Here is a 57,671-nt window from a genome sequence, read left to right on the forward strand (position 1 = left end):
AATGGCCTACGTTTGGTGCAGGATGGGTAAATCGACTCGCTGAAAATGCTTTATGGGAGGTGGAAAATGTTTGAAAAAATTAACTCCGTCATCAACCTTTTCCGCAAGGGTAATGAGGTCGCCAATGTCGAGCTATGGAAAACAGGTGGTATTAGTGTCGCTGCTCTTGCTGCTGCTATTGGTGCACTCATTCAGTTTGGCGATGCATTCGGTGTACATGTTTCGATCAGCGCTGAGCAGGCTAACGGTCTTGCTATTGGCATTGTTACCCTTGTTGGCGTCGTGCTCCCAGTTATTACTTCTAAAAGAGCCGGGGTATTGCCAGCAAAACGTGAGCAGTCAGCTCCAGTCGAAGATCATAGTTTCAGCAGCGGAGTGCCAGCAGTGGCAGAAACAGCAGCACCACCCGCTGTGCAGCCTAAGTCTAGCGCCCCAGCTATCTATGACTCAGAAAACCCCCTGGCAGGGTTGGATACCACCTATATCGGTTGATGGTATCGCAATGACATACCGATGCAAAACATTCTAGGAGTAGGACATGAACTATATATTGCTGATCAGCACTGTTATTACTGCTGTGAAAGAGATTGAGAAGCTGATGCCAGCGTCTACAGGCAAAGATAAGTTGGATGCTGCCATAGCTTTGATTAGCGGCATCCTCGACAACATTCAACCATTGGTACCGCAAATCGTGGGAACCATCAGTGCGATAGTAAAGATGCTCAATAGCACCGGAGTTTTCGTTAGTAAGTCCTCTTAATTGAGGGTTTTTCTTGAGATGTGGCATGCTATTTGTTAGTATGTCACTGTAAATAATGTTACATACTTGGAGAGAATTATGGCCGTCACACAAGCTGATTTTGTAGAAAAAACAGGTGCGGAAGTTGTTGGTGATCGTTTTGTTGTTGGTATTGGTGCAAAGCGCCGTTTCGTTGGTGGCATCGTTGAAGGTTCGTTTACACTGAACGAAGAAGGTCAGGAGCTTGCAGCAGCAATTGAGCGAGGTGAAGATGTATTGTTGGTAATTGCTGGCGGTACACCTGTTGCGGAAGAAGATAAACCTGCAAAGCCATCGAAGTCTGGTACCAAGAAAACCAATGAAGTAGCGTAATTTAATCATCAAGGGGGAACGATGCCTACTATTCATGTAGCAGGCTTTTCAGGGCTGATACCCCGGTCTGGTGCGACGCTTTTGGCAAGTAATCAGGCTCAGTTAGCCCAAAATGTCAAACTAAGGTCAGGGGAACTCCGTTCATGGCGCAAGCCTGTGGCGGTGTTTACGCCTGTCCAAAACAACATTCAATCTATCTTCAAGCTGAATGGCCCAGCAGGTGCATCCCAATGGTTGGAATGGACAACGCAAGTCGATGTATGTCGTCCTCCTACCGCTGACAATGCTGATTACCGTATCTACTTCACTGGTTCTGGTACGCCTAAAAAGACTAACTGGGCACTTGCTACCAGCGGCGTTGGAGCGAAGCCAGGTGCAGTACTTGACATGGGAGTTCCCGCTCCAGTGGCAGCTCCAGGGTTGTCCGCTTCAGGTGGAAGCGCCCCGGCAGAAACTCGTGCGTATGTTTACACTTATGTGAGCACTTTTGGTGCTGTGAAAGAGGAATCTGCTCCTTCTCCTGCGTCTCTTGTAACCTGTAATGCTGCCGGAAGCACAGTGGTTGTTAATGGTTTTTCTGCGGCCCCGACAACCAACTACAACATCACGCACATCCGTATTTATCGCAGCGTAACCGGTACAACCACGTCTACCTATTTTCAAGTGGCAGAAATCCCCATCGCTACAACCAGTTATAACGACACACTGGCAGTAGGCAGCCTGGGAGCAGCCTTGTACACGCAACTGTTCACACCACCGCCTGCCGGGTTGCAAGGACTGGTGAATCTGCCGAACGGTATTTTGGCAGGGTTTGTTGACAATCAAGTGTGGTTTAGTGAGCCTGGTTATCCGCATGCGTTCCCATCGAAATATTCACTTTCCGTAGATTACCCAATTGTTGGCATGGGCATGTTCAACAATTCTCTGGTGGTGCTGACGACGCGTAATCCCTATGTGATTACTGGTACGACACCATCTGCGATGTCACAGGAAAAGCTATCCATAGTGCAGCCTTGTGTATCCCGTAAATCGATTGTGTCTGATCAGTTCGGCATGATGTATGCATCTGCAGATGGGCTTGTGGCGATTGGGCCAGGTGTGCAGGATATTGTCACCGCTAAGTTGTACACCCGCGATGATTGGGCAATGGTTTATCCATCAACAATGACCAGCGTACTCTACGATGGGAATTACCTGGGGTTTTACAATACGGGTAGTCAGAAAACTGGTATTGCGTTTTCGCGTAACGACGCCCCGGCGCTGACTAATCTGGATTTCCCTGCAGCTTGCATTTATCAGGAACCAACTACGGGTTATGTGTACGCCTGCTCCAGTGACACAAATAAGATTTTCCAGCTTGACGCTGACCAGATCAATAGCGGCACTTACACATGGAAGTCAATGAAATATGTGCTGACGAACCCTTTGAATTTTGGGGCGATAAAACTGGATGCAGATTTTATTTACATGCGGGATACCTCTGCGTATCAGGCTGCGTTGGCAGTACAGGCCGCGCAGAACGCGACTATTTTTGCTGCAGCAGCGACAACAAGTTTAGGTGGATGTTTTGGTGATGCGCAATTGAACGGCATGATGTTAAACGGCAGTAACTTGGTGTCTGGCTTGGTCAATCCCCTGGATTTTCGCTCTGCGTCCCTGGTTGTGTTTGCAGATGGTAAGCAGGTATTTGCTACTGGTGTTACGAGTATGGAGCCTATTCGCATGCCAGCGGGCTATAAAGCCTATGAATGGGAAGTGCAAATAACTGGGAACGTGCCGGTACGCGGTTTTGTAATGAGTACAACGGTAGGTGAATTGCGCCAAGTTTCTTCTGGGATGAATTGATATGGCGAACATGAAGCAGTCCATTCCTGGGTTGTCGAATATGTCCCTGGAACTACAGCGCGTGCTGATACCAATGAAGCAGAACATTGAAATTATTACTGGTACTGCTATTGGTATGAAGCCATTAGACCAGTTGGCAGGTACAGCAACTCTGTCAGACGCAATAAACAAGATCAACGAGATTATCGTCCGGCTGAATCAGTCAGGGCAGTAGGAGAAAATAATGGCAGGAAATACCGGTGACGCGCCAGCAGGCGGCAACCTCAGTCTTGATTTGAGCAAGGTGACGACTGCACAATTGTTGGACTTGATTCATAAGCAGACTCAAGGCTGGATTCCCATGCCTCCTACTCCATCAAATGACTGGGACAGGAGTGGCCTGGCACGCACAGTTGATCTCTCCCCGCTCGGTATTCAGGGTGAAGCAGTCGTCACAGCGAACCAGCAGGGTGATCTTAATATGGGTTCAGTGATGATTTCTGCAGGGGGTAACCGCCCGAACAGTATTATCAATATTCCGATTAATGGTTCCCAACCTAATGCGCCTCTGCAACCGGTACTGGCAAACAAGGGTGACTCATTGTTTGAGAAGTTGGTTCCCGTCATCATCATGGCTGTCGCTACTTGGGGGGTGGGTAGTGCGATTGCTGCGGGTGCTGGGGCAGCAGCGGAGGCAGGCGCTGGTGCTGGTATGCTGGAGGGCGCTGGTGGGGCATTGGAAGGGCTTGGCGCTGGCGCTCTTGACGGAACTGTTTCAGCGGCTGGTGGTGGGCTTGGTGGCTTGGGTGGGGCCGTTGAGACAGGTACACTTGGCACTGGATTAGGCTCTGGAGCACTTGAAGGTACAGCCTTAGGCGGGGCTACAACGGGTGGTGCCGCAAGTGGGTTAACGTCTGGAGCTATACAAACAGTTAATGTGATCGGAAATGCTGCCGCTGGTGGAGGACTAACTGCAGGCCAAGCCTTGGCGGGTGCTAGCATTCTTGGGGGTGGAGCAGCGGCCCTGACAAGCGGAGGTGGAGCCAACACAACAACCAGTCAGACCAGCAATCAAACTAACACAAATCAAAACGCCAACGAGACAACAAAGCTCAACGGGCAAAACGGAAACACTACTGGGCAAAACCCGGGTACTGCGAATAGCACTCTATCATCTGTCGACACTACAGCTTCTTCAGGACTAACTACCGATCAGGTAAAACTAATCGCTAATCTCGTGCGTGCTGGGGTTTCCACGGCTGCTGCCACCGCAGCAGTGACAGGGGCTGGCGCTGGCTCAGGTACAGGAGCGAACTCCACGGCCATTATCGGCCAGCTTCTGAATGTCGGTGACGACACCAAAGCCAAACTGGACGCGATGTACCCAGGGTTAATGAAAAACCTGGAAACTGCAAATGCGCAGTCGCAATTGACAATGGATAGGCAGAATGGTCTTGCGCAAACAGCCATTGACCAGACTACAGCATTAAAAGACAACTTCAATAAAACTATTGCACCTAACGTGCAGGACATGTTGAAGCAGAATGCCATCTATACACCGCAGGCTGTACATGACACGCAGGACATTGCCGCTCGCTTGAAAGGGCAGTATGCGACACAGCAGGAGCAGTTCAACTCCATATTCCCCAAGGCTAGTGCCGCCGCTGACTTTGCTTCTAATAACGCTCAGGGCGCTGCTAACTCACTGAATGCAAATGCAGCTCAGGCTTCTAGCAAAGCCAATGATCTTGATACACAGTGGAAGTCGTACATGTATCCCATGCTGCAGCAGCAAACAGCAGCGAATGCAAAGATAACACAAGAAAATTCGACCTTGACCAGTAATGCGGCCAAGGACGCATCAGGTAACACACAGAAGACACAAGCCACATGGGATAACACTATCAGCCCCATGTTCCTGGCGCAGTTGGAAGATTCCAAAAAAGCAGCCAATGATGCAACAGGGCGCTTCAATAAACTGGCAGATGATATCAATCCTTGGATAGGCAATCTGCAAGACAGGATGTCTCTGTCTGAACCCCTGATCAAGAAAATTATCCAGGGTGCGCTTGATTATAATGAAGCTGGCGGTATCGAACGCCAGGCGGGGCTGGCCCTGGGTGATGTACATTCGCAGTTTGATACGCAACGAAATGCTGAAGCGCAAAAGATGCAGTCGTATGGCATCGACCCAACTTCCGGGCGGTTCCTGGGGCAGCAAAATGCATCCCGTGTCGATGAGGCAGCGCAGGCAGCTTCTGCTGCAACACGGGCTCGTGACGCCGCTGTTCAGATTGGCTGGCAGCGTCAGCTAGATGCGTTAAATGCGTCTAAAGCGTCGAATGCAGATTATTCTACATACGCGCAATTGGCAGGATTGCAGTCGCAAAACACACAGTCTGCACTGAATGCCCAGAACTCCATTGTGGACAATATCGGCAAGTACAACACGGCTGCCAACACCAATGCCAACACGCAGTCCATCTACAACAACATGATGAACAGCTCGCTCAAAAATGGCAGCGATATGCGTGCACAAGATATCCAGAACGTGCTCAACATGAGCAATGGTGCCAATGCCAATGCCGACGCGATTGCCAAGATGTTGCAGACCAGTCAGAGTGCATTAAACAGTTCTGTGCAGGCGGGTAGCGCAGCGGGTAGCGCGTATTCAAACCTAATGACGATGGTGAACAATTACAACAATTCGCAAACCAGTATCGCCAATGCACAAGGTGGTGCGTTGAAAACAGGTAGCGAGATTCTTGGCAACGGCATGAGCAACGTGAATACGGCCAATAATATTTATAACAATAATAATGACCAGATTTTGAATGGGGTTAAGGCTGCAAGTACCGCGCAAACCAATGCACAGTCAGCAGGTAATGATCTGGTCAAGAATGGTATTGACACCAGCGGGGCGATTGCCAAGAACGGTGGAACTGTTGCGAATATTTACACTAATGCTGGGCAGCTCGCTAATGAGCAATATAAGACTACAACCGTAGCAAATACTGCAGAACAGCAGGGTTACGGGCAATTAGCTGGCACATTGCTGAACAATGCAAGTGGCATAGCGAGTGGGATAAAGAATGTCTGGGATTGGGCTATTAGCTAGGAGTAGAAAATGGGATTAGGAATATTTTTAGGTTCAGCAACTAAAGCGTACAACGAAGCCGACGCTGAAGACTTCCGCCGTAAGATGCTGGAAAAGAAGCAGGCGATGGAAGACGCCAGGTTTGGTCGTGAGCAGCGTGACTGGGCGCAACAGGATGAAGCCGATGCTATGGTCAAGCAGGCCAATGATGAAGCTACAGTTTCCGCGCAAAAACGTGGCGGGATTGCTATCGACCAAGACAATGTTGGGCAACTTACTGGGTTGAACCTCAACGATGGCCAGAAACAGCAGTTGATGGATGCTTTCGCCAACAAGGGTGACGTAAGCGCTTTGCTGAAAAGTTTCAAAGGTGACCCCGCTACGCAGGCGCAATACCAACCCGCGCAGATGGCATCTGGTATCCCAGACCCGTCAAAAGTAGTTCTGCCCGCCGCAACATCACCAGATGCTAGCCCAATTGAAAATCAAAAACTGATGCAGAATGTGCAGCAACAGAATCCTGCTGCCCAGTCGTTTGTTGGTGATAAGACGCAGGCACTTTCACAGGAAGCGAACGGTTTCCAACCACAAACAGGGCTGTCAGATGAGCAGTGGGGGAACCTGCGTCATTATGTAGGTGCAGATGGCAAGACTTATGTTTCCACTACCGCACAGCGTGGGCCGCGGCCATCTGAATTAGCGATGGCTCATGGGCAAAAACTGGCTCAATCAGGCAGCCTGAAAAACTCACAGCTTGGTTTCCAGTTGATGGAACAAGGTGCAAACATGCATGTTAAGGAAGTTGAGCAAGACTTGGTTAAGATAATGAGTAACAATAATCTTTCTTTAGCAGATGCTGCAGCTCAAATGACGGGTTTGGTTGGTGATGGCCCAATGGTTCCCGGTTCTGCACAAGTTGTTAATACAGGTAAAGGTTTAGCTGTTTCATACCAAGCTCCAGGGCAAGAGAAACCTTATATTGAATCGTTGGAAGGCACTACAAGAAATCAAATATTGGGCAATCTGGCACTTCAAATTCGTGGAAAATATGACTCTAAATTATTTATTGAAAATCAGAAAGCACAGCGTGACTGGGCAGTGCAGCAATCTGGCATGGATGTGAACAAGGCTCAGATCGGCAATATCAACGCCAAAACTGCGAATGAAACAAAAGAGGGTAACTGGATTGATGCACGTAATAAGTCGGCTATCAACGCTCAGAATGGAAATGCAGCAGCATCGTATGCGAGTGCGGCGCACTCAAATGAAGCCACAAACGAAATGCGCTACGCATTTAGCAATGTAAAAGACTTCCATACTGAAATGGATAGATACCGCCAGTTGCCTGACAGTGAGAAGTCTCCTGAAAAAGAACGCGCTTTGCTGGTACAGGGTGCAATGGTTTCGGGTATTAAGTCTGGTGACTACACTGGCGTTATTCGCGCTTTGGGTAAAGACAAGAGTATGTTGTCCAAGGCCGATGAAGCACAGATGGATTCATATTTTAAGATCATGCAGGAAGCAGTAAAAACAGATCCACGTATTAATGATGACCCGAGGAAAATGCAATCAACCAAACTTGCTGCATTACAGGCATCTGGTGCTCAGCAAGGGTCTACTACATGGAATTTGGTGAACGGTGGTCAGGTCTCTACTGATGCAGTACTGAAGTCTATACCACCTAAGAGCGCCATACCGGTTGCGGCGCCAGTGCAAGGGCAATCCAACGGGACAGGGTTACCAGTCAGTGCGGCACCTGGGCCAGCAGACGATAGAGTAGATGTGCGGAACGACCCCGCATTAAGTAGCTTATACAATTCTATGCAAGGTTTGGACAGGAAGGCTCCAGACTTTGACAATAAAATGTCCGTATATGGAAAAGCATATAACGACCAGCTAAGCAATCTTCGTAGCCGCTATGGTAGATTGACAAATCTGCGCAGTCACTATGACCAATAACAGGATTAAGTAATGGAAGATTTAGACGATATCCGCAAGCAGTATCCGAACCTGGCTGGTTACTCAGACAGGGAATTGACACAAATCCTTTCTGACAAACTCGGTGTTACAAAAGAGTACGCCCAGAATTCAATGGGGATTAAGCCCAACACTGCTGGATTTGGTACTGACACCGCCATTGATCTTGGCCGCGGCCTTGTTGGTGTAGGTCGTATCGCTACAGGAGCCGCTGATCTTGCGACTGGCGGTGCATCTGGCCGTGCCATCAAGTCAGTTTTTGGTGGTGACCTGAACGACGTAGATAAAAAGCTGGCGTCAAATTATTCAGACAAGCGGCAGGATGCGGAAGAAGAGATACACAACGCCAAGGGCTTTACTGATACGATTAAAGCTTACATGAACAATCCCCGTGCGGCGTTTGGCGAGATTGTGCAAGGCGTGCCCTCCATGCTGGTGCCCATTGGTGCTGCAGGCAAAGTCGCAGGAGCTGTTGAACGTCGTTTAGCGCAAGAAGCTGTTGAAAAAGGGTTAGAGGGTGCTGCTGCGAAGCAGTTTATTAGTGATGGTGTTAGGGCATCAACGGCGAATAAGTTAGCAACTCCCGCTGCTTGGGGTGGCGTTTCAGCAACGCAAACGGCTGACCAACAAGTATCTGAAAACCCGGATGACGCAGCAGCGATGTACAAGGCATCGCTGGGTGCGGGGCTGGTCAGTGCCGCTGGTATGGGCCTAAGCTCTAAGTTGCCAGGCGGTGGTGCTGCGCAGTCGTTTGCCACTGGTGGGTTGATGAACTCGCTGGAAGGCAACGTTATTCCGCGCACGGCAATGGCTGTCGCAAACCAGGCTGGTACTAATGCAGCAATCAACGCAGGCACAACTGGCGCAGTGAACCTGGCCAATGGAAGGGATTTTACCCAGGGCATGGCAGAATCCGCAGCGGCTGGCGTTGCACCTGGCGTAGCTTTCGGTCTTGCACACGGAATGACTCATGGCAGACAGCCCGTTAAGACTGATGGTGATGGCAATGTAGTCGTCAACGGCCAGAGTCTTTCACCCGAAGTAGCCGCACAGCAGATGGCACAGATGCAGCAGGAGCAAGCAGGACGCGCACATCAGGCGCAAGCCCAGACTGACGCTTTGGAGCAGATGCGTCAAGCCATCACAGATAAATACGGTGGTGTCAAACCAGATACCTTCGTGAAGGCAGATGGCACAGAAGGTCATGCAGGATTTCTGTGGGGCGGCGAGAAGTTCATGACGCAAGAAGCGCTGCAAAAAGCAGTTGATCTTCAAGTCAAGAAAGAAGCGCAGAAGACCGAAGGCCAGATGGCTGGTGAGCATGTGCTTGTGGATGTCATGCAGCAGAACGGTATAGAACCAACATTCAAGAATATCTCCACTGCTGGTGATTTATTCAAGGGCGCGTCCAAACTCATGGAAGGCGCTGATACACCTGATGTGGTGAAGGTGCGTATTGATCGTCAACTAGCAGATGAAACCAAGACACTGAATGACCTGAGTGCGCGCGTCACTGCCGCTAATGAACGTCTGGAGATGGCGAAGAAAAATACACAGGAAACCAGTGGCCATGACGAAGCAGAAGTCAGGGCGCAAAAGAATCTGGACTCACTGAAGTCCAAGATAGAGCAACAAAACAGCAGCATCAAATTGTTAACTGAATGGTCGAATGGCCTGGAGAAAATAGGAGCAAATCATGGCGAGAATGCCCGCAATACCGAGAGTACCAGGAGCGAAAACAACGTCCCTGAGAGCACCAACCGGAACACAGAAGTTGTCCGACAAAATGGCGAAAACCCCATTGGCAATAGCAGTGACGGTGCCGTCGGCCAAGATAGCGTCCCCAGCCAAGGTCAAAGACCCGAACTCAATGGGATGGCGCAGCAACCTCACCAAGAAGCTCAAATAACACCAACTGCACCGCCAGTCGAAGCAGCACGTCAGACACTGACTTTACCCAAGGCTGCGGAGCCTGTAGCACCTGCTGTCGCGGTGAAACCGTCTGAGCCTGTCATAGCACAAGCTGCCGTCGAACCAGCAAAACCGGTTCTGTCTGCACGCACTCAGCAAGTAGTTGACGCCCTGCAAAGTGGTCTTCGTCCTGACCAGGTCATGGCGCGTATGAAGCTGGGCGTGAAGGATATGCAGGAAATCCAGAACGAGGTGGCTCGTGCTGAAAGTGGTGCAGGCCATGATCAGGCAGGTGACCTGGTGAACACATTGCCAGCCAAACTGCAACGTGATGTGCAAATCTTCCGTGACTACGACATGGCAGACAGCACTCGTTCACTCGCAGAAAAGCATGGGGTATCCCAGGCTACCGTAACCCGTGCGGTGCGTGATATTAGCGACAACCTTGCTAAACACGGTATGGACCCTGATGCGATATCCACAGTGCTGGGAAAAGACCACGAAACAATTTCTGCCAGGGCTGCGGAGGAAGAAGCCAAAGCAGTAACAGGTGCTACTCGTGGCGATGTGGCGGCTGAGGTGTTGGAGAATCGCGTCAAGAGTAAGGCAGAACCGGAGCATTTCGGTGCTGAGCAAGGCTTTGCGCATGTAGACACTGCGGGCGAATCCCATTCTGGATACAAAGTCGGTGACGATATCGGCATGGCCTGGGAGAAGCTGGCTGCGAAGCATGAGCAATTGTCCAGTGCACTGGATGCCGCGGCTGCACCTGCGGAACAAGCGCGCCTGCAACGCCAACTGGATGCGGTAACCAGCGAGATTGTTAAACTCACTGAGACAGCAAAGAGAAGTAATAAAAAAGCAGCAGTGGCAGCAGGTGGCGTTGACGATATTGCTCCTGTAGAACGCGGTGAAACCAACTATGAAATGCAGAGAGAAGGTTGGGAGCAGGACGACAACTCCAGGAAGGCTGCTGGTGATGGCAGTGATACGGCGAAGCCACGTACTGAAGCAGAGCAGCATGCGAATGATGTAGCGCTGTTGAAACTGGTGGCTGATACGATCACTCCACAGTATGAAGCGATGGGGCTGAATGACAATACGCCTGGCTTAAACCGCCTGGAAAATTTCCGTACGGAACCCATGCCATCGGATGTGGAGGGCAAGATTGCCCGCGGGGTTGATGCAGATGGCGTCAGTCAGTATGAAGTGATTCTTGCGTCGCACATTGTGGAGTCTGGTGACCAGGCTGTGATTACTCGTGTTGTCAACCATGAGATCGGTCATGCCGTTGATATGTCTTTGGATGGCGGCGTGTACTCTGCGCAACCAGAAATGAAGTTCGTGGTGCATCCAACGAATGGGTCTGCTATCGGTATTGGTCCAGTGGCGCGGGAGATTTTGAATCATTTTAAGAAAGATTCTGTACTCGCAGATGATTTTGCATATCCACTCAAAAACGGACTTGGGTATGATGCGACTACCTTGGCGAAGGAAACATTTGCACAAGCATGGCATTTATACCAAAATGAACAAATGCGCAGCGTTATGGAACAACGACTGCCAAAAACAGCGCAGTATTTATCAGAGGTTTTAAAACATGCCCAAGACACTACAACAGCGATTCACAGCCCGGCTGAAACAGGTGCAGTCCAACTCCGTGAGTCCTTCGGAGCGCGGAGTGAGCGAACTGGTGACGCCAGCACAGCCGCTGGCAGGGAAGCTGTCCGCAGCACTGGCGAAGCTTACTCCAGAGCAGTATCAGAAGTTTCTAGCAATGACGGAAGAAGAGCAAATAGCTTGGAAGAAGCAGGCGCTCGCAGGGCTGTCAAACAACCAGCCACTGACACCATCGCAGTAAATGGACCTGCTAGTAACGTTGCTGTTCATAGTGCCGACAATACCGACGCACTAACATCCCGGCATCTCACACCTGCCGAAAGGGATCAGTTAGCCTTGCGCCCACGTACGCAGCAAGAGCAACAGGCCAATGATGCGCTGTTGCAGACGGTGGTCAATGACTTCCTTCTTCCACATTTGGAATTGCAAGGCATAGACAGTAATGCACCGGGCATGGTGCGCATCACCGAATACCTTACCGAGCCTATGAGCCACCGTGAGGAAGGCAAGATCGTGCTGGACCCGCAGGTGGGGGGCATGGATACCTACCGCATCATTATTTCTTCGCGGCTGATGGAAAGTGGTAATTTGGCCGACATTGTCCGTGTCATCAGACATGAACAAGGACATGCCATTGATATGGCCTTGAGCGGTGGTGTTTATTCTACCCAGCCAGAAATGGGTTTCATGCGCCTGGCCAGGTCGAATGAGCTACGTTCTACTGGCGTTGTCTCCTGGGAGATATTGAACCATTTTCGCAAGGATGGGATTCTGGCCGAGCAATTCTCTTATCCATTGCATGATTCCTTTAATTTTGATCCACGGCGCACGGCGTTTGAAGTATTTGCACAAGCCTGGCATTTGTACCAGAATGAGAATACCCGGATAATGATGGAGGCTGAGCTTCCTCACACTGTAAAATATTTGAATGAGGTTACTGAACATGTTAAAAAATCTTCAACAACGGTTCACGGAAAGGCAAGAGCAGATCGACAGCAACTCGTCGACGACTTCCCACAAAGATTTGCCTCAGAGTGGGGAAATGGTCACGCCAGCACAACTGGAAGCAGTGGCACAGTTAGCAGCAATCAACATGCTGACGCCCGATCAGGTAAGACAAATGCTGGTGCTGCCGAAAGCCGAACGCCAGGCGTTCATGGACAAGATCGTGGCCGAAATCCAGAGCAACTCTACTCAAGAGCAGCAACCAGCACAACCGCAGTAGAACGCAAGGCCCTTGCCGAGCAGTACATCAAAAAACTGCCAGCCGCAGCGCAGGCACCTGTACGCTCCATCACTGAAAACGTCGCCCATTTCGCCACCCGTGGTTTACAGTCCGCTGCCTTTCTGCACGACCTGGCCGACTGGGGCGCGAAACATGGCATGACCGCCATGAAAGAAGTATCCCGTCTGTATTCCGAAAAAGGCGCATTCAAGTCTGAACTGGATAAGCGCCTGGGTGCCGTGGCTGAACAATACGACCGCCTCAAAAAGCCTGATCAGAAAGCTACTGGTGAATACCTCATGGCCGCACAGTTCGACCATGACAACGGCTGGGGTTATCAACCTGAATGGCGCGACAAAGTATCTCTGAACGCCAAGGCCAAGGCGGAGTGGGCGGCACTGGATAAACCGGTACAAGGTGTTGTTGATGCCATCCTGCGCCACAACTATGAACAACGTGCTGAACTACAGAAAGCATTTAACGACCACATCAACGAGATGTACGACGCCAAGCTCCAAGGTGTTGGCCCTGAAGAAGCCAAACTGATTGAAGCTGAACGTGACAAGGCGTTGAAACAGGCTGCACTGACAGAAACGGATGGTGCGTACTCGCCATTGAAACGCTTCGGTGAGCATGTAGTGACTGTGCGGTCTGAGGAAATGCGCAGCCTGATGGAAGACAAAACGGCTAACCGTGATGAAATCCGTAAGCTGATGGCTGACCCTGAGCATTACCAGGTCATGCATTACGACAGCGCTGGTGAAGCCGCTAACAAGGCCGTGGAGCTGCAAGACAAGCTGGGTGACAAGTACCGCATTGAAGCCTCAGAAAAGGCCGTAGCGATGCAGCACGGCACTCAGGCTTTTGAAGTCCTGCAACACATGGCTGAGAGCGCAGCCAACCACACCAAAGACCCTGAGTTCGCCCATGCGTTGAACAACGCCATGACTTACGCCATCATCAAATCCATGGGTGAGAAGTCGTCGCGTGGCAGCCAGTTGAACCGTAAGCTGGTGGGCGGTATGAAGCCGGAAGAGATGGTACGTGCCTTCGTCAGTAACGGCTATGCCGACAACGGCATTCTGGCAGCGGCTATGCACAACCGCGAAATCAGCCAGAAGATGACTGAACTGCATCAACAGGTTGAACAATCGCGCAGTCCATCTGAGCGTAAGGCACGGCAGAATTTCTACAATGAGTTGCAACAACGTCGTATCAATGCTCTGAAAGGTGCTGACCCAGCACCCTGGGTAACGCACGCCATGCGCTTCACGACAGTGTGGAAGTTGATCACGTCACCAGCGTATTACCTCCAGTACATCTCGCAACCGCTTACCATGGCGGCACCGGTGATTCAGGGTAACCACGGTTATTCCGCTGGTATGGGGGCGCTGATGCGTGGGCTGCGTGAGTCGGTATCCATGATGAAAACTATCAAGGCAAAAGGCAAGATCGAAGGTGCGGATGGTGGCCGTCTGATGGATATGCTCAACGACTTGAAAAAGACCGGTACGATATCCATAGGCCACACGCAGCAGTTCGGCCAGTATCACAGCCGCCCAGAAGGGTCTCTGTCACGCGCATGGATACGCGCCACCGATAAAGTGGCGCAACTGCCGCATGAAGTAGAGATGCATAACCGCATAGGTACGGCGCTGGCAGCGTATCGCCTGGAGTACAGCAAGGCCGTTTCTGAGGGTAAGACCAGTGAGGCAGCACATAAGCAAGCAACTGACTACGCCCGCGATACCATCAACACGGCCTATGGCGATTACTCCTCATTTAATGCGCCACGCATTATGTCTGGTGGACCTATACGCAGGCTGGTGATGCAGTACCGCCAGTTCCAGGCTATTCACGGTGCCATGCTGGTGAGGTTGATGTCTAACGCATTCAAAGGTGAGAGTGCTGACGTGCGCAAAGCGGCTAAATTGCAACTAGCGTATATGGCTGGGCATTATGGCGTGCTGGCTGGTGCCATGGGTATCCCTGGCGCGCATCTGGTGGCAGGAGCCTTGCAGTCTGTGTTCGGTGACCCTGATGGTCCAGAAGACACTGAGACGTTCATCAAGCGACATGTGGGTAATGGCGCGGTCGGTAAGCTGGTAACCGAAGGCGTACCTGGTCTGATGGGTATGAAGCTCTCTAACCGCATGGGTGCAGGCGACATCTTCAGCCCGTTCCGTGGCGACACGGCACTGGTGCCTGGTACACGCAAAGAGTACAAAGACACAGCCCTGGCTGTGATGGGACCATTCTTGGGTGCCATGGTGCCACAGGTGATCGATGGCGTTGACCGCATCGGCAAGGGGGACTACTACCGTGGCCTGGAGCAATTGATGCCTAAAGGTATCGCTGACGTGATGAAGGCAAGCCGCTTCGCCACTGAAGGTGTTTCCAACCGCAAGGGTGATACCACGCTGGCATCAGATGCATTGGATACTGGCGACATAGTGTCGCAGGCTTTAGGTGCTCAACCGTTGAAAGTGGCAGACGCTCAGGCAACGGCCAACGTCACCCACAAGTTTGAGGCGCACTTCAAAGACATGGGGAATGAGTTGTCGTTCAGATTCAACGAAGCCAGAAAGGATGGCAGTAGTGTCGATAGCATCGTCGAAAAATGGCGCAGGATGCAGGACGCTCAACGCAAGGAAGGCTTCCGCCCGACACCGTTGTCGAACCTGTACCAAGCACCTCAACGCCAACGCAAACGTGAGATGGCTACTATGGGCGGCGTGGAGTACACCAAAGGTAACCGTGGCTTCGTACAATCATTGACGGGGGATGAATGAAAAACATCATTGACAGGCTGACAGCCACGCTAAGGGCGAAGGGTATGAAGCCTGATGTTGCCCATGACACAGCGGTAAGGCACCTCCAGAAGTCGGGGGTGCTGAAGAAGGGCACGACGCAACTTACGACGCTGGGACGGTACCATAATGCCGTCCCCTCAGACCTGAGACCCGCTGAACCAAAAGGCCCAGGCGGGTATAGCAGACCGAGGAAGTATTAGTCCTTGATTTAACTACGGATCGTGGATTATTTTTTGCTGTTTACTGTCTTGCAAACAACGGAGACTAAGTGTCTCCCAAAGCTTCCTTCTTCTGTTCGTCGAAACTCTGCTTCTCGAACACTTTTGTGGGACTCTAGATAGGGTCGTAGCGCAGTAAGATAAGTCTTCCCCCCAGACCCCATGGAGCCTACATATGCAGTGAATCCTAAGAATCCTAGTTCTCCTACTTCGCAGTCTATAGCGTAGTCTACGACTTGGGACTTATATGATATGGTCTGCGCGGCGTTTGTGCGTGGGGTAGCATGCTCCAGGATAACTTCAACAAAGGTAAATCTACCAGTCGTCTCTATGGATTTACTGTTGAGGAAGTAAGCAGAGTTATCCTCCGTGTTGATGTATATTTTTATAAACTTCTCATTCAATGGAGGTTTAGGCAGGTTATGTTTTGCATTGGCAAATTTGCAAGCTAGACCTACCATCATATATTCTACTGTTTCTACTCCTGGCTTTTTATAGGCTGCCTCTTCGACACTTTTATGTGTCTCCAAAAACTTATTTTCACTCGCCATATATGGTGTAGTCCCAGACCCCATGGCCCCCGCACGTGATGTCGAACCTAAAATGTCAAATTCACCGGTATTGCAGTTTATAACGTTGTCCAGAACAACGGACTTAATCGCTGGCTTATATGCATTACTTTCGTAAGGTAGGTCATACTCTATAACTACCTCTGCCATAGTAAGGTTGCCTTTCGTCCATATGGATTCCGTGTTTAGGTACAGTGTTGCGCTACGGTTGTTGCCGTCACTTGAGTCTGAAATTCTTGTGAACCTGCTTGGGACTGCACCGGAGCTGGTAGACGCCGCTGCCGAAACCGTATAGTAGAACGCAAGAAATAAGCCGCCAACCAGCATAGTTTTATTCATTTGTCGATCCACTAAAATTTTTGTGGATAAATAATACATGAATATCTGTGGCGATTCAGCTACTTGTTTTTATTACATGTGCGAGGTAGTATTTTGGTTTTGTAACTAAATGTTATGGTGCCATATGCGTGCGTTCGTTTGTCTGATGGTTTTGGTGTTAGCTACTTCTGCGTTTGCTGCTGACAATTTGCTAAAAATACGCAGTAAAGACGCTGAATTTACTGCTCCGCCTGCAACTGTATATCTTAAAACAGACAGCCTCCGGCGGGCCGGAAATTACATTACAGCAGAATTTGTTACGAGCTATGACCAACCGCGTTATAACGAGGCTCATAAATTCTATTGGCACTCAGAAGTTTACATATTCGCATTTGACTGTGAAGTAGGTGAATACGCCATGCTAGGGTTTACAGGATTCACTGGCCCCTTGGGAACAGGGAGCATTGCATCAGCGTTAACACTTCCAGGTTTATATTGGAAAAGCGGTCCTGTTAGTGTAAGAAAAGCAGAATTTGGCCGCCCACCTTCCGGGTCTTTTGCGGAAAGTGATACTAAGTTGGTGTGCGGCTTAGTCCCGTTTATGAAATAGTAATTACACCCGTAAGAGTTGCACCCCACCAAACATCAACATATGCTGAGCACATATACAGTATTTTGATGCATCTTCATGGTATGCGCCATGGTATCTCCCCGTAAAGCCCCGCCAGATATAGCTATGTGTGTTCCACCGTTTCAGTTTGTTTTGTCTTGGCAGGTCCCCAACCCCTTGACCCACATCAACAAAAACAACACTTACCTTTACAGCAACTCCACGTAAAATATATAATCACAATCATTCTCATTTGCATTTATCTGTCCATTCTGGACAAATTAACGGATTTAACGATGTTATTCACTTCAGGTGTCCTGAAAAGGACGATCGCAGTATTTTCTTTTTCCCAAAAAATACCTCATGCGGCTGTTGCCGGATTGGTGTTGAGCCTGGCTGCCTGTGGCGGTGGGGGCGGCAGTAGTCCTGCGTCAGGCGGCTCGGTGGCTGCGCCGGACGCGGGCATGAGTGCGGCGGCGCGGGTGGGGGAGAAGATATTCAAGGATGTGAGCCTGTCTGCTTCTGGCAAGATGTCTTGTGCGACTTGCCATGATGCTGACAATGCGCATGCGCCCAAGAATGATCTTGCGGTGCAGTTGGGTGGATCTAACCTGGATGTGCCGGGTACGCGGGCGGTACCGTCTTTGCGTTACCTGGAGCAGAATCCGGCTTTCTTTTTCGCGGCGGATGGCACGCCCACTGGTGGTTTTACCCGTGATGGCAAGGCCAATACCCTGGCGCAGCAGGCAGAGACGCCTTTCCTGGCGGCGCATGAGATGGCTAATAAAGACCGCGCCGATGTGGTCGCGAAGTTGCAAAGAGCCAGCTATGTGAATGAATTCAAGACTGCCTTTGGTGCGACCGTGTTTGACAATGCCGACACGGCGTTTGAACGCATTTTGTTCTCGCTGCAGCAGTATCAAAAAGAAGATACCGATTTTCATCCTTATGATTCTAAGTATGACCAGTTCCTTGCTGGCCGCGCCACACTGAGCGATGCCGAGTTGCGTGGGCTTGCGCTGTTCAATAATCCCATCAAGGGCAATTGCGCGGCCTGCCATCTGAGTGTCAAGGGGGCGAATGGTGCGCCGCCTTTGTTTACTGACTTTACTTACGATAACCTCGGCGTGCCGCGCAATATGGATATCGCGGCCAATGCTGATCCTGCTTTCTTCGATCTTGGCCTGTGCGGCCCCGACCGTACTGACCTGGCAAATCGCAGTGCGCTGTGCGGTGCTTTCAAGGTGCCTACGCTGCGCAATGTAGCGACGCGCAAGGTGTTTTTCCACAACGGCAAATTCAAGAGCCTGCGTGACGCGGTGAATTTTTACGTACGCCGCGATACCAATCCTGAAGAGTGGTTCCCTTATGGATCAGATGGCAACCCGGTCAAGTTCAACGACTTGCCTGCGCTGTATGTCGCCAATGTGAATACGACAGAAGTGCCGTACAACCGCCAGCGTGGCATGGCTGCTGCCCTGACTTCTGATGAGGTGGATGATGTGGTGAAGTTTCTTGCCACATTGAACGATGGCTACAAGCCTTGATCCACAACATCTTGATCAAAAAATTAGAGAATTAAAAAATTTAAAGAATCTAGAAAAACTGGAATGACATCATGAAAAAAAATATCTTCACCACAGCTGCCAACGTGACCATCGCCGCCCTGATCACTGGCCTGTTTGCCGTACCTGTACATGCAGGTGAAGCCGAACTGCTGCAAAAAATAGAAAAGCTTGCTGCCGAGCTCGAAGCCATCAAGTCTGAACTGGCCGCAACACGCAAGAAGACAGAAGTGGTAGAGCAAAAGCAGGAAGTGATGATCAGCAATGCGGCCAAGGCGCAGGCACCTGGCGCGATTGCGCCGCTGGCATCGGCTACATCACCATCAGGCACGGACATCGTCAGGGCATTGCCACAGACGGCACAAACCGTCATCAGCAGCTATGGCGAAATCAATTACACCCGCCCGCGTGAAGCCAGTAACCAAGCGCAAGCCGATGTGGGCCGTGCTGTGATTGGCATTACTCACCGCTTCAATGAAAAAACCAAGATGGTGGCCGAATTTGAATGGGAGCATGCGATTGCTTCCAAAGGCGATGATGGGGAAACAGAAGTTGAACAACTGTATGTCGAGCATGAAATCAAACCTGGCTTGTCCGCCAAGGCTGGTCTGTTCCTGATCCCTGCGGGCTTTTTGAACACCAGCCATGAGCCAACCGCTTACTATGGCGTGCATCGCAATTTTGTAGAAACCGCGATCATTCCTTCTACCTGGCGTGAAGTGGGCCTGGGTTTGTCTGGCTCGCATGACAATGGCCTGAGCTGGGACCTGGGCTTGACCACTGGCTTTAACCTCACCAAGTGGGATGCCAGCTCTGGCGATGGCCGTGAATCACCTCTGGGTGCAATCCACCAGGAAGGCCAGTTTGCCAAATCACGCGACCTGAGCGTACATGGCGCCCTCAACTGGCGCGGTGTGCCTGGCCTGCTGCTCGGTGGCTCGGTATTCACAGGCAAGATAGGTCATGCCACGACAGACTTTGCGGCCAATGATGCCAGGCTCACGCTGTGGGATTTGCATGCCCGCTATAACCCCGGCAAGCTCGACCTGACAGCCCTGTATGCGCGCGGCACCATCAGCAATACGGGTAACCTGAACCTGACTTTTGTTGGTCAGCCTCATCCCGTACCGTCTGCATTTGCGGGCTGGTATGTGCAGGGTGCTTATCAGTTGTGGAAGAATGAAGACTACAGCCTGACGCCTTTCCTGCGCTATGAGCAGTTCAATACCGCCAAGTCGTATGCCTTTGTCCCGCTGGGCCTGGGCGTTGACGCCAGTCCGGATGAAAAAGTCACGACCTTTGGTGCCAGTTTCAAGATAGGTGAAGGCGTGGTCCTGAAGGCTGACTACCAGAAATTCAAACAGGACAGCAGCCGTGACCGCTTCAACCTCGGTGCCGGTTATTCATTCTAAGATGTACTCTGCAATGTGCATTATCATGAGCACATTGATGAACTCTTGAAGATATATTGATGAACCGTCTTGTTCCCGTATCCCTGCTCGCTGTCGCTGGTGTGGCTGGCGTCAGCGGCAGTGCCTTTGCTACGCAATACCTGACGGTGGAGCAGGCGCAGGCGGCGATTTTCCCTGAAGCCAGCAGCTTCAAGCCTGTGCCGCTGCAACTCGATGCGGCACAGATGAAGCAGGTAGAAAAACTCTCTGGCCTGCCAGCCCGTTCGGTGAACTGGCGCGCCGTTGCCGCCTATAAGGACGACAAGCTGCTCGGCCATGTGGTCTTTGATGATGTCATCGGCAAGTTTGAATTGATCTCATATGCAGTCGGTTTGCAGGCAGATGCCAGCGTGCGTCAGGTGGAGATTCTGGCCTACCGTGAAAGCCACGGTGTTGAGATACGCAATGCCAACTGGCGCAAGCAGTTCGTCGGCAAGACTGCGGCCAGCGGCCTGGCAATTGGCGAAGGCATTGCCAACATCAGCGGCGCGACACTGTCTTGTGCCCATGTCACCGATGGCGTGCGGCGCATTGCTGCAATTGTCCAGGTCGCCCTCAAAAAATGAAACGCCGCGCCCAGCCCGCCCTGGGGACGCTGGTGGAGATCAGTATCGGTGATGATCTGGATGAGGTGCAAAGCCAGGCAGCTTTCCGGGCTGGCTTTGCCGCTATTCATGCCATCCACCAACTGATGAGTTTTCATGCGCCTGACAGCGACATCAGCCACTACAACCATGCTGCTGTCGGTACGATCATCGACATCCACACACATACCGCCAAGGTGCTGGCAGCCGCCCGGGACTTGTATCAACAATCAGGCGGCTTGTTCGATATCCGCATTGCCAGACAACTGGTGGCATGGGATTATTTACCTGCGCCTTTGCCAGATATAAGCTCAGACAATCAATATGGCAACGCCGGTGAGATGTATAGCCTGCCATCTGCCGCGCAAGTCCACAAGCAGGCAGACGACTGGCTCGATGTCGGCGGCATCGCCAAGGGCTACGCGGTTGATTGCGCCATCGCCGCCTTGCAAGCCTGTGGCGTGCAACATGCCTGCGTCAATGCAGGTGGCGATTTGCGTGTGCTGGGTCAGGCGCAAACTGTGTTGATACGTGACCCGCGCCAACCGCACAGCATGGCAAGTCAGGTACAACTGACAGGCCAGGCCATGGCGACGTCGGCCAGTTATTTTTCCCGCAAGGGCAGTGCAGGCAAGATGCGCAGTGCGCTGGTGCATCCACTGACCGGCACATCCATCGCCGATCAGCACAGCTATACCGTCATCTCACCACTTTGCATGTGGGCCGACGCCCTGACCAAAGTAATCGCTGCCAGTGGCAATGCACAACATCCATGTTTGCGCCCGTATGAGGCAGAAGCTTTTATAATCTGATCCTGTCTCGTTGCCTGATCGCCCCTTCATGCTTAACTATCATGCGTACCAATAAACACAGCCTGCATCATCGTCCACTGGCAGCTGCCACCGTCCAGCAATTCAAGCTGGAAGCCTGGCACAAGTACGCGCTGTATGGCATGGTTGCCGCCTTGTTCACCACGGGCCTGGCCTGGCTGCTGGCACGCTACTTTCTGCGCGTGGCGGGTGAGTATGGCGAGAGCATCCATCCGCTGGAACACTGGGCCATGCAAGCCCATGGTGCTCTCATCATCCCCTTGAGTTTTCTGGCGGGCGGCCTGCTGTTTCAGCACATGCGCCGCGCCCACCGTGCACTGCGCAACCGCTACAGCGGCTGGAGCATGCTGGCAACGCTGCTGTGGCTGGCACTGACAGGCTATGCCCTGTACTACTTTGCCAGCGAAACCCTGCGCCCCTACTGGTCTGCCGCGCACTGGATAGTTGGCCTGGCCTTGCCGCTGCTGCTGTGGCTGCATATATATCTGGGGCGACGGCGTGTGTCGGCCTAGTTGAATTGTGTGCTGCCATGTGTTGACCATGTGCTGGCAGCAGACAAGGGTCGCCGTGATCGTGAAATGAATCCGTCAATATGCTTACTTGCCGGAAGGACATTTAAATATGGTAATATGTTTGCAATTTGGCATTCTTGTGTCGCTGCCTCAGTGGATAGCGCGCCCGGACATGGTTCAGCTTGAGTCCATGCAAATTCCGGCCAGTCTGCTTGCTTGTTTATCTACGACATTCATTCATGATCAAATTCAAAGCTTTTAGTCATTCCCTTTCTGGTATTCCTTTCCGCACATCCCTGAGCTGCCTCATAGCAGCAGCCATATTATCCGCATGCGGTGGTGGTGGCAGTGCGGCTCCCAGCACTGGATCTTCTGGCACGACCGGTGGCAGCACAGGTAATACGACAGGTAGTTCAGGCACCAACACAGGCACCACAGCTGGTACAGGCAGCATTGCCCTGCTTGCCGGTAATGTAGGTGGTCCTGGCATTGTTGATGGCACCGGGACAAACGCGCGCTTCAGTGGCCTCAATGGCATTACCCTCGATACCAGTGGCAATCTCTATGTCGGTGACGACAAGCGCGTGCGCAAGATAACGCCAGCAGGCGTGGTCACGACCTTTGCCGGAGGCGAATTTGGTTATGCAGAAGGTAGCGGCAGCAGTGTCAAGTTCTTTAAGGCACAGCACATGGCAACTGATGCCGCAGGCAATATCTATGTACTTGACCCTTATGCCTGCGTGGTACGCAAACTCACACCCGCTGCCGTCTCATCGACGCTGGCTGGCAGTGTGTGTTCTGCCGCGATGGCAGACGGGCAGGGCAGCGCTGTCAGCTTTGCCATGCTCTCAGGCATGACCATAGACAGCGCGGGTAACCTGTACATTGCTGATGAGCACACGATACGTAAGCTCACTCCAGCAGGCGTGGTCACGACAATGGCAGGCAAACCCGGGGTCAGTGCAGCAGATGATGGGCAGGGTGCCAATGCCCGTTTTTTCTGGCCCTCTGGCCTGGCGACAGATAGTGCTGGCAATGTCTATATTGCAGACAGCTACAACCACAGCATACGCAAGATGACACCCACAGGCGCGGTCACCACCGTCGCTGGCCGTGCCGGTGAGACCGGCAGTGTCGATGGTACAGTCGCGGTATCCCGTTTCAATACCCCGCGTGCAGTGGCTGTCGATACGGCAGGCAATATCTACGTGGCTGACAGCTTCAACAGCGTCATCCGCAAGATCACGCAGGCAGGCATGGTCAGCACCGTGGCTGGTAGCAGCGGACAAGTGGGGATAGATGATGGCACCGGTGCAGCCGCCAGATTTGCCCAGCCTGTGGCCATCGTTGGTGACACTGCGGGTAACCTGTATGTCGCAGATGCAGGCAATTTCAACGTGCGCAAAATCAATGCAGCCGGAGTGGTCACGACGCTGGCGGGTGCCATCAACATCAAGTATGCCCTCGATGGCGTAGGCGCAACTGCCGGATTTTATCAGACAGGCAACCTGGCCGCAGACATCAATGGCAATCTTTACCTCAATGATTTTATGTCTGGCAAACACATCGTACGCAAGGTCACAGCGGCAGGCGTGGTTAGCACCATAGCGGGCGTGGCTGCCAATTTTGACCAGATCGGTGGCTTGGCAACAGACGTCAATGGCAATGTGTATGTCGCCGATACCGTAGGCACCATCCGCCAGATCAACCCCGCCGGTGTGATTACGCCAGTGGCGGGTGTGGAGTGGAAGTTTGGTCTGGTCGATGGCAAGGGCAGCGAAGCCAGGTTCAGCTCCCCCAATGGCATCGTCAATATGGGTAATGGCGACATGCTGGTGGCTGACATGGTCAACCAGGCCATACGCAAAGTCACGGCTGCTGGCCAGGTCAGCACCTATGCCAGCATCCCGCTGACGCAGGCAGCCAGCTTCAAGCCCTTTGGTGAGGGGCGTGGAACACCTTATATATCCAATGGCATGGCGATGGACAGCAGTGGCAATCTCTATGTGGCAGACGGTGGCAGCCATGTGATCTTCAAGGTTTCCAGCGCAGGCGTCAGCAGTGTTTTTGCCGGTGTCGAACATCAACCCGGCAGTGCCGATGGCACAGGCACCGCCGCCCGTTTCAATCGCCCGCAAGGCATGACTATCGATACCAAGGGTAATTTATATGTGGCCGATACCGACAACCATACCATACGCAAAATCACCCCGGCAGGCGTGGTCACGACACTGGTCGGCACCCCCGGCCAGGAAGGCTTTACCACCGGCCCCTTGCCTGGCGTATTGTCAAAACCGCAGTCTGTGGTGTTCAGCAATGATGCCCTGTACATCACGACCTACCAGGGCCTAGTGGTGGCGCGTAATTTTTGAGTGTTTGTTAACTGTTCGTGGCTGATGTTACTCGCACGGGTAGCATTAGCCAGGCTGTAGCCCGCGTAGGTACGATTAGCATCGCGTAATCGTACGGATGATATGTCTGAGAAATGATGGTCTTACACAGATTGGTCAGTATGAAATACCGCCTTAATGGTGTCTCGTTCCTCGGAAAAACAATGCATAAAAATTTTAGTCTCAACAATTAATAGATGCTGACATGCGTACGATTACGCTTGCGCTAATCGTATCTACGGCCCTCGCTTTGCATGACGGTGTGTTTCATCACCTGAAATGGCTGCGCTTGACTAATCTGTCAAGTGCAGCAAGAAACGCCATCCAGGCGCTGACATTTTCTTCCCCGGCCCAACGATCATTGATAAAATGCGCGCTGTTTTGCGCGATGGCATGGCATCTTTCTCAAGAGTAATTTCGTCACTTGCCGTCACCAACAAGTTCGCATCAAAAAACATAACACCGATGCGTTAATTTGCACCTGCATGGCAATACAGCCATGCGCGTACATTCTTTTTTTTACATAAAACCAAAGCCAGCGCGTCACTGCCGTGGCATGCGCTGACACTTTACCCCGGGAAGGTTTGCACCATGTTTAGGTTTTTATCCATGCTATTGGTACTCGGCGTTGTCGCCAAGGTCGTCTATACGATGAACAAGGACGATATCAAGACAGCGACTGACGATATAGAAATTCAAGCTCACATAGAAAAGTTTCAGGAGAAGCTGCCCAAGACGCTGGAGAACGGCACACGCATAGACAAGCTAGAATATGTCGATCGCGTGGTCCGCATGTATGTAACAGAAGCATTCAAGTCTGAAGCGACGGATAGCCAGAAAGAAAAGTATAAAAAAGATATGACAGCAGCTTACTGCAAAGGCGATATGCGGTCTTTTTACAAGGCCAAGGCCAGGATGGAATTCAACTTCAAAACGCAACCACACTCACTCAATGACCTCTCTAGCCAAACCTGGAAGGTCACGATGGAACCGGCTGATTGCAGGTGATACTACGCTATTGCTTATAGCCCACGCAGGTACGATTAGCATCGCGTAATCGTAGGCATGATATGCCTGAAAAATTACGGTCTTACAAAGATTGAGCCGCATAAAATACTGTCTCAGTGGTATGTCGTCTCTCGGAAAAACAATGCATAAAAATTTTAATCTCAACAATTGATAGACGCTGACATTCGTACGATTACGCTTGCGCTAATCGTAACTACGTCCCTGAAAAATAGGAGAAATAAATTGGCAGGCCCAAATTTGGATGAAGAAACCTGGAAGAAAATGAGCAAAAGAGAGAAAAAGGTATATACCTTCGGCATCATTACAATAATTCTGCTGTTACTCGGCGCAGTTGTCTGCAGTAAATTAGGTTGGATACGCTAGTTCGCGTAGATACGATTAGCAGCGCGTAATCGTACCTGCGTCACGATGCTCAGGGCTTGTTATTTTCCAGCTTGGTAAGGAAGCGTTTCATATGCGGGTCCGTGCGCTCAAGTGGAACTTCGTTGAACGGAAACCAGCGTGCATCCCTAAACTCACCCTCCTCAGCTTCGTCAAATTTGAAGCTGTGGTGACGGCTGGCGCGTACTACGTACCATAGCGAAACATCAGTATGTCCGGCCGTGAGCCCAACAGTCGTCGTGATGGTCACGAATAGAGGTGGCTCTATGGGATGTGATGCTACAAAGCCGAGTTCCTCTTCCAATTCACGATCAACTGTGACACGCGGGTGTTCTCCTGGCTCAACATGGCCACCTGGTGGAAGCCACAACTGCGCATTCCTGTGATCGACCAGCAGGATATGCCCGTCATCTACAACGACAACATAAGACACAAGATGCATGGGCGGCGTGGCTGGCTTTGCTACGCGACACAAATCAGTTCCAGAGTCTATCCATGCAAGGCAACGAGAAATATCATCACGCTCGATCGCGTCGAGAGGCGTGATAGAAATAATGTCATCCCGGATTTGCTGGCGCATAGTAGCCTTGGTTTGTAGCAGGTTCGACCTGATCTGATGTTATCTGAGGTTATCTGAGTTGAAGATGGCGATTATCAGATTGAATTCAGCGGTACAAAAATGATGGGAATCAGGTGCAATATTGCAACCAGCTTACACCTGGTTTTCGAAAATGTATGAATGTTGGACCTGACACCAGGTTTGTGCATCTAATCCGGCAAAACCCAGGCAAATTGACCTGAGTACCAGGAGCGCGTTGCGATATCGTTTTCTCTGGCTGGAGAAAATTTACACGTTGAAAAAGCTTGCAAGGTGGCCGTATCTAATAGTAGAGAGCCACTGCTGGTGGAGATATATTTTGCGGCAATTTCCCCGGTTTCGCTGATCAGGAAACGGAACTTTGCCGTGCCATGCAAGGATTTCTGCAAGGCTTCAGCGGTATATTGAGGCGGGCTACAGGTTTTTCCATCCAGTGTAGCAGGTGAGTATTTTTTTGCTGGCTGTGCCCTGATAACAGAAATATAACCTGTGCCGAATTTGAGCTCTTTTTTTTCTTGCAAGGCTTGTTCTGCCAGGTCTGTCTGTCCCAGCGCCAGATATACCTTACTCAGTGCTATCAAGGCTTCCGATGTTTGTGTTGCTGCATCAATCCCCCATTTTTTTGAAAAAATAATGGACTTCTTTAATATAAGAACAGCCTGGTCTAACTGCCCCAGGTTGATATAAATATCGCTTAATGTCTGGTAGAGCCGTGGCAACTGCTGAGCTTGTGTGCTTCCTTTCAATTCCATGTTTTCTATGGATTCGAGTGCAAATTTTTCTGCTGCCTTATATTTTCCTTGCTCCATCAACATTTCGGCAAGCTCATTTAATAGGAAAGAGTAATACGCGCCATCTTTTTCAGGATCGGTACTATAAATTTCTTTCGTTCTGAGCGCTGCCGTGTAGGCTTCGTCATATTGCTGCATTTGATGGAGTATAAGAAACCTGCCTGCATGAATAGACCCAAAATAGCTGAAGTAGCTAGCCTTGTTTTCTTCTGCCACGGCGAGTGCAAGATTATTCGCCCTGAGTGCACCCGGGTAATTTTTGCTCAAACGCTGAGAATTGCTTTCATTTAAGAGCTCGTCAAGGATATTGTTTTTTGCCAGGCATATATGCATAGAGCTGAGCGCAAGCAGGCAGAGAGTGAAGAAAAGTTTCATTGATTTTGTTGTGTGCATCGAGGCATGCTTGCTTATGGGGTGCAGATCAAAAATTTACCGTGATGCCATCCAAACGGTCATTCCCTCGAAAGAGGGAATCCAGTCCTAGCAAACCGTATAGCATATCAATCTTTACGGTGAATCAACCATGGATGCCCACCTGCGTGGGCATGACGATTGTGGCAAACCAGACGATAGGAGATAGTGCCTGGTTTGGACAAGCAATGCTCAATATTCTTGGTTTTCATGCTTGCCACCATGATACAGCGTTTAGGTGTTCTCGAAAGAATGCGCTGCAAGTCAGCCAGGTTACAGAACATCTATCCTCAAATCACTGGCATCTGCATCACCGTCTTCGGTGCCTGCGGTTTTTCCAGCAGGGCGGTGACTGCGCTGACAAAGGCGTGTTTTTCTGGTGCCGGGCCCACGCCGAAATTGGCGCGGTTGCCGTTGTGTATGCCGGTCAGCATGGTGAAGGCTTTGCCACCGCGCGGCATGATGCTGTATTCAAGGCTGAAGGTCTGGTAGCCAGAGTCCTGGCCGCTTGGGGTGATGGCCATGAAATGGGCTTCTCCTCTGGCGATGGCCCTGGGCATCTGTATGGTGATCAGCTCCTTGCCAGAGGGGGTCTGGTCTGTATACACGGCGATGCCGCGATAGGGCACGATCTTGCTGGCATCGCTGATATTGCCTTTGCCAAAATCAACCCAGAGGCGGGTGATGATTGCCGTGCCATCTTGCTTGAGGCTGGCAACGAAACTGGCTGCACCCTCACCCTGCAACAGGCGTGGCAAGACCACGCGGGACATGGTCCAGTGGTGTTCGCGGCTTTCCTGCTCGCTGCTGGTGCCGGCTTCACCATCTTCAGCTTCGTCACTCACAGTGCGGATCTGCACGATATCCTTTTTCCACAATACCAGGATATTGATTAAAAATCCCAGGGCAAAGGGTATGCTGATCCACAGGCCGATCGGTTCAAGTATTTTTTTAGCTGGGAACATGCTCTTGACAGCCATCAGCAAGAACATCAGATTGAGCAGCACCGCAAGCAGGCGCCTGAGCCTGCTGCTGCCTTCTGAGCAAGCCCTGAGCGAGACGCCTACCGGTATCATGAACATCATGACGAACATGATGTCTGCACTAGCATAATTGGGGCGGAACAAATACGCCAGGAAGCGGATGACGCAATATAGCGCCAGCAGCAAATTGGCGAAAAAGGCGATGCTGACAAGAGGATGGTTGATGCTGACTTTTTCTGTCGTGGGCATAAGTAATTTGCTGGTAAGGCCTGGTCAGTGAGGGGAGATTAGGGAGTGTATTTTACTGGAGGCGCGACACCTGAGCTAGTACGATGTCAGTCATGCAAGGATTTGGGGCCACCATGAATGGCGACGCCGGGCGCGCGATGCGCACTGAACCCTGACTGTAGCAATATAAACGCATGGTGATGCACCTGTGCGCACGACGCCACTTACTTTATTAGGACTTACGCAAAACCGCCCCAGCTGCGTTGTCGCTCCTCCCCCAAGCGCCGCGTACTACAGTACTGTCTTCGTCGCTACGGTGTAGTCGGGGTTTCAGACAATTGTCTGCCGACGAAGCAAACACCCCTTGGAAGGGATATGTCACAAAGCGGCAGCCTTGCTGGGACAATTTTGGGTCAGTCTTATTTATATGGCGATCAGTTTTGGTGCATGACGGTAATTGCAAAAAGACGGCTACGCCTGCACCGCTTCCACCAGCATTTCATCCACCACCCACGTCTGCAACCAGCTACCTATTTCACTGGCTATCTCAGGATTATTTTCTACCGCCTGGTCACAGACATCGGCAAAGCGCATGCCTGCCCCCAGTTGGTGTAGAGCCTGCGCTTCTTCTGTGCTCAATGACCTGAAATATGCTTGCCATTGTTTGCGCCAGACTATCCATGTCGTCGCCTGCTTTGTCGAAACTGGTGCAGGCGGGTCACTGTCTTCATTCAAGGCCAGCCAGATTGCCACGCTGTTCCACTCCATGGGGATGAATTGCAAAGAGCTGCTGGTGCGCAAACCTACGGTTTCCCAATCCTTGACTGCCGCCAGATCAGGCAAACTCAGGATAGCGTGATCTGGCGCATCAAAGGCCAGTCCCAGCGCCCATTCAAATTGCGCCAGCTCCGCTACTTGCGGGTGTTCGGCAAACTGCGTGCGCAACTGCTCTGCAAACGCATCACCAAACCAGCGCAGATTGCGGTACGACGAAGGGTGCGCGTCTATGTAGGTCGCACATGCCTGGTAAAACAAATCATCACCAAGATAAGCATGGGTCTTGCCATACGCCTCGGACAAGGCATCGCGCAGGCGCAGGCGGTAAGCCTGGTAATAAATATCCAGCCTGGCATCACGCCCCAGGCCCGGTGTTTCGGCCAGGTGTTTGTGCATGCTACCCGCATTACGCTGGCCTAAAATAAATTGCTGGAAATCTGATTGCAGGGTTTGCGTGGTATTCATTATCGTCACCTTTATTTATCACCTTTATTTATCACCTTTATTTGTCACCTTTATTTGTCACCTTTATGCCGCGATGGCTGGTGAAAGTATGTCGGCGCAAATACGGCGAGCCTGCTCCAGCTCTGCCACCAGCTCTGCGAGCGGCGGGATATTGTCATCGCGCTCTATCATGCTCGGCACCGCACCAAAGCGGCGTATCGCCTGCGCATACAAATCCCATACCGGGTCGGCAATCGGCTGGTCATGGGTATCAACGATATGCGTGCCATGGTCGCTATGGCCTGCGAGGTGGATTTGCTGCACGCGGCCCAGCGGTATGCCGCGCAAATAGTCCATCGCATCAAAGCCATGGTTGATGCTGCTGACGTAGATATTGTTCACGTCCAGCAAAATCATGCTGTCAGCCTGTTCTGCAATGGCCGCAACAAACTCCCATTCGGGCATGCTGTCGCTGCTGTATTGCAGATAGCTAGACACATTCTCCAGCACCAGCCTGTGCCCCAGCACATCCTGCACACGGTGCACGTTATTGACAACGAGTTTGATGGTGTCTTCGTTATACGGCAGCGGGAACAGGTCATGCATATTCTTGCCATGTACACCCGTCCAGCAGATATGGTCAGATACCCACATCGGTTCTACTCTGTCGATGAGCATTTTCAAGTCACGCAGGTAGTCATCCGTCGGGCCTTCTGGTGTGCCGATAGACATCGATACCCCATGCATGACGACCGGGTAATCGGCACGTATGGCATCCAGCATCGCCAGCGGTTTACCACCGGGCACCATATAGTTTTCAGACAAAATCTCAAACCAGTCGACCGCTGGTTTATCAGCCAGTATGGACAGATAATGGTCGGTACGCAAACCCAGGCCAAAGCTGGAAGAGGTAAGGGGATTTGTCATGATGAAGATATGTGGAGAGGAAACAGAAAATGCGCGGCTCCAAAGAACCAGGGAACCTCTGAGTAAGTGTAGCGAGCGGCGTTAATTTGGTGCATTAGCAATTCGGAAGCGCAGTCGTACGATAGTACGGCGAGCATCGCAGGCCCAAAATAGCGTCGCGCAGTAACTTAATCAGAGGTTCCCTAGCGCATTTTATCGATTACGCTAGATTACTTATCCAGATCAACGATTTTGCCGCCTTTAGCCAGGCATTGACCAGCAGCAGTTGCTACAAAGCCATGGCCTTTGCAAGAATTTTGGCCTTTGCATGCGTTTTCTGCTGTTTTGCAGTCGCTGGTACCTTTGCAGCTATTGATGCCAGCACAATGCACCTTGTCACCAGCACTGATGGTGCTTGTAGCAGCAACAGCAAAACCAGACAAAGCCAGAGTAGCGGCAGCAGCAGCGATCAGGGCGCCAGTTTGGATAGATTTTTTCATGATGTGTTCTCCGTAAAATATAAAATAAGTGAAGGTAATTAAATACTGCCAACTACTTTTGAAACATGATTGAAAGTTAAACCAAGTTCTTTGCTTGCCTTGCCGTCAGCATCAACAAGCAGAACTTAAGCATCAGTCGGGCGGATTTCAGATTACTTACACTTTTTTTTAAATATTTTTAAAAAACTTTGAAAGACATCAATCAGGATGAACAGGGTGCGCCATGCGCAGCAATAGGTGCCGCACGTCAACATTAATAAGGAACTGAGCCGTTGCGCACGGCGCACCCTGCAAAATGCTCATGCTGCCAATCAAGGTCATCACCGTGGGGCGCATTGCAATGCGCCGCAAGCGGGCATGGTGCATGGCATAGTTTTTTACCAGTACATGCGATAATCTCAGGTCCTGTGCAGGACATCCCAGCATCCACGATGAATGACAAAGGCGATCACATGCTTACGATTCCAGAAAATATTGCTAACCTGATGATATTGGGACTGACTCAGGAAATTGCACATATTCATGCGATTGGCGAAACTTGCGGAGATGACTGGCCAGCTGATTATGATCCAAATGATGTAAGTGTGTATGATAGCTTTCGGCAGATGTTAAAGAAAAACGCCGGAAAAAGTACTATCTTGGACTGCAAGAATTACTCAAAAACGGTGGCGTTTTCCATGGGCTTACTCCCTCGATTTGTCAGCGAAAATCTGAGTCAACTCTCCATGGCTGATATAGAGTCAGCCTGCCGTGTCTATGCGCAATATGCTGCACATAGATGTGCTGCCATGCTGGAGACCAACCGTGAACACTCGTCAGAGCGCAGACAGGTTATATACATGTTGTCGCAAGTGATGGCCTTTCCGGGGATGTCCGGGGATGGATAGCCCGTAGGGTGCGTCTTGACGCACCGTTTTTTCACTTAGTTGATTATTGGCGATTTGGTGCGTTTGAAATGCACCCTACAGAAAAAACTCACCAGATATTCGCCATACTTGCGGCGGCATCCGTCTGGAAAAATTTCATTCTCCAAACCCTAATTGATAGCCTGCCCAGCATGTAAAAACGTAAGCGAGTAGCGCCAGCATCATTACCAACCAAACTGGTGGCGGCCAATCGACGTACCTGTCGAGAAATTGGCGGGTGATGTCCAGTTTCAAAAACAGTGTCAATGGTATTTCTCCGATGAAGCCAGCACCGAGATAAAAGCCCGCAGACTGTTCCCAAAAAGATGCTCTTACTTTTTTCATGATGATCCTGGCAGCATATCTGCAAGATATCTTACGCCCTCAAATTCCTGCCTGCAACCAAAACTGCAGCATACTGTAAGACCGGCTTGAGCCCGTAGGGTGGGTCTTGACGCACCGTTTTTCTTCACTTTGCTGATTATTGGCGATTTGGTGCGTTGACACGCACCTTACAGAAAAACCACACCATGCAGAGGTAGGGCATTGCAATGCGCCGCATGTCTGCGTGGTGCACGGCACAGATGTTTTTTCACAGTATGCAGTGACCTCATAGGGCGCATTACCATGCGCCTTATGTCACGGCAATGGTGCCGTTCAGCGGAGATCAATGCCTCCAACCTCAGGTATTTGTCAGGATTTCAGCTGTTTGATTAGCCTGCCTGGCCGCCGCAATAATCCATTCCCTGAACACTTGCACGTCAGCGCGTGGTGTCGTGGATTCTACGATGAGCCAGTAGGCATAGTCGCTGTTGCCCAGGCGTGGGTCTTCGAGGGCGATCAGGCGGCCATCCTTGAGCATGGGTTGCAGCAGTGCGGCGCGGCCCAGGGCGATACCGTGGCCTTCAAGGGCGGCGTGGATGACCTGGTCGTACTGGTTCAGGTGCAGGTAGGCCTTTGGCTTTGCGTCGGGCTTGATGCTGAGCAGGCCGGTGGCGCTTAGCCAGTCTGACCAGCGCAGCCACGGCAGGGCGCGTTCATCAAGTTCGAGCAAGACTTCTCTGAGCAAGCCCTCAGGTTCACCAAATGCGCGGGCGGCGATGGCGGGGCAGGCTACCGGCATGATCTTTTCACCAAACAGCCTGATTGCCTGCGCTGGCACATCGGCCGCGCGGGCATAGCGTATGGCCATATCCAGGCCTTCTTTTTTCAGGTCCAGTATGCGGTTGTCGGCCGATACCCGCACGTCGATATTGGGATGCGCTGCCTGAAAAGCCCCGAGCATGGGCAAGATCCACAAACCAGTCACGCTGACAGCCGACGTCATGGTGACCGGGCGTGACTGCACCTGCTGCCGCTGCGCAGCTGAAAATTCAGCGAGTTGATCCAGCCACGGCGAGGCCATTTTTAGCAGTTGTTCGCCCGCCGGGGTCAGCGCGATCGCACGGTGTTTGCGTATCAGCAGTTTGCTGCCCAGATGTTCTTCCAGGCTTTGTATCTGGCGGCTGACAGCAGATTGCGTCAGGCACAGGTCCTCTGCTGCCAGGGTGATACTCATGCGCCGGGCAACGGCGACAAAGCCACGAATGGCGTCCAGCGGCGGCAGGTGGAGTAGCGGGTTACTCATGAATTTAGTTCATGCAAGGCATGCACAAATTACGTTTGTCGTTAGTAAGCTTGTCTATAAAATGGGGGCAGGACTATACTCATACGCATTCTATCGCAGGAAGTTAAAACTTGTTGCCCTGGCTGCCAGCAACCTCACTTGAATTGCTTACCATGACCCCTATCACCATGCCCAGGCTGTTCAGTCATTTCCCTGCGCAACGCCCTGTCCTGACTGCTCTGGCATTGTCACTGGGGGCAGCAATCGCACTGGGCCTGTCTCGCTTTTCTTACGGCCTGCTGCTGCCACCCATGCGCGCCGACCTCGGCTGGTCTTACCTGCTGGCTGGGGTGATGAATACCGGTAATGCCTTCGGCTATTTTTTGGGTGCGCTGATCACGCCCATGCTCATGCGGCGTTATCGTGCGCACAGCCTGCTGACAGGCGGCGCGGTGCTGACGGGCATATTCATGCTGGTGTCCGGCATGGTCACTGCAACCGGATTTTTGCTGTTGCAACGGATATTGGCAGGCATATCGAGCGCCTTGATTTTCATCGCGGGTGGTGTATTGATTTCGCGCCTGGGTGGCTTGCATGCTGCGCGGGCAGGTTTGCTGATAGGCCTGTATTACGGCGGCACGGGCTTTGGCATTACTCTGTCTGCCTTGCTGGTGCCTGCCACCCTGGCTGCTGCACAGGCGCAGCATGTCGAACATGCCTGGCAATGGCCGTGGCTGGCGATGGGCGCTGCCTGCCTGCTGGCGACCATCGTCATGAGCCTGCCCGTCAGGGCGATACAGGACTTGCCCGGACAGGCTGGCGCCAAAAGCGCGTTCAGCATCAAGGCGTTTGGCTTTGGTCTCGCAGGTTATTTCATGTTCGGAGCAGGCTATATAGGTTATATGACCTTCGTGGTTGCGCTGCTCAAAGAGCAGGGCATGCCCGCGCCTGCGATTACTGCCTTTTACTCCCTGCTGGGCCTGGCCGTGCTGGCCTCATCGCGTATCTGGGCAGGCATGCTGGACCGCTACAAGGGCGGCCAGTCACTCGCGATATTGACTGCACTGGCGGGTGTTGCGGCATTGCTGCCTGCACTGAGCAGCAATGTCTTTGCGGTGTTTGTATCCGGCATGTTGTTTGGCGCGGTATTTTTGTCCGCTGTCGCATCCACCACGGCTCTGGTGCGGCACAATGCCAGGCCAGAAGCCTGGTCCGCAGGTATCAGCGCCTTCACCACCGTATTTGCCCTGGGCCAGATCGTCGGCCCCAGCATCGTAGGCTGGATAGCAGATGGCCAGGGCGGGTTGGAACGTGGCCTGATATTCTCTGGCCTGACGCTGCTGGTGGGCGGTATGCTGGCATGGCAGCAAAAGCCTTTGGAGAGCAGGGATAGTGCGCAGTGAAGATGATGGCGATGTTCGTTAATGGTGAGCTATAGCGCATTGCACTGCATTCGTCCTTACGGCTTTCACAGCTCAGAGCAAACCAGCTCTTATGCGTAATGAGTATCCTGAAACCCGTCATGCCGGACTTGATCCGGCATCCAGTGACGTTGGTCGCATACAGTGATGGTGTTTTACTGCCGATATAAAGTTGCTTTTTGCGGTTTCGCTTGAACGGCAAGCACGGCTTGAAGACGCTGGATGCCAGATCAAGTCTGGCATGACGACATTGGGGGTAGTCGCCTTACGATTGTGTTTTGGCGGGCATTGCTATCAATTTATTGGCGAAGGGGGACATTCTCGGTAGGGTGCGTCTTGACGCACCATCTCCCCGTGCCAATGCGGTGCGTTGAAACGCACCCTACAAAAAAGGGATGGCACACTTGCGCGCGCCATCCCTGCAAGTACTACCAATATTTCGCCACCTTAACTATTCGCCACCCTCGCCAACACTGGCTCATGCTCCTGATAAGCCTCGTTCGCCGGTACACCACTGGCAACAGGCTCTTTGCCTTCTTCCCATTTCGCTACCACCGAGGTGGCAATGCTGTTGCCCAATACATTCGTGGCAGTGCGCCCCATGTCGAGGAACTGATCTACCCCCATGATCAGCAAGAGGCCAGCCTCTGGCAGGTTGAACATGGGCAGCACTGCCGCCACCACCACGAGTGATGCGCGGGAGACACCTGCCATGCCTTTGCTCGATACCATCAGCACCAGCAGGATGGTAATCTGCTGCGACAGGCTCATTTCTATGCCATAGGCCTGGGCGATGAACAGCACGGCAAAAGCCTGATACACCATGGAACCATCGAGATTGAAGGAGTAGCCCAGTGGTAGTACAAAGCCGGTGATCTTGCTGTTGACGCCGAACTTTTCAAGCTGCTCTATGGTCTTGGGATAAGATGCTTCACTGCTGGCGGTAGAAAACGCAATGATCATTGGTTCCTTGATGAGGCCTATGAGGCGGAATACATCGCGCCCCAAAAATAAAAAGCCAACGCCGATCAAGATCACCCACAGCACCGCCAGCGCCAGAAAGAAAGTACCCAGGAACTTGCCATAGGTGACCAGCACTTCCAGCCCCTGCACCGTAATCGCCGCAGCCACGGCAGCGAACACGCCTATGGGTGCAAAGCGCATCACATAGTCAGTGATCTTGAGCATGGTATTCGCAGTTTCTTCTATCGCGCTGACCAGCACACGCGGGCCATTGCCTTTGAGTGAAGACAGGGCAAAACCAAAGAAGATAGAGAACACCAGGATTTGCAAAATCTCGTTATTGCCCATCGCCTCAAAGAAGCTGCGCGGGAAGACATGTGTCAAAAAATCCTTGAAGTTCAGTGATGACGTTGCCAGCTTGGTCGTTGCATTCACGTCAGGTAAAGTCAATGCCAACGAGCGGCCAGGTTCAAACAGGTTAGAGAACAGCAAGCCTATCGCCAGCGACATTAGCGATGCACTGATGAACCGGGTCATGGCTTTCAAACCTACCCGGCCTATCGAACCAGAATCACTATGCGCCATGCCCGCCACCAGGGTGGTAAACACCAGTGGCGCAATGATCATCTTGATCAGGCGTAAAAAGATGTCAGTGACGATGCTGAAGTAACCGGCGATGGTCTTGGCCTGTGCGGCATCTGCGGCATAGCGGTGGCAGATATAGCCAGTGATCAGCCCCAGCACCATGCCGGTGATGATCCATGTGGTCAGTCTGTTTTTTTTCATGTGTGTCTCCTCAGGTTTGTTTGTGCAATTTTCTTTGATGTCTTTTTTATTTGGCAATCAGGGTTTCAGCTGTTGTCACCTGGCGTGGCATGGTCAGTCTTTGCGGTTGCAGGATTTCTTTCAACTGCGCTTCAGTCAGCAGTTTCTTTTCCAGCACCAGGCTGTAGACGCTCTTGCCACTCAGCAGGGCTTGTTGCGCCACTTCGGTGGCGGCGCTGTAACCGATATAGGGGTTGAGGGCAGTGACGATGCCTATGGAGTTTTCCACGATCTCGCGCAGGCGTTCATGGTTGGCCGTGATGCCATCGACACAGCGTTCTGCCAGCACCATGCAGCCGTTGGACAGGTGCGACACACTCTTGAACAGGCTGTGCGCGATGATGGGTTCAAAGGCATTCAACTGCAATTGCCCAGCCTCTGCCGCAAAGCTGATGGTGACATCATTGCCTATCACTTCAAAGGCAATCTGGTTCACCACTTCAGGGATCACAGGGTTGACCTTGCCCGGCATGATGCTGGAGCCAGCTTGCACCGCAGGCAAATTGATTTCACCAAAACCCGCACGCGGGCCGCTGGACAAAAGGCGCAAGTCATTGCACATCTTTGATAGCTTGACGGCGACACGTTTCAACACGCCCGACAACTGCACAAAAGAACCTACATCCTGCGTTGCTTCTATCAGGTTGGGCGAAATGGAGAGTGGTATGCCGGTGATGTTTTTCAAAGCCTGGCACACCAGCCGCGCATAATCAGGGTGGGTATTGATGCCCGTGCCTATCGCAGTTGCACCGAGATTAACTTCACACATCAGCTTTGCCGCTTCGCGCAAACGCTCCTGGTCTTCGTCGAGCATCACTGCATAGGTGCTGAACTCTTGTCCCAGCGTCATCGGTACGGCATCCTGCAATTGTGTGCGGCCCATCTTCAACACATCCTTGAATTCCAGCGCCTTGTTATGGAAAGAAATCTTCAACACTTCCATCGCACTTACGAGGCGCAAGATGCCCTGGTAAGCCGCGATCCGCAATGCCGTGGGATAGACATCATTGGTACTCTGGCTCAGGTTAACTTGCTCATTCGGGTGCAGGATATTGTAGCTGCCGCGTGTATGACCAAGTTCTTCCAGCGCGATATTGGTGATGACTTCATTCGCATTCATATTGGTGGAGGTGCCTGCGCCGCCCTGTATCACATCGACTACAAAATGCGCATGGAACTTGCCAAAGCGCACTTGTTCACAGGCGCTGATAATGGCTTTGCTATGCTCATCACTGATCAAACCCAATCCATGATTAGCCACCGCCGCTGCCTGCTTGACACTGGCCAGCGCCGCGATCAATTCAGGGTAACTGGAGATGGGCGTGCCGGTAATCGGGAAGTTTTCAATTGCGCGCAAGGTGTGCACGCCATAATAAGCATCCGCTGGTACGGCACGGTCGCCGAGCAAATCGTGCTCTATCCTGGTCGCTGTCGTAGACAAAATAAACTCCTGGTAGTTAGGTGGGTTTGGTTTGCGTGTATCGCATCCGGCCATGAAAGGCAGATGAATACACTTCGCAACGCAGTGTAGATAATTAAAACGGCCTACTTATTCTGATTACGCATACTTTGATGCGATGGCGGCATGTGTGGGAAAATGGCAGGGTTTGCTGCAGGGATGATGGCGGTGGTAGAAAATAATTTTCAGGCATGAATCGTCGCGACGATGCATGTTGGTAGCGGCAATACGCAGCCGGTGCGCACGGCGCACCCTACAGGCATGGGATGGATCTGTGCTGGTAGCAAGCCGGGTGAGTAGGGTGCGCCGTGCGCACCGTTTATCCCTTGAATGGAACGCATCAAGTCCATTTCATTACCCTGCAGTGAGAGTGGCAAATGGAAGCTTGCTCTTGCATTCGTGCCGAAGCCAGCCAGGTCGTGCCCAGTGATACATATTCAGGTCGTCCCAGCGTAGGCTGGATCCATCTGGGGAAATTCTGTGTTTGCAAAGCGTAGTTGATCATGCGTGCGATTACGCAAAGTTAATCGCACCTGCGCGCACTATGGGCAAAAAAAGGGGGGCGCGTACCAGCTCGACCAACCAATAATCAAACGAACAGTTCATTGCAAGCAAAACGTTCTACGTTCGATGCGGACACTTTTTGTAAGTGCCCTTTGCCGAAAATTATGTCAATATTTGGTGCAAAACTGAAAATGCATCGGGTCCTTACGTGATATGAAATCGCCGCCATAAAAAAAACCTGCTTTTCCAAAGATATCAACGACTTGGGCTGGAAACCGCTGATTGCTGCCGAGAGGGTATTTTTCCGCTTCCAGATCAATGGCAATTCCCCAGGAATGGGTAGATGGATGCTGTGGCTGGCCCCGGATAGGCCGTGGATTAAAAATACCACTGTAGTTTTTTACCTGCTCCTGCAATCCGGCCGCTTTGATTTCTTCAAAAGCCTGTTGAAAGTTTTCCACAATGAGATGATGACATCGGGCACGAGTGACTTTTTTACCCTCATAGAATAGTGGGTAAGGCAGCGAAAATACTTCAATGTAATGCGCCTCAAATTGTGGTGTATCAAGACTTCCGAAAACATGAATAATTTCATCAAGACCTGCAGGTGCATGCTCCAACATGGTGTTCCCTCCTTAGAAAGTCATACAGATATTTATAGCATGTATTGAATTTATTTAAAGATATTTTAACAATAATTGTAAATTTTATATTTTTTGAGACTGCCGTACTATTCATCCTGTAGCAATCCCATGGATGATATATTGCCCTCGTAAAACTTGACGATGGTTCAAGGACTAGCCTGCTATCAACGACGTGCAAGACAAACTCAAGCGCAATAGTTCCAGCGGGCAAAAAATAGGTTGGGTAGCGCCGCAAGCCCGTATGTGCTTAGCTTGCGTAATCGCACGCGTGATGAGTTTCTACATAAGGGCGGGCGGTCTTGAAAACATGTCAAGCTGTGCCCGGCATTCAATATGGCAGTGAGTAGGGAGGCGGGGTATAACACGCCCTAAAGTGAGAGGGATAAGTGCAAGCCTTGTTCTTGGAACCTTACTAAGCAAAGTCTCTCAAGTCCAGGGATACATAGTCAGTCATCCCAGCGCAGGCTGGGATCCATCTGCGCAAATTCCGTGACGGCAAAGTGTGGCCGATGATATGCGCGGTTACTCGATTGTTAATCACACCTGAGCAGGCCTGTTCGCGGCTAGAGCCACTCCTGCGGCAAGAAAAAACAGCTTAGGGGACATTGAGCATCAACAGCAATGTCACTCCCCCAGTTGCCCACCCAACGCCCCCCACAACTTCAACAACACCGGATTCTTGTTATCCACCGTCCGGTACAACCGTATATCCATCTCCATAGACCACTGCTCACCGCCAGCGCGTACGAGTTTGCCTTCTGCCAGCTCATTGGCGATGCTGCTCTGAGGTAGCCAGGCCAGGCCGTGGCCTTCGAGGGCCATGCGCTTTAGCAGTTCGGCCATGTCGCTCTCGTAGGCATTCACAAAATAGCAGGGCTGGTCTGAGCTGGCCAGTACGCGCTCTACCACGCGGCCAAAGAAGGATGCCTTGATGTTGTTGAGGCGGGGGATGGGTTTGGCCTTGCTGCCGGGCAGGCTGTACAGGGCCGTGCCCTTGCGGCTGGGTACGGATACCGGCAAGACGACCTCGGTACCCAGACTCACATATTCATAACGCAGGGCATCGAGCTCTACCGGCAGGTCGGCATGGTAGTAGGACAATAGCAAATCACAATTACCTTCGACGAGGGAGAGTACTGAATCATGCACATTGGCTGGCAGGATGCTGGCATGGATTTCACCGACTTGCGAGCGCACGCTCTTTAACCATGTGGGAAAAAAGTTCAGCGACAGGGTGTGCCCGGCAGAGATGCGCAGCAGGTTTTCATCCGGGCCGCGCACACGCAGCTGTGCTCGCGTGTCATTTAGCAGGCGCATGGCTTCTTCTGCCGAGGCGCTAAAGATTTTGCCGGCAGGTGTCAGCACCAGGGGGTAGGTGCTGCGGTCAACCAGGTCGGCACCGACCCAGGCTTCCAGGCTGCGGATACGTCGGCTGAGAGCAGACTGGGTGACATGTCTGTCATCTGCCGCACGAGAGAAATTGCGTGTCTGCGCCAGGCTCAAAAAATCTTCCAGCCATTTGATGTCCATATCGTCCCCAATGCGTCCCCCGCACTTTGATGACAGACATTGTATCCCCGTGCGCGGCGCAAAAAACCATCTATGTAGTATCGGCATAGAACTAGACCGATTTTGCATAAACATTTTCTGACTATCCGGTATCTTTATCTGTACACGCAAAAAAGATCATCAACCTGCAATGAACATGACAATCAAACCAGAAACACATCAAACACGGCTGGGCATCATCGGTGGCCTGGGCACGCTGGCAGGTGTAGATGTCTATTTCAAAGTCGCCCGCGCTCTTGCCAGGGACAGCATTTCAGAGCGCTATGAGCTGTTCTTTGAACAACACCCGTTTGAAGGCAATGAAAACTCTGGCGGTGAAACCCCCAACCTGAATGCGCGCAAACTATACATTTTCGACATGATCAAGAAGTTTGAAAGAAGCCAGGTAGAGCGCGTGCTGGTGCCCTGCTTTATCAGCCACACCTTCATCAAGGAATTGCAAAGCGAGCTGGCCACCCCCATCGTCAATATCATGGATGCCTTGCTGGCCCATTTGCAGCAAGAATTTCCCACTGGTTGCAAGGTCGGCGTGCTGGCATCGACCTATGTCAAGAACAAGAAGCTGTTTGATCAATACCTTGCTGGCTCAGGTATTACAGTCGTTTATCCTGATGATGCCGTGCAGGACGACTGCGTCATGCGAGCCATCTATGGCGAGCAGGGCATCAAGGCGGGCAATTTGCAGGGCGATGCTGTCAATCTCTTGCACCAGGCCTGCGTGCACCTGCTGGCACGCGGGGCAGATGTGATTGTTTCTGGTGCCACTGATGTCGCCATCGTGGCCGACTTGCTGCGTAGCCGTGGCATACCCATCGTCGATACCAACCAGGTGTATGTTGAATATGCGCTGCGCAATGAACAGGCGCCACAGCCGCGTACTTTCAAGATAGGCGTGGTGGGTGGGGTGGGGCCAGCGGCCACGGTGGACTTTATGGACAAGATCATCCAGAACACCCATGCCGCGCGCGATCAGGATCATATCAAGATCATGGTCGAACACAACCCCAAAATCCCTGACCGTACCGCCAATCTCATCGCCGATGGCGAAGACCCCACCATTGCACTGTACTCTGCCTGCAAACGTCTTGAAGAAAACGAAGCCGCGCTGATCGCCATCCCCTGCAACACCGCGCATGCCTATGTCAAGCGCATACAGGCGCACCTGACTATCCCCATCGTCAACATGTTGGAAGAAACGGTCAGCTACATCCGTGAGCATTTTCCTTTGCCTGCCAAGGTCGGCCTGCTGGCGACCTCGGGCACCATCGCCAGCCGCGTCTATCATGATGCAGCGGTTGGCCAGGGCTTTGAACTCATCGTGCCCGCCCCCGCACAGCAGGACAAAGTCATGAACGCTATCTACGGCCCGCTGGGCATCAAGGCAGGTCATACCGGCGGCGTGTCGCGGCAGGATTTGCTTGATGCGCTGGCGCATCTGGTAGAGCAAGGCGCGCGTGTTGTCATTCTCGGTTGCACCGAATTGCCACTGGTCTTGCAGCAAGACCCAGCGTTTGCCATTGCTGGCACGACGGTGGCTTTGCTTGATCCCACCACCATATTGGCACAGGCATGCGTAGCAAGAGCTGAGGCTGCGCAGATCCACTAAACCTGCACGCATTTATTCAATTAAATTTTGGCAAGGTATCTCATGGTCAAGCGCGTCTTTCTTTTTATGACAATGCAATCTGTCATCCTGCTGCTGTTGCCATTGTCAGCCATGGCCAGTGATACCCTGAGCAATATCCGCGAGCGCAAGACCATCATCATTGCGCACCGCGAATCATCGATTCCATTTTCTTATCTGGATGCGCAACAACGCCCGGTTGGTTATGCGCTGGACATCTGCCTCAAAGTCGTCGATGCCATTAAACGAGAACTCAAGCTGCCTGCGCTACCAATCAAATACCTCGCCGTGACCCCCGCCAACCGTCTGCAAACCATTGCTGATGGTGCCGCCGATCTTGAATGCGGCTCCACCACCCATACCGCAGAAAGACGCAAGCAGGTTGATTTCAGCATCAGCTATTTTATCGCTGGTGCCAAGATGCTGGTGCGCAGCGATTCTGGCATCCGCAACTGGGGTGACCTGCGTGACAAAACCGTGGTCACCACCAAGGGCACCACCAATGCGCAAACCCTGGCAGACCGTGGCCAGGTGCGTTCATTGAATCTGAATCTGATAGAAAGTAAAGACCATGCAGAAGGTTTTGCCATGGTCGCGCAGGGCAAGGCCGCCGCTTTTGCGATGGATGATGTGCTGCTCTATGGCCTGCGCGCCGCCGCTGCGCGTCCGGCAGATTTCCAAGTGGTCGGCGATTCACTCTCGACCGAACCCTATGCCATCATCTTCCGTAAAAACGACCCTGCCTTCAAACACCTGCTCAACCAGGAACTCAGCCGCATCATGCTCGACGGCGACATTTACCGCATGTACGACAAATGGTTCCAGCAAGCCATACCGCCGCACAACATCAAATTGCAACTGCCGATGAGCCCGCTACTGCGTTCGTCATTGCGCTTTCCGCTGGCGGACGTGGCAGACGTAGCAGATGTCGCAGTCACTGCGCCTTAGGAATGGCGTGGGTCAGCAAAACGCATGCGTCAGGCAACGGGAATATTATTGAGCAGCGAAAAATGCTTGAGTCTGTTGACAAAAGCCTCGGAAGAAACAAGCACAGTAAACACATTAAGAGCACCATCACGTATCCAGAACGTGACATGCGAAACGCGGCCCTCTTTGACTGAGAGAGCAACATTGCTGCCTGGGTAATTTGCCACAGTACCCATTATCAGGTCGCCAGCCTTGCCGGTTTCCCAGCGCATGATCTGCTCCGGCTTGAGTGCAATCTGATGTTGCGCGTTCATCAGATAGATGGTTTTGCTGTCATAGTCCAGGGAAATGGCGCTTTGATCGCCTATATCGATGCATTTATCATCCGTGTATTTGCAAAAGGCATAGGCTCTTTTCTCAAACTTCTTGCGCTCACGCCTGTTGTGTCCCAGGCCAACGATGACATTGTAAGCCATCCACAACAGCACCGGCAGGCCCAATATGTTTCTCATATACTGGGCGCTAAAGTTCACGTTGATCAGATAAAGCAAAAACCAGGCGATCAACACGTTCCTGACAAAACTGAGCTTTAAAAAAGAAAGCATCTTGAATAACCCCGCGTGCGCTAAAGAAATGATGGTGGATTGATAAACTATTATAAGTGTAAGGGCAAGAACATGATTCTACCAAGCGGACTAACTGTGTAATCAAACGTTACAGTGCCTCATGAGCTGCGCACGGATACAGTGGAATTGCAGGCTTGCAACAAAAAAGGACAATAAGCCAGTCCGGCTATGCGGTACATCCATGGGGTAGTGTAAAGTTGGCAGCAGGATTTGTAGGGTGCGCACGGTATACCTTACTGGAGGAAAATACCTGTGCCGTTTGCGCGCTACCCAGGCGGCGCATTGCAATGCGCCCTACATTGCGGCCATGCTTGAGGTGGCGAGTAGTCCTTGGGCGTGATTAGGGTAGCGCAATCTGTATTAACGCACGCATGGTTTGCTGCGTCATAAACAAAGTTTGTTCTGCCCCCATCGCACATGCCCAGCCTTTGTAGCTTGCAATTCGCGCAGGTATTCTTTAGACGAATATCAATGACAGTTATTTCTACACCTCATACGCACCACATACTCTCTTCACTTGCGCATGACATGCTGTGAACTCAATGGCGGCGTAGGTCAGCATCGTGCTTGATCTGCTGGATCGCTATTATTTTTTTTGTTCACGCATGACATTTTTCATGAGCTTTTTATTTTCTGTATTCTTACCTTTATACGCTTTGCCCTTTTGCATCATGGCATTCATGCCTGGCCGCCGTGCACTGGTTATTGCAGGTCTTGTTCCTGGCTTACCGATTATCGCATTCACCACCTTCGCGTTCAGGGAGATGAGTAATCCGGACAATAATGCATCGTCATTCGGGGTTGCCATACTTTTGTGTAGCCTTGCTTTGGTGTGCATGGCCTTGGTTGCCGGTGCCATTACCCGCCTTATCCTGCTGCGCAGGCAAGCTGCGGTGGACAGCCCGCGGGCATGGGCGGGGATCATGCTGGGGTGTTTCTTGTGCCTGCCGGTCATGCTTGCCGTGCTGGTGATTTAATGCATTGGTGTGACTAGGTTGATTGCTCCTGCAAAGCCACTCACCCCGCCCGCACAGCCCCACCACTCTGCCTGGTCCTGAACACCGACACCGCATTCATCAACTCACCTGACTGATCATTAAGGCTGGCTGCGGCGGCGGCCATTTGTTCTACCAGGGCGGCGTTTTGCTGGGTGGTCTGGTCCATCAGGGTGACAGCCTGGCCGACCTGGCCTACGCCTGTCGATTGTTCTGCACTGGAGGCGCTGATCTGGGCGACGATTTCGCTGACCTTGCGGATGGAACTGACCACTTCTGCCATGGTGCTGCCTGCCAGATCGACTTGTTGCGTGCCTTTGCCGACGGCTTCTACGCTGGTGCCGATCAGGGCCTTGATCTCTTTGGCCGCGTCGGCACTGCGGCCTGCCAGTGAGCGTACTTCGCTGGCGACAACGGCAAAGCCACGGCCCTGCTCACCGGCACGGGCGGCTTCTACTGCCGCATTCAGTGCCAGGATATTGGTCTGGAAGGCGATGCCATCGATCACGCCGATGATGTCCTGGATTTTTTTCGATGATTCATTAATGCCGCGCATGGTGCCTACGACCTGCTCAACGACTTCGCCACCACGGCTGGCCACTTGTGACGCCTGTGCGGCGAGCTGGTTGGCCATTTTGGCGCTGTCGGCATTGTGATTGACGGTGGAATTCAACTCATCCATCGCCGCTGAGGTTTCTTCGAGTGAGCTGGCCTGGCTCTCGGTGCGGTTACTCAGGTCCATGCTGCCAGAGGCTATTTCATTGGTGGCCTGGGCAATGCCGCTGGCCGAACCACGCACGCCATTGACTAATGATTCAAGCGATGTCTGCATCTCTTGCAACACGCCCATGAGGCTGTCGTCACCAGCATTATTGTCTATGTTTTGCGCGAGGTTGCCCCTGGCGATATTCGATAGCGCATTCCTGGCTTGCGACGGATCGCCACCAAGTTCTTTGTGCAAGGTTTTTTGGCAATAAAAAGTCAGGAACACTGCCACCAGGCTGGCCAGCACTGCGAGTATCAGCGACAGCGTGACGGTGAAGCTGACCTTGCTGTTGACATTCGCATGTTCCTGCGCCGATCGCTTGCCTGCTTCATCACGTTGCTTTAGTAATTCTGAGCGCAGGTTGCGCCAGGCCGGGGTTTCTTCCGCATTCAAGACTGGGGTGGCATCGCCCTTGTCCTTGAGGATAGCGACGATTTTTTCCTGCGCCTGGGCATGGGCTACGCGCAGCTTGGGCAACTCGGCCAGGCTCTGCGTGGTGTTATTGCTGGCCGATATTTTCTTGGCCTCTTCAAAGGCTTTTTCGTAGGCAGTTTGTGCAGCCTGGAAGTTCTCCACGCCTTTTTTGTTCGATGGGTCAAGCACCACATTCCTCAAGGCCTGCCCCATCTGCAAACCCTGGGCATACATCTCAGAAATACTGCGTTCCAGCGCCTGCTCAGTTGAAATATAGTTGTCAAACTGGCTGCGGGTCGCCATCAGCGAGGTGATGGAGGTCGCCAGACCGACGGCAAACAAGACAGCAGGGATGGCTGAACACAGGACGATCTTGGCTGAGAATTTCATGCTGACTCCATTATCTTACCCGTTTTTGGCAGGCAAATTCTATAGGTTTGATGATGTTCTGGGGCTATACGCAACGAGAAGACCAGTATGCGCGCCTGGTGAAAAGGCGTTTTGTGAGTTTAACTGATGAATGTGGCAAGGGGTGTTGCAGTGATGTGAAATATTTTTAAACGGCAACTCTGTGCAGTAGCAGCAATTCTTGTCAAGGATGGGGCTTATCCTATATCAAAGACGACAGCCCCTTGGCAGCCTTCATCCACGCGGGTGAGGACATTGCCATCCGGTGCGACTGCGCAGGTGCAACCATGGCTGATCTTGTGCTCGTGGCTGCTTGTGAGTGTGCCAACCACATCCGCGGACACTACCCAGCAGCCGGTTTCCATGGCGCGCTGACGCAGGTTATCCAGGCTCTTGCTGCGCCACTTTTCTGCGGTGGCGGGTGCCAGCATATTGTTCAGTGGGTAGCATAGCAAGCGCGCACCCTGCTGGCCAAGGTCTGCCGCGCAAGCCGGGTAATTGGCATCATTGCAGATATTGATGCCGTAAGTGTATCCAGATTTTTCAAATACCGGCGAGGCAGAACCAGCCAATACACCGCGCTCATTGGGGTACTGCTTTGCATATACACCCATGAGCTGGCCTTGCCTTAACACGGCGGCAGAATTGTAGATGCCTGCCATTCGCTGCTCAAAAAATCCCAGGATGAGGTCGGTGTTGAAGGTGGATAATTGCTGTAGTGCTTGCTTGAAAACCGGGCTGTCTATAGTCAGGGCTCGCCGTGAAATCGTCTGCGCATCAGACGAATAACCCAGCAGATAGCATTCCGGGAAGAGGGCAAGCTCAACGCCTTGTTCCTGGCACCAGCACAGGTCAGTGTGCAATTGCTCCAGTGTTTTTTGTATGTCATCAAACACAGGGACGCGCTGGAAGGCGGCGATGCGCAGTTTGTTACTTGTCATTGTTCATGTTTGCGTAAGGTGCGCTGCACGCACCGGTTTGATCACGCCAGACGGTGTGCACGGCGCACCCTACTTCACGGCGATGTTTGCTCGTAGCTGCGTCTTCACCCACCCGGGCTCAACATGGTTACCGTGGCATCATCAGCCTTCTTCACCGTCGTGGCACCTGCCTTGCCCGCTTTGCCCGCTTCATGCGTGCGCAATTCCTGCATCATCACCTCCAGCCCACGGGTCGCGCAGGCCTGCATCAGGCTTTGGTCGTCGTAAAGCAGGTAACTATCGACCAGCCGGTAAAAACCATCTGTCATCAGGAACAGGCGCTCAGTGGCCGCCAGACTGAACCTGGATTCACGCGCCGCAAAGCGGCCTTGTGGATGCAGACAGAGTATGGATGGCTGCGGGCTGTTGTTCTGTGCTACGCGGCGCTCGCGCAACATGGGCAAGAGCCTGGCCCAGCGTGCCTGTTCATCGAGACCTTGCTGTTTTAATTCTTCTACCGCCGTCTTGAGTATGCCTTCCTGCGGATTGTCATACAGATCAAGGTCGCTTACCTTGCCCTGCGCATCCAGTAAAAAACTCTTGCAATCTCCCAGCGCATACAGGTTGCACTCTTCGCCATTCGCCTGCACGCGCAGCCAGCTCAGGGCAGCAATCGGCCAGGCGTAGGCGGGCATGGCAGCGGCTTGTAGCAGGCTGCTGTGTCGTGTGCACAAGGTTTGCAATGCCAGCACAATGCAGTCTGCCTGGGTTTGTGCCGGGGTGGCGGTTTGTTGCAGCGCCAGCGCAAATTGCTGCACAAACCAGGCTGGGTCACCTAGCTCGGTATCAAGATAATGCCGGTCTGATACTGAGCTGGCGCCGTCAAACATCAGCACATCAAGGGTGCCGTCATCATGTGTGAAGTGGCAGGCCAGGTCTTCGTTTGGTTTGTCAGGTTGATTAGATTGATGACTGGCGGGCGTGGTGGACGTATTGATCTGCATATTTGTGGAGCCTGGTTTCTGCATGTCTATTGATGGCAAAATATAGCATTGGCATGACGTGGGTGTGGCAAATTGTGAGGATACGCCTTACATGCAGTGACTATTCAAAAAATGCCCGCTTTAAAGCGATGCCGCCCAACCCGTCATGCTGCACTCGATCCAGCATCCAGCGGTTTTGGTCGTGCACGGTCAGCGTGTTTTGCTCCTTGCTTGGAGTTGCATTTTTCCTGTTTCGGGCAGACAAACGCATGGGGCACAAAGACACTGGTTGCCAGATCAAGTCTGGCATGACGGTCTTAGGACTACCGGTCAGAATTGCTGTCTGCAAGTGTGGACACGCTCAGATTTTTTCTGTGAAACTCTGCGCCCCCTCTGTGGTGCAGTTGGGTGCTCGTGCGGCACGCCGCACGCCAGCGTAACGAAGACTGCTTGCAAGCAGTCTTTCCTTTTTCTGTGTTGAAAGGTCTTCCCGCTTAAGATCAACGTCCCAAAAAAACAAAACCCGGCGGATCATCGATCACCGGGTTTCATCATTTTTTTACAGTAGGGTGCGTTACAACGCACCGCTTGCTGAGTGAGCATGTAGCATTTCTGCCTGCCCAGCCACATCAACACAATTCAGGCACGATTAATTCTGTGTCGATTTTTGTGTTTTGGATGTCGCTACTTTATCGCTATTGGCTTTTTCTGTTGCCAGACGTGTTTCTGCATTGGCTTTGACCAGGGCAGCTTTTTGGGCCGGGTACCAGGAGTAGCCTTCCATGCCGATTTCTTCGCCGTTGGCGCGGGATTCTTGCAATTCTGCCAAAACCTGGGCGCGGGTTTTTGGGGCTGTAGTATCAGTATCTGCAGCAAAAGCGGCTGTAGCTGTCAAAAATGTCAGGCTAGTTGCCAAAAAGAGTTGTGTCGCATTCATGATCGTTCCTATCAATAAGTAAGTTTAAGAGATAGCCACCTCGGTGATCTTGCTCAATTGTCATGAGAAGTGAAATTTCACTTCCGATAACAACTGAAACAAATCGTCGCCAGTGGCGCGGTGTAGAGCTTGATTTATGTTGCACTGCACCGATGGAAAGAAGTGTAGGCTTTTCGGATTCAACAATAAAGTATGAAAATGGGAATATACTATTGCTGAATCAGGAACAATAAGGGGCTTGAAAATGGACAGATTGCAATCAATGCGAATTTTTGCCAAGGTCGTGGAACTGGGCAATTTTGCCAGGGCTGCCACGGCGCTGGACATGTCTAACGCCGTTGTCACCCGCTATATCGCGGATCTGGAGAGTCATCTGGGCACGCGATTGTTGAACCGCTCCACCCGTAAATTGTCGCTGACAGAGACGGGTCTGGTGTATCTGGACAGGGTGCGTGCCATCCTGAGCGATATTGACGACGCCGATGCCATCGCCTCGTATGCGGCCAAAAAACCTAGCGGCACCTTGCGTATCTATTCTGTACCGCATTTCGGCAAAGCGCAACTGGCGCAGCTATTGCCCGAATTTGCCAGGGATTATCCCGACGTCATGCTTGACATCAAAATCACTGACCACCAGGTTGACCTGGTCGAAGAGGGCATTGATGTCGGCTTTTACCTGGACCTGCAAAAGATAGACGGCAGCATGATCTCGCGCAAGCTGGCCACCTCTGAAGTACTGCTGTGTGCCTCGCCCAGCTACCTGAAGGAACATGGCACGCCCGCCACGCCAGAAGATATCTCTGGCCACCGCTGCCTCAACTTCAATTACGACTTTTTGCGCGATAACTGGATGGCCTTTGACAAACGCATAGGCCGCGACTCTTACCGCAGCATCCCCATCCAGAGCAAACTCATCAGCAACAATGCCGACGTGCTGCGCGCCTGCGCCCTGGCGGGCATGGGCCTGGTCCTGCGCACGTCTTTCCAGATTGATGATGACCTGGCGCAGGGCAGACTGGTCAGGCTGTTTCCTGAACACTGCTTTGGTGCGGTGTCGATTTCCATGGTCTATCCCAGCCGCCGCCAGTTGTCGGCCAAGGTCAGGCGCTTTGTTGATTTCGTGGCCAGCAAATTCCCTCGCCCAGAAGAAGACATGTGGCTCGGTAGTTGCCCTTTCCGCATCCATGAAGAAAAACTCAGGGAACTGGGCATACCCCATCCCGGAAAAATGCGTATAGGCTGAGTCAGAACGCGTACCCCTCGCGCAGATGCGCATGATGCAAAGGTATCCTTCGTCAGTTTACATGCTTGTAAGCAATTGTAAAATATCGTCGTCACACTTGTGTAACATTAATCCGATATCCTATGCTTGTTGTGTCTCCTTAGGTATTTTGCCGCCACGGAAATCCCCCTTCCGTGGCGGTTTTTTATTTGGGGATGTGATTTCTTGCACGTTCTGCAAGCCCCATTTTTTACCATCGCCGTAAAGTAGGGCGCATTGCAATGCGCCCCATGAACCGGCGCTTGCCAAATGTAGGAGCAGCTTTAGCCGCGAACAGGTGCGCCGTAGCAGCCAAACTCAAGCGGTTTAACCCTCACCGCTGATGCCTTCACTACTGACGGTAAATACCTTGCGGGCCGCGGCCTTGTCAAGCTGGCTGGCCAGATAATTTTGCCAGAGCGTGGGGAATTTTTCTTCCATCACTTCATGGGTGTAATAACCCCAGTCAAACCAGGCTGGTTCTGCCAGGTTTGTGGGTTCGCGTTCGCGGGGGGCATCAGTTATGCGCCTGCCGGTGACTTTTTCATAGGCCTTGTAGATGGCGTAACAATAGTCTTCATCAGAAACATCTGGGCGGCCATCCCGGTCATGGACAATATCGAGCATTGCTATACTGTCTGGATTGCGCAATGCCTCTTCATACGCAGCCTGGCCCATGGAAACCAGCCAGTAACGGAAGTATAAAAATCCATCGTCGCTCATATAGTCCTGATGCAACAGGCAGCCCGCGCCATACACATCACCAATATCCGCCTGATATACAAGCTTGTGGAAAAGAATATCAAATTCGATGATGAGTTCAGACGATAATTTGCTGAGATGGTATTCCAGGTCTTCGGCACGATAGCGCTGGTAGCGCGCTGTGCGATTGGTGACGGCAACGATGTGCCAGAAATCAGTGCCATTCATGAGTGTGCTGTTGGTTTATTTGGCCGCTATTGTAAAGCACGCGGGGACGGCAATACATTCTGCATCGCGGCTTTGTGCAAACAAGCGAAGATTTTTAAGATGGCATGCCCCAAACCCGTCATGCCGGACTCGATCCGGCATCCAGCGGCGTTGCTAGCATGCTGATGCAGCTTATCTGGAGGCAGATCAAGAAATCAATGTTTTGCTGCGAACATGGAGTAGCGCACTAGCACGCTCAAAGACACTGGATGCCAGATCAAGTCTGGCATGACGATGTTGGGGCTGGTTGCTACAGGCGGAGGATTGCTGTGTGCCAAGTGACAGAAGTGACAGATATGAATCAGCCAGTCATGTAGGGTAGGCTATCACGCACCATCTATCGTCAAAAATAATTTACATCTTGTTTGCGAATGAGAATGCGATACTCATTGTCATGCAGCATGATGTATCACACAGGTTTCAATTCCAAAGCCGGTGCGTTATACCATACCCTACGCACTCTGCTCAAAATATCAATCCACAAACTCCGTCTTGAAATCCCATGCATCAAAACCGCCCACATTGGCGGCGATGCCACCCGTGTGTTCCAGGAAAAAATGCACGGTGCGTAAAAATTCGCGGTAGTCTTCCAGCGATGCAGCCTTGATTTCAAACGAAGCTACGCACAGGTTTTTAGCTTCCTGCACATTCTTTTTTTCTTTGTACTGGCCATCATTGCGGTATTGAAAATAGCGGGACAGTTCATGCGCGGCATCACCAGTTTTTTCGCGGTGTACATACAAATGAAAGTCACTATTACGCCCATTCGCATAATGCTTGGTCAGCTTGAGCGTGGTCCATTCCTTCGATTCATCATCGCCATAAAAATCGCCATCTGAATCAAACTCTTCTGCCTGCCAGAATGCCGGACAAAAATCATCTTCGCCAGGCATGGCGACGTGGTCATACAGAACGATGATTTCAGAATAGATTTTCATGCTTCTCGCCTTTACCGGGGTCAGACTGACTTATTGACTTCAGGGCTACTTGTATTTTGATTCTGGTTTGCTGAGTGCTTGCTTGCTGTTTGCCTCGGCTTACTTCGTGCTTGCTTCAGCTTACTCTGCAATACTTCTAAAATATAATGCCACAGTCCCCAGAACTTGTCTTAGAACATCAAGATGAATTTCTTTTGCCTGCCGGGCTGATGCTAAAAACGGACAGGCACGGGCAGGTTTATTGCCCGATAGTACAATGGTCTTTGGTGCTGGCAGTCAGGCTAGCCTTTCTCTTTACTTGAGCTTGCCCACTTTGCAACAGCTTTACAAAATGTGTAATATGGTTGCAGCAGCAAATCCGGCAGTAATCCGTCATTAATAATCAGGACAAAGACATGATGCACGCACAGGCAGGCCAGGGTTGGCAAAGAGAAGATGAAGTCTTGCTGACTATGGACAGCACGCCCATGATAGGTATCATGCTGGCGCTGATTGCCATGCTGGTCATGGCTGTGCCGCCAGCAAGGCATTTTCTTGACTATGGCGCAAGCGGCTGCGCCTTTTTTGACCCGAATGCGGATTCCCATTTCGTTGACATTGATTTCGATGGCAGCCTGCAATTGAATGGCGAGGTGCTCACGAAGAGACAGTTGGAGCAGCGTTTTCAGGCGTTCGCCCTGCGCCACGACCATCGCCAGTTTATCTTTCTGCGTGCCAACCATGCTACCACCTACCAGCAAGTGACCTCAGTGCTGGCATCGACCCGGCGTCATGGACTGGACTACGTCCACATCGTCAACGATGGCCTGCTGCCTTCCTGAGTGTAGACAAAATTTCAGACAAAAATTTCACCAAGCACGGAGAAACCAAATTATGAGCATGGTCTTATGGATAAAACTTGAAAGCGACAGCGACGATGTCGCACCAGACGACCTCGGTTATTTGCTCGACGAGCTCGAAGACATCGACGCCCACTGCGAAGAACTGGGCGTGCAAGCCTTGAGCGAATTTGTCGATTATTCTGACGTTGAATACAACATCAGTGAAGAGGAGCTTGACGAAAGCTGGCTGGCCGACAACGCCAAATGGGTCAGCCCCACCGAGCTGCTGATCAGCATACGTGCACTCGAAGCGGCGCTGAGCGAATCAGGCGACAACAACGAAGTACTTGAAGAATTGCAGATCATCGGGCAACGTTGCAAAGAGGCAGAAGAAAACGCAGTACAAGTGCGGCTGATTGCGGTGATGTAAAAACGGTGGCGCCACCCTGTAGGGTGCGCCATGCGCACCGGTTTTCATTAGGCAATCACTCTCCACGATGGTGCGCACGGCGCACCCTACCAATGGCAAACATCGCCGTGAGTGTAGGGAGTGTTGCAATGCGCCGTAAGGTTGCGGCGAACAACGTGCACATGCGGCGCAGTAGAATTCGCGCTGCGGGTATGCCTTTACCAGCATTGCTAACGGGCCTGTGTAGCGGATTGAGATTTGTGTGGCAACTGAGCGTTTTGCGTATAGTTTGAAGCAGGGCGCGCCGTGCGCACCGCAGGTATCACTAATTGCAGGTTTCGCAAATCATGTCACGCATCTGCTGTTGTATTGCATGCTAGTGCCGTACAAGGTTGGCAACGCGCATAGCTCCACCACCCGTCATGCCGGACTCGATCCGGCATCCAGTGTCGTTAGTCTTCAAGCCATGCGGTGTTTATCTGCGAGAATAGGCGCAGAGCAGCGTATTGCAGCACGGTGAATAAGTGTGCTATCAGTACGCAAACAACGCCGCTGGATGCCGGATCAAGTCTGGCATGACGAAATAGGGGGCGCTACTCAAAATGGATATACGTAGATGTGACGCAACAAAGTAGGGTGCGCCGTGCGCACCGCACGCATCACTTGTCCAGCGCTTCGCAAATCATGTCACGCATCTGCTGTTGAATTGTATTGCATGCTAGTGCCGTACAAGGTTGGCAACGCGCATAGCTCCACCACCCGTCATGCCGGACTCGATCCGGCATCCAGTGTCGTTAGTCTTCAAGCCATGCGGTCTTTATCTGCGAGAATAGGCGCAGAGCAGCGTATTGCGGCACGGTGAATAAGTGCGCCATCAGTGCACAAACAACGCCGCTGGATGCCGGATCAAGTCCGGCATGACGGGGTGATGGCCGCCACCTAAAATAGATTTACTGGAATTTTGAAGTAACGGGTAGGGTGCGTTTCAACGCACCACATGCATGGCTGCCAATCATTGGTATCTCTTTGAAACACATTCGTGATATGCGTATTTCACATGCTCGAAATTAAAAATTTCCTTATCTTTGTTTGCTCTCATCCGGTGCGTTGCAACGCACCCTACACACTTCCATGTTTTCCATCGCCTGTTATGTGGCCGCCGCTACTAGCGCAAACCCGGCGCAAACCCTGACACCCCCACACTTTTCCTCGCCATCCTCGCGACCGACGCATTGTCGTCTTCTGCCGCCAGCGTAGCCAGCGGCACCCAGGCCAGGGCATGTGACTCTTCGCTGACATTAAAATCGACATGCTGTGCCTGGAATAAAAATCGCACGTCATAATGATAGTGTGCAGGCTCGCTGCCCTGGGCGGGGATGGGATGTACATCGACATCAAACAGGGCATCGCTCAGCAGGCGCAAGTCAGCCATGCCGCTTTCTTCCCGCGCTTCGCGTGCGGCAGCGGCTTGTATGCTGGTGTCGGCATCGTCGGTATGCCCGCCGAGTTGCAACCAGCGATTGAGTTTCTTGTGATGCGTCAGCAGGGCAGACTGGCCATCGGGGTGCAGTATCCAGGCGGATGCGGTGACATGTCCGACCAGGGTAGAGCGGCTGGCGCAGTCGGCGGTGCTATGCACAAAGTCCAGCGTGGTTGTCAAGTGCATGGCTTCTGTGGCGTCGCTGGCTTGGTGGGCCTGTAGCAGGGCGATGAGCTGGTCTTGCATGATGTAAAGTGCATTTCAAAACGCAGATGATAGCCGAGGGCTGCCCACCTGCATCTTTGGGCCGCCTTTGGGCAGCATAGCGGCATGGCACAATGCAAATGTTGTTGCCGTCATCATCATGATGCTACACTGGCCTGATCATTGTAGATTAAGCAGGGATCTGAGCATGGCAAAAAAGAGCATAGCCTTCAAAATCCTGGGCGTGGTCGCTGGTCTTGCATTCATGGCGGCTGGTTTCTCTGAGCGCTCATCCCTGGCACATATGAAGGCCATAGGCAAAACCGCCGTGGTTGATCCTATCAAGAACTACACCAAACGCAAATCGATTTACACTGCCGAGTTCAGCTTCACCACTGAAAAAGGTGAAAAAATCACCGCTAAACATTCTTTCCTTTCTGAGTTGATCGCCGATTTTGAAGCAGGCAGACCAGTCAGCGTCTTGTATGACCCCAATCGTCCACATGAGTTTGTCTTTGAAAAAGAAAAAGCATCCTGGTACATGGTCATTGGTGGAATTGTCTTTGCGATTGCCGCCTTGCTGTTGGCGTGAACGGCGGTATTGCAGTAGTAAAGAATTTCCCCATGTATGAGGAGTAAGATACTTCACGCCTTGCAGCGGTGAACAATACATTACTTAGGTCTGCCAGCAATATATACCAGCGTTTTAAGGTCGTCTTCACTGGCAATGGTTCTTTCAAAAATACCGTTACTACCAATGACACAGCTGGTATTTCTATTGTAGTAAAGCATGAGGTTGATTTCACCTTGTGCAGGACATTCTGGCGCAGAGTCATATCTCTTTCCCAGCAGGGTAGATGTACCTGCATGCCCCCAGGACCATATCGCGCCAAATGCATGCGTCAATAATGGATGGCCAACTTCATGCGCTGCTGTCATGGCATACGAGCGCTCAGGGTCTGGTCCGTCATTCTCATCGTAATATAAAGTGCCGGTAAAAAACGGATAGGGATTGCGCGAGCGCTTGCTCAGGTTGCCAAGCAGGCGGCTGCCCGGGTTTGCCAGTGTCAGGGGCATGCCTTGCGCTGATCTTTCCGGCCTTACCCTGACATCCCATGCTTCACCCTTGAGCGTGATGGTTCTGCTCCAGTATTTTGCTATACCCTCATCGGCCAGCCTCGCATAGTATTCAAACTGCGCGTCGCCGGGCTTTTTGGCGAGTCCCAACAGGCAGGTAAGCAGTGATGGCTTGCCATAGTTCATGCGTAAGCGGATGTGGATGATTTTATGCTCGTCATCCATGTTCGCAGTGGCATAAGTCAACGGGCGCTTACTGCCATTGTGTATCTGCTCATCGTTCACTGCGCCGATAGGCTGTGGCCTGACTCGATATGGGGCAGGCAGGATAGCGCCAGGATAG

The 57,671-nt window shown here is 52.0% G+C and carries 52 protein-coding genes (2 of these 52 only partly in view); 26 read left to right on the plus strand and 26 right to left on the minus strand.

Going from position 1 to position 57,671, the window contains the following annotated elements; genetic code table 11:
- The 9 genes from ACO0LG_RS08710 to ACO0LG_RS08750 all read left to right on the plus strand — a co-directional run.
- A protein-coding gene (locus ACO0LG_RS08710) for a glycoside hydrolase family 108 protein (RefSeq protein WP_423025331.1) crosses the window boundary here: on the plus strand, positions 1-74 show its final stretch. 409 nt of this gene lie to the left of the window's left edge; only the last 74 of its 483 coding nucleotides appear in the window; the start codon falls outside the window, past its left edge; it ends in the stop codon at positions 72-74.
- Positions 67-492 carry a hypothetical protein gene (locus tag ACO0LG_RS08715; RefSeq protein WP_423025333.1) on the plus strand — a complete coding sequence of 142 codons (426 nt, stop codon included), beginning with the start codon at positions 67-69 and terminating at the stop codon, positions 490-492. Before ACO0LG_RS08710 ends, ACO0LG_RS08715 begins: the two co-directional genes overlap by 8 nt.
- A gap of 46 nt (positions 493-538) precedes the next feature.
- Positions 539-760: a hypothetical protein gene (locus ACO0LG_RS08720; RefSeq protein WP_423025335.1), complete on the plus strand. Its 222-nt coding sequence runs from the start codon at positions 539-541 to the stop codon at positions 758-760.
- A gap of 78 nt (positions 761-838) precedes the next feature.
- The gene (locus tag ACO0LG_RS08725) at positions 839-1,111 is read left to right on the plus strand and encodes a hypothetical protein (protein ID WP_423025337.1); all 273 of its coding nucleotides are present in this window, start codon (positions 839-841) and stop codon (positions 1,109-1,111) included.
- A 21-nt stretch (positions 1,112-1,132) separates the two neighbouring features.
- Positions 1,133-2,956 (plus strand): hypothetical protein, encoded by a 1,824-nt coding sequence (locus ACO0LG_RS08730; protein WP_423025339.1) that lies wholly within the window; start codon positions 1,133-1,135, stop codon positions 2,954-2,956.
- A 1-nt stretch (position 2,957) separates the two neighbouring features.
- On the plus strand, positions 2,958-3,170 hold the full coding sequence (locus tag ACO0LG_RS08735; RefSeq protein ID WP_423025341.1) for a hypothetical protein: 213 nt from the start codon (positions 2,958-2,960) through the stop codon (positions 3,168-3,170).
- Positions 3,171-3,179: 9 nt separating this feature from the next.
- Positions 3,180-6,053 (plus strand): hypothetical protein, encoded by a 2,874-nt coding sequence (locus ACO0LG_RS08740; RefSeq protein ID WP_423025343.1) that lies wholly within the window; start codon positions 3,180-3,182, stop codon positions 6,051-6,053.
- 9 nt (positions 6,054-6,062) lie between these two features.
- The gene (locus ACO0LG_RS08745; protein WP_423025345.1) at positions 6,063-7,991 is read left to right on the plus strand and encodes a hypothetical protein; all 1,929 of its coding nucleotides are present in this window, start codon (positions 6,063-6,065) and stop codon (positions 7,989-7,991) included.
- A 12-nt stretch (positions 7,992-8,003) separates the two neighbouring features.
- Positions 8,004-15,557 carry a PLxRFG domain-containing protein gene (locus ACO0LG_RS08750; protein ID WP_423025347.1) on the plus strand — a complete coding sequence of 2,518 codons (7,554 nt, stop codon included), beginning with the start codon at positions 8,004-8,006 and terminating at the stop codon, positions 15,555-15,557.
- 247 nt (positions 15,558-15,804) lie between these two features.
- On the opposite strand, the gene ACO0LG_RS08755 is transcribed toward ACO0LG_RS08750, so the two are convergent.
- Positions 15,805-16,704, minus strand: coding sequence for a surface-adhesin E family protein (locus ACO0LG_RS08755; RefSeq protein WP_423025349.1), 900 nt, complete (start codon positions 16,702-16,704; stop codon positions 15,805-15,807).
- Between the two features lie 124 nt (positions 16,705-16,828).
- On the opposite strand from ACO0LG_RS08755, the gene ACO0LG_RS08760 reads away from it, so the two are divergent.
- The 8 genes from ACO0LG_RS08760 (at position 16,829) to ACO0LG_RS08795 (ending at position 25,633) form a co-directional block, all read left to right on the plus strand.
- Complete coding sequence (locus tag ACO0LG_RS08760; RefSeq protein ID WP_423025351.1) at positions 16,829-17,293, plus strand: surface-adhesin E family protein; 465 nt, start codon at positions 16,829-16,831, stop codon at positions 17,291-17,293.
- Positions 17,294-17,589: 296 nt separating this feature from the next.
- A complete protein-coding gene (locus ACO0LG_RS08765) occupies positions 17,590-18,840 on the plus strand; it encodes a cytochrome-c peroxidase (protein ID WP_423025353.1) in 1,251 nt (416 codons plus the stop codon).
- 71 nt (positions 18,841-18,911) lie between these two features.
- Complete coding sequence (locus tag ACO0LG_RS08770) at positions 18,912-20,270, plus strand: hypothetical protein (protein ID WP_423025355.1); 1,359 nt, start codon at positions 18,912-18,914, stop codon at positions 20,268-20,270.
- Between the two features lie 59 nt (positions 20,271-20,329).
- Positions 20,330-20,875: an FMN-binding protein gene (locus ACO0LG_RS08775; protein WP_423025357.1), complete on the plus strand. Its 546-nt coding sequence runs from the start codon at positions 20,330-20,332 to the stop codon at positions 20,873-20,875.
- Entirely contained in the window at positions 20,872-21,705 is an 834-nt protein-coding gene (locus ACO0LG_RS08780) for an FAD:protein FMN transferase (protein WP_423025359.1), read from the plus strand. Before ACO0LG_RS08775 ends, ACO0LG_RS08780 begins: the two co-directional genes overlap by 4 nt.
- Positions 21,706-21,746: 41 nt before the next feature.
- A complete protein-coding gene (locus ACO0LG_RS08785) occupies positions 21,747-22,235 on the plus strand; it encodes a DUF4405 domain-containing protein (RefSeq protein ID WP_423025361.1) in 489 nt (162 codons plus the stop codon).
- Positions 22,236-22,474: 239 nt separating this feature from the next.
- Positions 22,475-24,607, plus strand: a complete 2,133-nt coding sequence (locus tag ACO0LG_RS08790) for an SMP-30/gluconolactonase/LRE family protein (RefSeq protein WP_423025363.1) — start codon at positions 22,475-22,477, stop codon at positions 24,605-24,607.
- A gap of 609 nt (positions 24,608-25,216) precedes the next feature.
- Positions 25,217-25,633 (plus strand): hypothetical protein, encoded by a 417-nt coding sequence (locus tag ACO0LG_RS08795; RefSeq protein WP_423025365.1) that lies wholly within the window; start codon positions 25,217-25,219, stop codon positions 25,631-25,633.
- Between the two features lie 433 nt (positions 25,634-26,066).
- Here the strand turns inward: ACO0LG_RS08795 and ACO0LG_RS08800 are convergent, their stop codons facing one another.
- The 7 genes from ACO0LG_RS08800 to ACO0LG_RS08830 all read right to left on the minus strand — a co-directional run bounded on the left by ACO0LG_RS08800 (position 26,067) and on the right by ACO0LG_RS08830 (position 31,673).
- Positions 26,067-26,510 (minus strand): NUDIX hydrolase, encoded by a 444-nt coding sequence (locus tag ACO0LG_RS08800; RefSeq protein ID WP_423025367.1) that lies wholly within the window; start codon positions 26,508-26,510, stop codon positions 26,067-26,069.
- 293 nt (positions 26,511-26,803) lie between these two features.
- Positions 26,804-27,817 (minus strand): TonB family protein, encoded by a 1,014-nt coding sequence (locus tag ACO0LG_RS08805; protein WP_423025369.1) that lies wholly within the window; start codon positions 27,815-27,817, stop codon positions 26,804-26,806.
- Positions 27,818-27,924: 107 nt separating this feature from the next.
- On the minus strand, positions 27,925-28,047 hold the full coding sequence (locus ACO0LG_RS08810; RefSeq protein WP_423025371.1) for a hypothetical protein: 123 nt from the start codon (positions 28,045-28,047) through the stop codon (positions 27,925-27,927).
- Between the two features lie 78 nt (positions 28,048-28,125).
- On the minus strand, positions 28,126-29,067 hold the full coding sequence (locus tag ACO0LG_RS08815) for a hypothetical protein (RefSeq protein WP_423025373.1): 942 nt from the start codon (positions 29,065-29,067) through the stop codon (positions 28,126-28,128).
- A gap of 450 nt (positions 29,068-29,517) precedes the next feature.
- Positions 29,518-30,288 carry a putative DNA-binding domain-containing protein gene (locus ACO0LG_RS08820; RefSeq protein WP_423025375.1) on the minus strand — a complete coding sequence of 257 codons (771 nt, stop codon included), beginning with the start codon at positions 30,286-30,288 and terminating at the stop codon, positions 29,518-29,520.
- Between the two features lie 63 nt (positions 30,289-30,351).
- Positions 30,352-31,194, minus strand: a complete 843-nt coding sequence (locus tag ACO0LG_RS08825; RefSeq protein ID WP_423025377.1) for a DUF692 domain-containing protein — start codon at positions 31,192-31,194, stop codon at positions 30,352-30,354.
- Positions 31,195-31,403: 209 nt separating this feature from the next.
- Positions 31,404-31,673 carry a hypothetical protein gene (locus ACO0LG_RS08830; protein ID WP_162042857.1) on the minus strand — a complete coding sequence of 90 codons (270 nt, stop codon included), beginning with the start codon at positions 31,671-31,673 and terminating at the stop codon, positions 31,404-31,406.
- Positions 31,674-32,104: 431 nt separating this feature from the next.
- On the opposite strand from ACO0LG_RS08830, the gene ACO0LG_RS08835 reads away from it, so the two are divergent.
- Complete coding sequence (locus tag ACO0LG_RS08835; RefSeq protein ID WP_423025379.1) at positions 32,105-32,560, plus strand: hypothetical protein; 456 nt, start codon at positions 32,105-32,107, stop codon at positions 32,558-32,560.
- A 135-nt stretch (positions 32,561-32,695) separates the two neighbouring features.
- On the opposite strand, the gene ACO0LG_RS08840 is transcribed toward ACO0LG_RS08835, so the two are convergent.
- Positions 32,696-32,923: a hypothetical protein gene (locus ACO0LG_RS08840; RefSeq protein WP_423025381.1), complete on the minus strand. Its 228-nt coding sequence runs from the start codon at positions 32,921-32,923 to the stop codon at positions 32,696-32,698.
- A 337-nt stretch (positions 32,924-33,260) separates the two neighbouring features.
- Positions 33,261-34,205 carry a LysR substrate-binding domain-containing protein gene (locus tag ACO0LG_RS08845; protein WP_423025383.1) on the minus strand — a complete coding sequence of 315 codons (945 nt, stop codon included), beginning with the start codon at positions 34,203-34,205 and terminating at the stop codon, positions 33,261-33,263.
- A 152-nt stretch (positions 34,206-34,357) separates the two neighbouring features.
- Between ACO0LG_RS08845 and ACO0LG_RS08850 the strand changes: the two genes are divergently transcribed.
- Positions 34,358-35,587: a YbfB/YjiJ family MFS transporter gene (locus ACO0LG_RS08850; RefSeq protein WP_423025385.1), complete on the plus strand. Its 1,230-nt coding sequence runs from the start codon at positions 34,358-34,360 to the stop codon at positions 35,585-35,587.
- Positions 35,588-36,052: 465 nt separating this feature from the next.
- Here the strand turns inward: ACO0LG_RS08850 and ACO0LG_RS08855 are convergent, their stop codons facing one another.
- The 5 genes from ACO0LG_RS08855 to ACO0LG_RS08875 form a co-directional block, all read right to left on the minus strand.
- A complete protein-coding gene (locus ACO0LG_RS08855) occupies positions 36,053-37,354 on the minus strand; it encodes a dicarboxylate/amino acid:cation symporter (protein ID WP_423025387.1) in 1,302 nt (433 codons plus the stop codon).
- A 46-nt stretch (positions 37,355-37,400) separates the two neighbouring features.
- Complete coding sequence (gene aspA, locus ACO0LG_RS08860) at positions 37,401-38,834, minus strand: aspartate ammonia-lyase (protein ID WP_423025389.1); 1,434 nt, start codon at positions 38,832-38,834, stop codon at positions 37,401-37,403.
- 203 nt (positions 38,835-39,037) lie between these two features.
- The gene (locus ACO0LG_RS08865; protein WP_423025391.1) at positions 39,038-39,196 is read right to left on the minus strand and encodes a hypothetical protein; all 159 of its coding nucleotides are present in this window, start codon (positions 39,194-39,196) and stop codon (positions 39,038-39,040) included.
- Between the two features lie 327 nt (positions 39,197-39,523).
- Positions 39,524-39,979, minus strand: a complete 456-nt coding sequence (locus ACO0LG_RS08870) for a M15 family metallopeptidase (protein ID WP_423025393.1) — start codon at positions 39,977-39,979, stop codon at positions 39,524-39,526.
- Between the two features lie 645 nt (positions 39,980-40,624).
- Positions 40,625-41,530, minus strand: coding sequence for a LysR family transcriptional regulator (locus tag ACO0LG_RS08875; protein ID WP_423025395.1), 906 nt, complete (start codon positions 41,528-41,530; stop codon positions 40,625-40,627).
- A 175-nt stretch (positions 41,531-41,705) separates the two neighbouring features.
- Between ACO0LG_RS08875 and ACO0LG_RS08880 the strand changes: the two genes are divergently transcribed.
- Positions 41,706-43,175: an aspartate/glutamate racemase family protein gene (locus tag ACO0LG_RS08880; protein ID WP_423025397.1), complete on the plus strand. Its 1,470-nt coding sequence runs from the start codon at positions 41,706-41,708 to the stop codon at positions 43,173-43,175.
- Positions 43,176-43,241: 66 nt separating this feature from the next.
- Positions 43,242-44,141, plus strand: a complete 900-nt coding sequence (locus tag ACO0LG_RS08885) for an amino acid ABC transporter substrate-binding protein (protein ID WP_423025399.1) — start codon at positions 43,242-43,244, stop codon at positions 44,139-44,141.
- Between the two features lie 29 nt (positions 44,142-44,170).
- Here the strand turns inward: ACO0LG_RS08885 and ACO0LG_RS08890 are convergent, their stop codons facing one another.
- The gene (locus ACO0LG_RS08890) at positions 44,171-44,632 is read right to left on the minus strand and encodes a hypothetical protein (protein ID WP_423025401.1); all 462 of its coding nucleotides are present in this window, start codon (positions 44,630-44,632) and stop codon (positions 44,171-44,173) included.
- Positions 44,633-45,332: 700 nt separating this feature from the next.
- A complete protein-coding gene (locus ACO0LG_RS08895) occupies positions 45,333-45,584 on the minus strand; it encodes a hypothetical protein (RefSeq protein ID WP_423025403.1) in 252 nt (83 codons plus the stop codon).
- On the opposite strand from ACO0LG_RS08895, the gene ACO0LG_RS08900 reads away from it, so the two are divergent.
- Positions 45,583-45,723, plus strand: coding sequence for a hypothetical protein (locus ACO0LG_RS08900; RefSeq protein WP_423025405.1), 141 nt, complete (start codon positions 45,583-45,585; stop codon positions 45,721-45,723). The two genes, ACO0LG_RS08895 and ACO0LG_RS08900, sit on opposite strands and share 2 nt — an antisense overlap.
- A gap of 40 nt (positions 45,724-45,763) precedes the next feature.
- Here ACO0LG_RS08900 and ACO0LG_RS08905 read toward each other — a convergent pair whose 3' ends face one another.
- From ACO0LG_RS08905 to ACO0LG_RS08925, 5 genes are all read right to left on the minus strand, one after another.
- Positions 45,764-47,311: a methyl-accepting chemotaxis protein gene (locus ACO0LG_RS08905; protein WP_423025407.1), complete on the minus strand. Its 1,548-nt coding sequence runs from the start codon at positions 47,309-47,311 to the stop codon at positions 45,764-45,766.
- A 215-nt stretch (positions 47,312-47,526) separates the two neighbouring features.
- Complete coding sequence (locus ACO0LG_RS08910; RefSeq protein ID WP_423025409.1) at positions 47,527-48,270, minus strand: carbon-nitrogen hydrolase family protein; 744 nt, start codon at positions 48,268-48,270, stop codon at positions 47,527-47,529.
- A 104-nt stretch (positions 48,271-48,374) separates the two neighbouring features.
- Positions 48,375-49,253, minus strand: a complete 879-nt coding sequence (locus tag ACO0LG_RS08915; protein ID WP_423025411.1) for a hypothetical protein — start codon at positions 49,251-49,253, stop codon at positions 48,375-48,377.
- A gap of 100 nt (positions 49,254-49,353) precedes the next feature.
- Positions 49,354-49,581, minus strand: a complete 228-nt coding sequence (locus ACO0LG_RS08920; protein WP_423025413.1) for a hypothetical protein — start codon at positions 49,579-49,581, stop codon at positions 49,354-49,356.
- Positions 49,582-49,881: 300 nt separating this feature from the next.
- The gene (locus ACO0LG_RS08925; protein ID WP_423025415.1) at positions 49,882-50,169 is read right to left on the minus strand and encodes a DUF4148 domain-containing protein; all 288 of its coding nucleotides are present in this window, start codon (positions 50,167-50,169) and stop codon (positions 49,882-49,884) included.
- 244 nt (positions 50,170-50,413) lie between these two features.
- Between ACO0LG_RS08925 and ACO0LG_RS08930 the strand changes: the two genes are divergently transcribed.
- Positions 50,414-51,412 (plus strand): LysR family transcriptional regulator, encoded by a 999-nt coding sequence (locus ACO0LG_RS08930; RefSeq protein WP_423025417.1) that lies wholly within the window; start codon positions 50,414-50,416, stop codon positions 51,410-51,412.
- Positions 51,413-51,757: 345 nt separating this feature from the next.
- Here the strand turns inward: ACO0LG_RS08930 and ACO0LG_RS08935 are convergent, their stop codons facing one another.
- Positions 51,758-52,360, minus strand: a complete 603-nt coding sequence (locus ACO0LG_RS08935; RefSeq protein WP_423025419.1) for a DUF4240 domain-containing protein — start codon at positions 52,358-52,360, stop codon at positions 51,758-51,760.
- Positions 52,361-52,872: 512 nt separating this feature from the next.
- Positions 52,873-53,337, minus strand: a complete 465-nt coding sequence (locus ACO0LG_RS08940; RefSeq protein ID WP_423025421.1) for a hypothetical protein — start codon at positions 53,335-53,337, stop codon at positions 52,873-52,875.
- A 395-nt stretch (positions 53,338-53,732) separates the two neighbouring features.
- Between ACO0LG_RS08940 and ACO0LG_RS08945 the strand changes: the two genes are divergently transcribed.
- Positions 53,733-54,158 carry an ExbD/TolR family protein gene (locus ACO0LG_RS08945; protein WP_423025423.1) on the plus strand — a complete coding sequence of 142 codons (426 nt, stop codon included), beginning with the start codon at positions 53,733-53,735 and terminating at the stop codon, positions 54,156-54,158.
- Between the two features lie 52 nt (positions 54,159-54,210).
- Complete coding sequence (locus tag ACO0LG_RS08950; RefSeq protein ID WP_423025425.1) at positions 54,211-54,588, plus strand: hypothetical protein; 378 nt, start codon at positions 54,211-54,213, stop codon at positions 54,586-54,588.
- 1,144 nt (positions 54,589-55,732) lie between these two features.
- Here ACO0LG_RS08950 and ACO0LG_RS08955 read toward each other — a convergent pair.
- A complete protein-coding gene (locus ACO0LG_RS08955) occupies positions 55,733-56,293 on the minus strand; it encodes an NUDIX hydrolase (RefSeq protein WP_423025427.1) in 561 nt (186 codons plus the stop codon).
- Between the two features lie 166 nt (positions 56,294-56,459).
- On the opposite strand from ACO0LG_RS08955, the gene ACO0LG_RS08960 reads away from it, so the two are divergent.
- On the plus strand, positions 56,460-56,843 hold the full coding sequence (locus tag ACO0LG_RS08960) for a DUF3592 domain-containing protein (RefSeq protein ID WP_423025429.1): 384 nt from the start codon (positions 56,460-56,462) through the stop codon (positions 56,841-56,843).
- Between the two features lie 80 nt (positions 56,844-56,923).
- Here the strand turns inward: ACO0LG_RS08960 and ACO0LG_RS08965 are convergent, their stop codons facing one another.
- Positions 56,924-57,671 carry the 3' portion of a hypothetical protein gene (locus tag ACO0LG_RS08965; RefSeq protein ID WP_423025431.1) on the minus strand. The gene runs 32 nt beyond the window's last position, so the window shows 748 of its 780 coding nt (coding positions 33-780); the start codon falls outside the window, past its right edge; it ends in the stop codon at positions 56,924-56,926.

This window comes from Undibacterium sp. Ji42W, assembly GCF_049340405.1.
GTDB lineage: Bacteria > Pseudomonadota > Gammaproteobacteria > Burkholderiales > Burkholderiaceae_D > Undibacterium.

What these genes read in the sequence shown, in the direction of transcription:
- ACO0LG_RS08715 (WP_423025333.1), top strand. Translation starts at nt 67, where the DNA reads ATGTTTGAAAAAATTAACTCCGTCATCAACCTTTTCCGCAAGGGTAAT.
- ACO0LG_RS08720 (WP_423025335.1), top strand. Translation starts at nt 539, where the DNA reads ATGAACTATATATTGCTGATCAGCACTGTTATTACTGCTGTGAAAGAG.
- ACO0LG_RS08725 (WP_423025337.1), top strand. Translation starts at nt 839, where the DNA reads ATGGCCGTCACACAAGCTGATTTTGTAGAAAAAACAGGTGCGGAAGTT.
- ACO0LG_RS08730 (WP_423025339.1), top strand. Translation starts at nt 1,133, where the DNA reads ATGCCTACTATTCATGTAGCAGGCTTTTCAGGGCTGATACCCCGGTCT.
- ACO0LG_RS08735 (WP_423025341.1), top strand. Translation starts at nt 2,958, where the DNA reads ATGGCGAACATGAAGCAGTCCATTCCTGGGTTGTCGAATATGTCCCTG.
- ACO0LG_RS08740 (WP_423025343.1), top strand. Translation starts at nt 3,180, where the DNA reads ATGGCAGGAAATACCGGTGACGCGCCAGCAGGCGGCAACCTCAGTCTT.
- ACO0LG_RS08745 (WP_423025345.1), top strand. Translation starts at nt 6,063, where the DNA reads ATGGGATTAGGAATATTTTTAGGTTCAGCAACTAAAGCGTACAACGAA.
- ACO0LG_RS08750 (WP_423025347.1), top strand. Translation starts at nt 8,004, where the DNA reads ATGGAAGATTTAGACGATATCCGCAAGCAGTATCCGAACCTGGCTGGT.
- ACO0LG_RS08755 (WP_423025349.1), bottom strand. Translation starts at nt 16,704, where the DNA reads ATGAATAAAACTATGCTGGTTGGCGGCTTATTTCTTGCGTTCTACTAT.
- ACO0LG_RS08760 (WP_423025351.1), top strand. Translation starts at nt 16,829, where the DNA reads ATGCGTGCGTTCGTTTGTCTGATGGTTTTGGTGTTAGCTACTTCTGCG.
- ACO0LG_RS08765 (WP_423025353.1), top strand. Translation starts at nt 17,590, where the DNA reads ATGTTATTCACTTCAGGTGTCCTGAAAAGGACGATCGCAGTATTTTCT.
- ACO0LG_RS08770 (WP_423025355.1), top strand. Translation starts at nt 18,912, where the DNA reads ATGAAAAAAAATATCTTCACCACAGCTGCCAACGTGACCATCGCCGCC.
- ACO0LG_RS08775 (WP_423025357.1), top strand. Translation starts at nt 20,330, where the DNA reads ATGAACCGTCTTGTTCCCGTATCCCTGCTCGCTGTCGCTGGTGTGGCT.
- ACO0LG_RS08780 (WP_423025359.1), top strand. Translation starts at nt 20,872, where the DNA reads ATGAAACGCCGCGCCCAGCCCGCCCTGGGGACGCTGGTGGAGATCAGT.
- ACO0LG_RS08785 (WP_423025361.1), top strand. Translation starts at nt 21,747, where the DNA reads ATGCGTACCAATAAACACAGCCTGCATCATCGTCCACTGGCAGCTGCC.
- ACO0LG_RS08790 (WP_423025363.1), top strand. Translation starts at nt 22,475, where the DNA reads ATGATCAAATTCAAAGCTTTTAGTCATTCCCTTTCTGGTATTCCTTTC.
- ACO0LG_RS08795 (WP_423025365.1), top strand. Translation starts at nt 25,217, where the DNA reads ATGTTTAGGTTTTTATCCATGCTATTGGTACTCGGCGTTGTCGCCAAG.
- ACO0LG_RS08805 (WP_423025369.1), bottom strand. Translation starts at nt 27,817, where the DNA reads ATGCACACAACAAAATCAATGAAACTTTTCTTCACTCTCTGCCTGCTT.
- ACO0LG_RS08810 (WP_423025371.1), bottom strand. Translation starts at nt 28,047, where the DNA reads ATGAAAACCAAGAATATTGAGCATTGCTTGTCCAAACCAGGCACTATC.
- ACO0LG_RS08815 (WP_423025373.1), bottom strand. Translation starts at nt 29,067, where the DNA reads ATGCCCACGACAGAAAAAGTCAGCATCAACCATCCTCTTGTCAGCATC.
- ACO0LG_RS08820 (WP_423025375.1), bottom strand. Translation starts at nt 30,288, where the DNA reads ATGAATACCACGCAAACCCTGCAATCAGATTTCCAGCAATTTATTTTA.
- ACO0LG_RS08825 (WP_423025377.1), bottom strand. Translation starts at nt 31,194, where the DNA reads ATGACAAATCCCCTTACCTCTTCCAGCTTTGGCCTGGGTTTGCGTACC.
- ACO0LG_RS08830 (WP_162042857.1), bottom strand. Translation starts at nt 31,673, where the DNA reads ATGAAAAAATCTATCCAAACTGGCGCCCTGATCGCTGCTGCTGCCGCT.
- ACO0LG_RS08835 (WP_423025379.1), top strand. Translation starts at nt 32,105, where the DNA reads ATGAATGACAAAGGCGATCACATGCTTACGATTCCAGAAAATATTGCT.
- ACO0LG_RS08840 (WP_423025381.1), bottom strand. Translation starts at nt 32,923, where the DNA reads ATGAAAAAAGTAAGAGCATCTTTTTGGGAACAGTCTGCGGGCTTTTAT.
- ACO0LG_RS08845 (WP_423025383.1), bottom strand. Translation starts at nt 34,205, where the DNA reads ATGAGTAACCCGCTACTCCACCTGCCGCCGCTGGACGCCATTCGTGGC.
- ACO0LG_RS08850 (WP_423025385.1), top strand. Translation starts at nt 34,358, where the DNA reads ATGACCCCTATCACCATGCCCAGGCTGTTCAGTCATTTCCCTGCGCAA.
- ACO0LG_RS08855 (WP_423025387.1), bottom strand. Translation starts at nt 37,354, where the DNA reads ATGAAAAAAAACAGACTGACCACATGGATCATCACCGGCATGGTGCTG.
- ACO0LG_RS08870 (WP_423025393.1), bottom strand. Translation starts at nt 39,979, where the DNA reads ATGTTGGAGCATGCACCTGCAGGTCTTGATGAAATTATTCATGTTTTC.
- ACO0LG_RS08875 (WP_423025395.1), bottom strand. Translation starts at nt 41,530, where the DNA reads ATGGACATCAAATGGCTGGAAGATTTTTTGAGCCTGGCGCAGACACGC.
- ACO0LG_RS08880 (WP_423025397.1), top strand. Translation starts at nt 41,706, where the DNA reads ATGACAATCAAACCAGAAACACATCAAACACGGCTGGGCATCATCGGT.
- ACO0LG_RS08885 (WP_423025399.1), top strand. Translation starts at nt 43,242, where the DNA reads ATGACAATGCAATCTGTCATCCTGCTGCTGTTGCCATTGTCAGCCATG.
- ACO0LG_RS08890 (WP_423025401.1), bottom strand. Translation starts at nt 44,632, where the DNA reads ATGAGAAACATATTGGGCCTGCCGGTGCTGTTGTGGATGGCTTACAAT.
- ACO0LG_RS08900 (WP_423025405.1), top strand. Translation starts at nt 45,583, where the DNA reads ATGGCCTTGGTTGCCGGTGCCATTACCCGCCTTATCCTGCTGCGCAGG.
- ACO0LG_RS08895 (WP_423025403.1), bottom strand. Translation starts at nt 45,584, where the DNA reads ATGCACACCAAAGCAAGGCTACACAAAAGTATGGCAACCCCGAATGAC.
- ACO0LG_RS08905 (WP_423025407.1), bottom strand. Translation starts at nt 47,311, where the DNA reads ATGAAATTCTCAGCCAAGATCGTCCTGTGTTCAGCCATCCCTGCTGTC.
- ACO0LG_RS08910 (WP_423025409.1), bottom strand. Translation starts at nt 48,270, where the DNA reads ATGACAAGTAACAAACTGCGCATCGCCGCCTTCCAGCGCGTCCCTGTG.
- ACO0LG_RS08915 (WP_423025411.1), bottom strand. Translation starts at nt 49,253, where the DNA reads ATGCAGATCAATACGTCCACCACGCCCGCCAGTCATCAATCTAATCAA.
- ACO0LG_RS08925 (WP_423025415.1), bottom strand. Translation starts at nt 50,169, where the DNA reads ATGAATGCGACACAACTCTTTTTGGCAACTAGCCTGACATTTTTGACA.
- ACO0LG_RS08930 (WP_423025417.1), top strand. Translation starts at nt 50,414, where the DNA reads ATGGACAGATTGCAATCAATGCGAATTTTTGCCAAGGTCGTGGAACTG.
- ACO0LG_RS08935 (WP_423025419.1), bottom strand. Translation starts at nt 52,360, where the DNA reads ATGAATGGCACTGATTTCTGGCACATCGTTGCCGTCACCAATCGCACA.
- ACO0LG_RS08940 (WP_423025421.1), bottom strand. Translation starts at nt 53,337, where the DNA reads ATGAAAATCTATTCTGAAATCATCGTTCTGTATGACCACGTCGCCATG.
- ACO0LG_RS08945 (WP_423025423.1), top strand. Translation starts at nt 53,733, where the DNA reads ATGATGCACGCACAGGCAGGCCAGGGTTGGCAAAGAGAAGATGAAGTC.
- ACO0LG_RS08950 (WP_423025425.1), top strand. Translation starts at nt 54,211, where the DNA reads ATGAGCATGGTCTTATGGATAAAACTTGAAAGCGACAGCGACGATGTC.
- ACO0LG_RS08955 (WP_423025427.1), bottom strand. Translation starts at nt 56,293, where the DNA reads ATGCAAGACCAGCTCATCGCCCTGCTACAGGCCCACCAAGCCAGCGAC.
- ACO0LG_RS08960 (WP_423025429.1), top strand. Translation starts at nt 56,460, where the DNA reads ATGGCAAAAAAGAGCATAGCCTTCAAAATCCTGGGCGTGGTCGCTGGT.